At 60.9% G+C, this 54,295-nt stretch carries 57 protein-coding genes and 1 pseudogene (1 of these 58 cut by a window edge); 36 read left to right on the plus strand and 22 right to left on the minus strand.

Annotated elements, in window-relative coordinates; genetic code table 11:
- Positions 1–182: pseudogene (locus AC07XZ_RS26100) on the plus strand (hypothetical protein); the annotation flags it as partial.
- 214 nt (positions 183–396) lie between these two features.
- Here the strand turns inward: AC07XZ_RS26100 and AC07XZ_RS26105 are convergent.
- On the minus strand, positions 397–1,617 hold the full coding sequence (locus AC07XZ_RS26105) for a CaiB/BaiF CoA transferase family protein (protein WP_102688256.1): 1,221 nt from the start codon (positions 1,615–1,617) through the stop codon (positions 397–399).
- Positions 1,618–1,630: 13 nt separating this feature from the next.
- On the minus strand, positions 1,631–2,812 hold the full coding sequence (locus AC07XZ_RS26110) for an acyl-CoA dehydrogenase (RefSeq protein ID WP_064379316.1): 1,182 nt from the start codon (positions 2,810–2,812) through the stop codon (positions 1,631–1,633).
- Positions 2,813–2,970: 158 nt separating this feature from the next.
- On the opposite strand from AC07XZ_RS26110, the gene AC07XZ_RS26115 reads away from it, so the two are divergent.
- From AC07XZ_RS26115 to AC07XZ_RS26160, 10 genes are all read left to right on the plus strand, one after another.
- Positions 2,971–3,870, plus strand: coding sequence for a LysR family transcriptional regulator (locus AC07XZ_RS26115; RefSeq protein ID WP_102688255.1), 900 nt, complete (start codon positions 2,971–2,973; stop codon positions 3,868–3,870).
- Between the two features lie 434 nt (positions 3,871–4,304).
- The gene (locus AC07XZ_RS26120; protein WP_011331831.1) at positions 4,305–5,426 is read left to right on the plus strand and encodes a Re/Si-specific NAD(P)(+) transhydrogenase subunit alpha; all 1,122 of its coding nucleotides are present in this window, start codon (positions 4,305–4,307) and stop codon (positions 5,424–5,426) included.
- A gap of 15 nt (positions 5,427–5,441) precedes the next feature.
- Positions 5,442–5,762, plus strand: a complete 321-nt coding sequence (locus tag AC07XZ_RS26125) for an NAD(P) transhydrogenase subunit alpha part 2 (protein WP_003220416.1) — start codon at positions 5,442–5,444, stop codon at positions 5,760–5,762.
- Positions 5,762–7,195 carry an NAD(P)(+) transhydrogenase (Re/Si-specific) subunit beta gene (locus AC07XZ_RS26130; RefSeq protein WP_085613551.1) on the plus strand — a complete coding sequence of 478 codons (1,434 nt, stop codon included), beginning with the start codon at positions 5,762–5,764 and terminating at the stop codon, positions 7,193–7,195. The genes AC07XZ_RS26125 and AC07XZ_RS26130 overlap by 1 nt, the downstream gene beginning before the upstream one ends.
- A 214-nt stretch (positions 7,196–7,409) precedes the next feature.
- Entirely contained in the window at positions 7,410–8,903 is a 1,494-nt protein-coding gene (gene scpC / locus AC07XZ_RS26135; RefSeq protein WP_064592552.1) for a succinyl-CoA:acetate CoA-transferase ScpC, read from the plus strand.
- A 321-nt stretch (positions 8,904–9,224) separates the two neighbouring features.
- A complete protein-coding gene (locus tag AC07XZ_RS26140) occupies positions 9,225–9,440 on the plus strand; it encodes a DUF1127 domain-containing protein (protein WP_007911656.1) in 216 nt (71 codons plus the stop codon).
- 331 nt (positions 9,441–9,771) lie between these two features.
- Positions 9,772–10,089, plus strand: coding sequence for a DUF2388 domain-containing protein (locus tag AC07XZ_RS26145; RefSeq protein ID WP_007953908.1), 318 nt, complete (start codon positions 9,772–9,774; stop codon positions 10,087–10,089).
- Between the two features lie 107 nt (positions 10,090–10,196).
- Positions 10,197–10,505 carry a DUF2388 domain-containing protein gene (locus AC07XZ_RS26150; protein ID WP_085748070.1) on the plus strand — a complete coding sequence of 103 codons (309 nt, stop codon included), beginning with the start codon at positions 10,197–10,199 and terminating at the stop codon, positions 10,503–10,505.
- Positions 10,506–10,532: 27 nt separating this feature from the next.
- A complete protein-coding gene (locus AC07XZ_RS26155) occupies positions 10,533–10,853 on the plus strand; it encodes a DUF2388 domain-containing protein (RefSeq protein WP_039764795.1) in 321 nt (106 codons plus the stop codon).
- The gene (locus tag AC07XZ_RS26160) at positions 10,850–12,811 is read left to right on the plus strand and encodes a DUF7844 domain-containing protein (protein WP_102688254.1); all 1,962 of its coding nucleotides are present in this window, start codon (positions 10,850–10,852) and stop codon (positions 12,809–12,811) included. Before AC07XZ_RS26155 ends, AC07XZ_RS26160 begins: the two co-directional genes overlap by 4 nt.
- Before the next feature lie 69 nt (positions 12,812–12,880).
- On the opposite strand, the gene AC07XZ_RS26165 is transcribed toward AC07XZ_RS26160, so the two are convergent.
- The 3 genes from AC07XZ_RS26165 to trpB form a co-directional block, all read right to left on the minus strand.
- On the minus strand, positions 12,881–13,324 hold the full coding sequence (locus AC07XZ_RS26165; RefSeq protein ID WP_007953914.1) for an anti-virulence regulator CigR family protein: 444 nt from the start codon (positions 13,322–13,324) through the stop codon (positions 12,881–12,883).
- 122 nt (positions 13,325–13,446) lie between these two features.
- Complete coding sequence (gene trpA, locus AC07XZ_RS26170) at positions 13,447–14,259, minus strand: tryptophan synthase subunit alpha (RefSeq protein ID WP_007953915.1); 813 nt, start codon at positions 14,257–14,259, stop codon at positions 13,447–13,449.
- Positions 14,259–15,506 carry a tryptophan synthase subunit beta gene (gene trpB, locus AC07XZ_RS26175; RefSeq protein WP_102688253.1) on the minus strand — a complete coding sequence of 416 codons (1,248 nt, stop codon included), beginning with the start codon at positions 15,504–15,506 and terminating at the stop codon, positions 14,259–14,261. The genes trpA and trpB overlap by 1 nt, the downstream gene beginning before the upstream one ends.
- Positions 15,507–15,618: 112 nt before the next feature.
- On the opposite strand from trpB, the gene AC07XZ_RS26180 reads away from it, so the two are divergent.
- The gene (locus AC07XZ_RS26180; RefSeq protein WP_102688252.1) at positions 15,619–16,536 is read left to right on the plus strand and encodes a LysR family transcriptional regulator; all 918 of its coding nucleotides are present in this window, start codon (positions 15,619–15,621) and stop codon (positions 16,534–16,536) included.
- Here the strand turns inward: AC07XZ_RS26180 and AC07XZ_RS26185 are convergent.
- Entirely contained in the window at positions 16,509–16,835 is a 327-nt protein-coding gene (locus AC07XZ_RS26185; RefSeq protein ID WP_011331820.1) for an ElaB/YgaM/YqjD family protein, read from the minus strand. The genes AC07XZ_RS26180 and AC07XZ_RS26185 overlap by 28 nt on opposite strands.
- Positions 16,836–16,991: 156 nt before the next feature.
- Here AC07XZ_RS26185 and AC07XZ_RS26190 point away from each other — a divergent pair, with 156 nt between their 5' ends.
- Entirely contained in the window at positions 16,992–17,207 is a 216-nt protein-coding gene (locus AC07XZ_RS26190) for a dodecin (protein WP_075947107.1), read from the plus strand.
- Positions 17,208–17,335: 128 nt separating this feature from the next.
- Positions 17,336–17,560 (plus strand): DUF1161 domain-containing protein, encoded by a 225-nt coding sequence (locus tag AC07XZ_RS26195; RefSeq protein WP_085748065.1) that lies wholly within the window; start codon positions 17,336–17,338, stop codon positions 17,558–17,560.
- Positions 17,561–17,727: 167 nt separating this feature from the next.
- On the opposite strand, the gene AC07XZ_RS26200 is transcribed toward AC07XZ_RS26195, so the two are convergent.
- Entirely contained in the window at positions 17,728–18,729 is a 1,002-nt protein-coding gene (locus tag AC07XZ_RS26200) for an LLM class flavin-dependent oxidoreductase (RefSeq protein WP_039764807.1), read from the minus strand.
- 243 nt (positions 18,730–18,972) lie between these two features.
- Between AC07XZ_RS26200 and AC07XZ_RS26205 the strand changes: the two genes are divergently transcribed.
- Positions 18,973–19,404 carry an OsmC family protein gene (locus AC07XZ_RS26205; RefSeq protein ID WP_011331817.1) on the plus strand — a complete coding sequence of 144 codons (432 nt, stop codon included), beginning with the start codon at positions 18,973–18,975 and terminating at the stop codon, positions 19,402–19,404.
- Between the two features lie 103 nt (positions 19,405–19,507).
- Positions 19,508–19,747 carry a DUF1161 domain-containing protein gene (locus AC07XZ_RS26210; protein WP_007953935.1) on the plus strand — a complete coding sequence of 80 codons (240 nt, stop codon included), beginning with the start codon at positions 19,508–19,510 and terminating at the stop codon, positions 19,745–19,747.
- A 6-nt stretch (positions 19,748–19,753) separates the two neighbouring features.
- On the opposite strand, the gene AC07XZ_RS26215 is transcribed toward AC07XZ_RS26210, so the two are convergent.
- Both AC07XZ_RS26215 and AC07XZ_RS26220 read right to left on the minus strand, forming a co-directional pair.
- Positions 19,754–20,173: a PA0061/PA0062 family lipoprotein gene (locus AC07XZ_RS26215; RefSeq protein ID WP_102688251.1), complete on the minus strand. Its 420-nt coding sequence runs from the start codon at positions 20,171–20,173 to the stop codon at positions 19,754–19,756.
- A 40-nt stretch (positions 20,174–20,213) separates the two neighbouring features.
- Positions 20,214–20,636 carry a PA0061/PA0062 family lipoprotein gene (locus tag AC07XZ_RS26220; RefSeq protein ID WP_085748062.1) on the minus strand — a complete coding sequence of 141 codons (423 nt, stop codon included), beginning with the start codon at positions 20,634–20,636 and terminating at the stop codon, positions 20,214–20,216.
- A gap of 58 nt (positions 20,637–20,694) precedes the next feature.
- On the opposite strand from AC07XZ_RS26220, the gene AC07XZ_RS26225 reads away from it, so the two are divergent.
- Complete coding sequence (locus AC07XZ_RS26225; RefSeq protein WP_102688250.1) at positions 20,695–21,771, plus strand: aminopeptidase; 1,077 nt, start codon at positions 20,695–20,697, stop codon at positions 21,769–21,771.
- Between the two features lie 113 nt (positions 21,772–21,884).
- On the opposite strand, the gene AC07XZ_RS26230 is transcribed toward AC07XZ_RS26225, so the two are convergent.
- Positions 21,885–22,535 carry an HAD family hydrolase gene (locus tag AC07XZ_RS26230; protein ID WP_102688249.1) on the minus strand — a complete coding sequence of 217 codons (651 nt, stop codon included), beginning with the start codon at positions 22,533–22,535 and terminating at the stop codon, positions 21,885–21,887.
- Positions 22,536–22,563: 28 nt separating this feature from the next.
- Positions 22,564–23,109 (minus strand): gamma carbonic anhydrase family protein, encoded by a 546-nt coding sequence (locus AC07XZ_RS26235; protein WP_074689744.1) that lies wholly within the window; start codon positions 23,107–23,109, stop codon positions 22,564–22,566.
- Between the two features lie 62 nt (positions 23,110–23,171).
- Here AC07XZ_RS26235 and prlC point away from each other — a divergent pair, with 62 nt between their 5' ends.
- The 3 genes from prlC (at position 23,172) to AC07XZ_RS26250 (ending at position 27,692) form a co-directional block, all read left to right on the plus strand.
- A complete protein-coding gene (gene prlC, locus AC07XZ_RS26240) occupies positions 23,172–25,250 on the plus strand; it encodes an oligopeptidase A (protein ID WP_173896975.1) in 2,079 nt (692 codons plus the stop codon).
- Positions 25,247–25,537: a YheV family putative zinc ribbon protein gene (locus AC07XZ_RS26245; RefSeq protein ID WP_007953955.1), complete on the plus strand. Its 291-nt coding sequence runs from the start codon at positions 25,247–25,249 to the stop codon at positions 25,535–25,537. Before prlC ends, AC07XZ_RS26245 begins: the two co-directional genes overlap by 4 nt.
- A gap of 112 nt (positions 25,538–25,649) precedes the next feature.
- Positions 25,650–27,692: a M3 family metallopeptidase gene (locus AC07XZ_RS26250; RefSeq protein ID WP_102688248.1), complete on the plus strand. Its 2,043-nt coding sequence runs from the start codon at positions 25,650–25,652 to the stop codon at positions 27,690–27,692.
- On the opposite strand, the gene AC07XZ_RS26255 is transcribed toward AC07XZ_RS26250, so the two are convergent.
- Positions 27,679–28,323: a phosphatase domain-containing protein gene (locus AC07XZ_RS26255; RefSeq protein ID WP_102688247.1), complete on the minus strand. Its 645-nt coding sequence runs from the start codon at positions 28,321–28,323 to the stop codon at positions 27,679–27,681. The two genes, AC07XZ_RS26250 and AC07XZ_RS26255, sit on opposite strands and share 14 nt — an antisense overlap.
- A 296-nt stretch (positions 28,324–28,619) precedes the next feature.
- Here AC07XZ_RS26255 and AC07XZ_RS26260 point away from each other — a divergent pair, with 296 nt between their 5' ends.
- From AC07XZ_RS26260 to AC07XZ_RS26270, 3 genes are read left to right on the plus strand one after another with little or no spacing between them, the layout of a single operon-like run.
- Positions 28,620–29,366 (plus strand): gluconate 2-dehydrogenase subunit 3 family protein, encoded by a 747-nt coding sequence (locus AC07XZ_RS26260; RefSeq protein WP_102688246.1) that lies wholly within the window; start codon positions 28,620–28,622, stop codon positions 29,364–29,366.
- Between the two features lie 2 nt (positions 29,367–29,368).
- Positions 29,369–31,153 (plus strand): GMC family oxidoreductase, encoded by a 1,785-nt coding sequence (locus AC07XZ_RS26265; protein ID WP_102688245.1) that lies wholly within the window; start codon positions 29,369–29,371, stop codon positions 31,151–31,153.
- Between the two features lie 12 nt (positions 31,154–31,165).
- Positions 31,166–32,467, plus strand: coding sequence for a c-type cytochrome (locus AC07XZ_RS26270; RefSeq protein ID WP_102688244.1), 1,302 nt, complete (start codon positions 31,166–31,168; stop codon positions 32,465–32,467).
- 53 nt (positions 32,468–32,520) lie between these two features.
- Here the strand turns inward: AC07XZ_RS26270 and AC07XZ_RS26275 are convergent, their stop codons facing one another.
- On the minus strand, positions 32,521–32,823 hold the full coding sequence (locus tag AC07XZ_RS26275) for a hypothetical protein (protein ID WP_007953977.1): 303 nt from the start codon (positions 32,821–32,823) through the stop codon (positions 32,521–32,523).
- Positions 32,824–33,056: 233 nt separating this feature from the next.
- Here AC07XZ_RS26275 and AC07XZ_RS26280 point away from each other — a divergent pair, with 233 nt between their 5' ends.
- From AC07XZ_RS26280 to AC07XZ_RS26290, 3 genes are all read left to right on the plus strand, one after another.
- On the plus strand, positions 33,057–34,115 hold the full coding sequence (locus AC07XZ_RS26280) for a PA0069 family radical SAM protein (protein ID WP_007953978.1): 1,059 nt from the start codon (positions 33,057–33,059) through the stop codon (positions 34,113–34,115).
- A gap of 238 nt (positions 34,116–34,353) precedes the next feature.
- Positions 34,354–35,085: a carbonic anhydrase gene (locus AC07XZ_RS26285; RefSeq protein ID WP_039764830.1), complete on the plus strand. Its 732-nt coding sequence runs from the start codon at positions 34,354–34,356 to the stop codon at positions 35,083–35,085.
- Positions 35,086–35,175: 90 nt separating this feature from the next.
- Positions 35,176–36,702 (plus strand): SulP family inorganic anion transporter, encoded by a 1,527-nt coding sequence (locus AC07XZ_RS26290; protein ID WP_102688243.1) that lies wholly within the window; start codon positions 35,176–35,178, stop codon positions 36,700–36,702.
- A gap of 51 nt (positions 36,703–36,753) precedes the next feature.
- Here the strand turns inward: AC07XZ_RS26290 and AC07XZ_RS26295 are convergent, their stop codons facing one another.
- Positions 36,754–37,386 (minus strand): hypothetical protein, encoded by a 633-nt coding sequence (locus AC07XZ_RS26295; RefSeq protein ID WP_064379553.1) that lies wholly within the window; start codon positions 37,384–37,386, stop codon positions 36,754–36,756.
- Between the two features lie 369 nt (positions 37,387–37,755).
- Here AC07XZ_RS26295 and coxB point away from each other — a divergent pair, with 369 nt between their 5' ends.
- The 4 genes from coxB (at position 37,756) to AC07XZ_RS26315 (ending at position 42,050) form a co-directional block, all read left to right on the plus strand.
- Positions 37,756–38,883 (plus strand): cytochrome c oxidase subunit II, encoded by a 1,128-nt coding sequence (gene coxB / locus AC07XZ_RS26300; protein WP_085606416.1) that lies wholly within the window; start codon positions 37,756–37,758, stop codon positions 38,881–38,883.
- 82 nt (positions 38,884–38,965) lie between these two features.
- Positions 38,966–40,558: a cytochrome c oxidase subunit I gene (ctaD, locus tag AC07XZ_RS26305; protein ID WP_007953983.1), complete on the plus strand. Its 1,593-nt coding sequence runs from the start codon at positions 38,966–38,968 to the stop codon at positions 40,556–40,558.
- A gap of 27 nt (positions 40,559–40,585) precedes the next feature.
- Positions 40,586–41,137 (plus strand): cytochrome c oxidase assembly protein, encoded by a 552-nt coding sequence (locus AC07XZ_RS26310; protein ID WP_085606414.1) that lies wholly within the window; start codon positions 40,586–40,588, stop codon positions 41,135–41,137.
- A gap of 25 nt (positions 41,138–41,162) precedes the next feature.
- A complete protein-coding gene (locus AC07XZ_RS26315; protein WP_102688242.1) occupies positions 41,163–42,050 on the plus strand; it encodes a cytochrome c oxidase subunit 3 in 888 nt (295 codons plus the stop codon).
- 90 nt (positions 42,051–42,140) lie between these two features.
- Here AC07XZ_RS26315 and AC07XZ_RS26320 read toward each other — a convergent pair whose 3' ends face one another.
- Positions 42,141–42,344, minus strand: coding sequence for a twin transmembrane helix small protein (locus AC07XZ_RS26320; RefSeq protein WP_085748051.1), 204 nt, complete (start codon positions 42,342–42,344; stop codon positions 42,141–42,143).
- A 72-nt stretch (positions 42,345–42,416) separates the two neighbouring features.
- Here AC07XZ_RS26320 and AC07XZ_RS26325 point away from each other — a divergent pair, with 72 nt between their 5' ends.
- From AC07XZ_RS26325 to AC07XZ_RS26345, 5 genes are read left to right on the plus strand one after another with little or no spacing between them, the layout of a single operon-like run.
- Entirely contained in the window at positions 42,417–43,157 is a 741-nt protein-coding gene (locus tag AC07XZ_RS26325) for an SURF1 family protein (protein WP_102688241.1), read from the plus strand.
- Entirely contained in the window at positions 43,123–43,716 is a 594-nt protein-coding gene (locus AC07XZ_RS26330; protein WP_007953988.1) for a PA_0111/PP_0108 family redox-active disulfide protein, read from the plus strand. The genes AC07XZ_RS26325 and AC07XZ_RS26330 overlap by 35 nt, the downstream gene beginning before the upstream one ends.
- A 10-nt stretch (positions 43,717–43,726) precedes the next feature.
- Positions 43,727–44,806 carry a COX15/CtaA family protein gene (locus tag AC07XZ_RS26335; protein WP_085748048.1) on the plus strand — a complete coding sequence of 360 codons (1,080 nt, stop codon included), beginning with the start codon at positions 43,727–43,729 and terminating at the stop codon, positions 44,804–44,806.
- Positions 44,794–45,693, plus strand: a complete 900-nt coding sequence (gene cyoE, locus AC07XZ_RS26340) for a heme o synthase (RefSeq protein WP_007953992.1) — start codon at positions 44,794–44,796, stop codon at positions 45,691–45,693. Before AC07XZ_RS26335 ends, cyoE begins: the two co-directional genes overlap by 13 nt.
- Complete coding sequence (locus AC07XZ_RS26345; protein WP_085733848.1) at positions 45,690–46,325, plus strand: SCO family protein; 636 nt, start codon at positions 45,690–45,692, stop codon at positions 46,323–46,325. The genes cyoE and AC07XZ_RS26345 overlap by 4 nt, the downstream gene beginning before the upstream one ends.
- Before the next feature lie 309 nt (positions 46,326–46,634).
- Here AC07XZ_RS26345 and AC07XZ_RS26350 read toward each other — a convergent pair whose 3' ends face one another.
- From AC07XZ_RS26350 to AC07XZ_RS26360, 3 genes are all read right to left on the minus strand, one after another.
- Entirely contained in the window at positions 46,635–47,408 is a 774-nt protein-coding gene (locus tag AC07XZ_RS26350; protein ID WP_102688240.1) for a MetQ/NlpA family ABC transporter substrate-binding protein, read from the minus strand.
- Positions 47,409–47,482: 74 nt separating this feature from the next.
- On the minus strand, positions 47,483–48,157 hold the full coding sequence (locus AC07XZ_RS26355; RefSeq protein ID WP_011331789.1) for a methionine ABC transporter permease: 675 nt from the start codon (positions 48,155–48,157) through the stop codon (positions 47,483–47,485).
- The gene (locus AC07XZ_RS26360; RefSeq protein WP_007953999.1) at positions 48,157–49,164 is read right to left on the minus strand and encodes a methionine ABC transporter ATP-binding protein; all 1,008 of its coding nucleotides are present in this window, start codon (positions 49,162–49,164) and stop codon (positions 48,157–48,159) included. Before AC07XZ_RS26360 ends, AC07XZ_RS26355 begins: the two co-directional genes overlap by 1 nt.
- A gap of 260 nt (positions 49,165–49,424) precedes the next feature.
- Here AC07XZ_RS26360 and katE point away from each other — a divergent pair, with 260 nt between their 5' ends.
- Positions 49,425–51,566, plus strand: coding sequence for a catalase HPII (gene katE / locus AC07XZ_RS26365; RefSeq protein WP_102688239.1), 2,142 nt, complete (start codon positions 49,425–49,427; stop codon positions 51,564–51,566).
- Positions 51,567–51,604: 38 nt separating this feature from the next.
- On the opposite strand, the gene AC07XZ_RS26370 is transcribed toward katE, so the two are convergent.
- The 4 genes in view from AC07XZ_RS26370 to zur are tightly spaced (at most 37 nt apart) and all read right to left on the minus strand, a layout consistent with a single transcriptional unit that may run on beyond the window.
- Entirely contained in the window at positions 51,605–52,318 is a 714-nt protein-coding gene (locus AC07XZ_RS26370; protein WP_011331786.1) for a PA5502 family lipoprotein, read from the minus strand.
- 37 nt (positions 52,319–52,355) lie between these two features.
- A complete protein-coding gene (gene znuB, locus AC07XZ_RS26375) occupies positions 52,356–53,144 on the minus strand; it encodes a zinc ABC transporter permease subunit ZnuB (RefSeq protein ID WP_007954005.1) in 789 nt (262 codons plus the stop codon).
- Entirely contained in the window at positions 53,137–53,922 is a 786-nt protein-coding gene (gene znuC / locus AC07XZ_RS26380; protein WP_039764852.1) for a zinc ABC transporter ATP-binding protein ZnuC, read from the minus strand. The genes znuB and znuC overlap by 8 nt, the downstream gene beginning before the upstream one ends.
- A protein-coding gene (gene zur / locus AC07XZ_RS26385; RefSeq protein ID WP_011331783.1) for a zinc uptake transcriptional repressor Zur crosses the window boundary here: on the minus strand, positions 53,922–54,295 show its 3' portion. It continues 109 nt past the right edge of the window; 374 of the gene's 483 nt are visible here — the last part of the coding sequence; its start codon lies beyond the right edge, outside the window — the gene reads right to left on this strand; its stop codon occupies positions 53,922–53,924. Before zur ends, znuC begins: the two co-directional genes overlap by 1 nt.

The raw sequence follows: 54,295 nt of genomic DNA on the forward strand, positions 1-54,295 counted from the left end.
AGATTTCTTCAACAACTTCAACCACTTGCGCTTCCGATCTCTCGTTAGCGGGAGGCGAATTTTACAGCGTTACACGCTGCTGTCAACACCTCTTTTTCTCCGCTTTCGACCGAGAAGATCGAACCGTTGAAAGCGCCGAACAAGTCGACATTTCCAACTGCTTCCAGGCTTCGATGAACTGAAGCGACCCGCCTTCGAAAACTACTTAACTCATTGAATCTCAAGGAGTTTTCCGTTTCGTCTGCGCCGGAAGTGGGGCGAATTATAGAGACTCAGGATCTGCCGTCAACCCTTAATTTCGCTTTTCTTTCAATAACTTGCGGATAGGCCAAAAAACATCCAATTCCCTCTATATAGAAAAGGATTCAGCACCCCTTCTATATAGAGAGAGAACCATCAGAGCACTCCATCCTCTTTCATCGCAGCCACTGCTCCAGCCCCAAGACCCAGCACCCGCTGCAAAACGTCCAAGGTGTGTTCGCCCAACAAAGGAGGCGCAAGGCGATACTCGACAGGCGTCCGCGACAACCGGATCGGGCTGGCCACCTGCGGCACCATCCCCGCCAGCGCGTGAGGCAGCTCAATCGCCAACCCGCGAGACTTCACCTGCGGATCCTCGAATACCTGTGACAGATCATTGATCGGCCCACACGGCACACCTGCCTGCTCCAACTGAGCCACCCACTCTGCAGTTGTCTTGAATACAGTAGCCTGACGAATCAGCGGAATCAGCACCGCACGGTTCGCCACCCGCAGCTTATTAGTCGCGAAACGCGGATCGTCCGCCCACTGGGGCTGCCCCGCCACTTCGGCAAATTTGCGGAACTGCCCGTCATTGCCCACGGTAAGAATGAAGTCGCCATCGGCCGTAGGAAAATCCTGGTACGGCACGATATTCGGGTGCGCATTCCCTAGCCGCTTTGGCGCATTGCCCGTCGTCAGGTAATTCATCGCCTGGTTAGCCAGACAAGCCACCTGCACATCCAGCAACGCCATATCGATATGCTGCCCGCCGCCATCGTGATCACGGTGAGCCAATGCCGCCAGAATCGCCACGGTCGAATACAACCCCGTCAGGATATCCGTAAGCGCCACACCCACCTTCACCGGCCCGGCACCTTCATCACCCTCAGGTCGCCCGGTCAGACTCATCAGCCCGCCAAGCCCCTGGATCATGAAGTCATAACCCGCACGCTTGGCATACGGTCCGGTCTGACCAAAACCGGTGATCGAGCAATAGATCAGATCCGGATTGATCGCCTTCAGCGACTCGTAATCCAAGCCATACGCCGCCAGACCACCCACCTTGAAGTTTTCGATCAGGATGTCGGACTTGGCTGCCAGCTCCCGAACGAGCTTCTGGCCCTCGGGACGCGTAAAGTCGATCGTCACCGATTGCTTGTTGCGATTGGCCGACAGGTAATAAGCCGCCTCGCTAGTGTTCTCGCCATAAGCGTCCTTCAGGAAGGGCGGCCCCCAGGCGCGAGTGTCGTCACCATTGCCCGGGCGCTCGACCTTGATCACTTCCGCCCCAAGGTCAGCAAGAATTTGCCCGGCCCATGGGCCGGCCAGCACTCGCGATAAATCCAGTACCCGCAGATGCGACAGCGCGCCCATGGTCGCTCTCCTATTAATAGAACGCCTGCAGGCCGGTCTGCGCACGACCGAGGATCAGCGCGTGAACGTCGTGAGTGCCTTCATAGGTATTCACCACTTCCAGGTTGACCAGGTGACGGGCCACGCCGAATTCATCGGATATCCCGTTGCCGCCCAACATGTCACGCGCCATGCGGGCGATCTCGAGAGACTTGCCGCAAGAGTTGCGCTTCATGATCGAAGTGATTTCAACCGCAGCAGTGCCTTCGTCCTTCATGCGGCCCAGACGCAGACAGCCTTGCAGTGCCAAAGTGATCTCGGTCTGCATGTCAGCCAGCTTCTTCTGGATCAACTGAGTGGCGGCCAGCGGACGACCGAACTGTTGACGATCCAAGGTGTACTGGCGAGCGGTGTGCCAGCAGAACTCGGCAGCACCCAACGCGCCCCAAGAGATGCCATAACGTGCGGAGTTGAGGCAGGTGAACGGACCTTTCAGACCGCGCACGTCTGGGAATATGTTCTCTTCCGGCACGAACACGTTGTCCATGACGATTTCGCCGGTGATCGAAGCGCGCAGACCGACCTTGCCATGAATCGCCGGAGCGCTCAGACCTTTCCAGCCCTTCTCCAGAACGAAACCACGGATGTCGCCCGCATCGTCCTTGGCCCAGACCACGAACACATCGGCGATCGGGCTGTTGGTGATCCACATCTTGGCGCCGGTCAGGCTGTAGCCGCCTTCCACTTTGCGTGCACGCGTAATCATCGCGCCCGGGTCGGAACCGTGGTTCGGCTCGGTCAGACCGAAGCAGCCAATCCACTCGCCGGAAGCCAGCTTCGGCAGGTACTTCTGTTTCTGTGCTTCGGTACCGAATTCGTTGATCGGCACCATCACCAGCGAAGACTGCACGCTCATCATCGAACGGTAGCCAGAATCGACACGCTCGACTTCACGAGCGATCAGGCCATAGCTGACGTAGTTGAGGCCGCTGCCACCGTACTGCTCGGGGATGGTCGCGCCCAACAGGCCGACCTCACCCATTTCACGGAAGATCGCCGGGTCAGTCTTTTCATGGCGGAAGGCTTCGAGCACGCGCGGCGCGAGGCTCTGCTGGGCGAATTGCTCGGCAGTGTCGCGGATCATGCGTTCTTCTTCAGTCAGCTGTTGATCCAGCAGCAGTGGATCGATCCAGTTGAAGCTAGCTTTACCGCCCATGAGTGAGTCCTCGCAAATCGGGTGAATTAACGTGGCATTGATCCTAGGCGCGCTTCCCCATCCCGGCAAACGAGGATTTCGCATCCTGTTGTGCTAATTTCTCACTCCGAAACGTCGCGAGATGCCGATTAAGCGATGTATTAGTGAGGTTGACGTACATGCGCCGCAAGATACCCAGCACCACCGCCCTGATCAGCTTCGAGGCTGCTGCCCGTCACGAGAGCTTTACCAAGGCCGCTGAAGAACTTTCCCTCACCCAGGGCGCCATTTGCCGACAGATCGCCAGCCTGGAGGACTTCCTCAGCGTCGAACTCTTCCGACGCTCGCGTCGCGGGGTGAAGCTGACAGAAGCGGGCCTTTCCTACAGTCGTCGGGTCGCCACCCAACTCGACGCCGTTGAGCGCGACACCCTGTCGGTGATGGGTCAGCAAGGCACCAATGTGATTGAGCTCGCCGTGGTGCCCACCTTCGGCACGCAATGGCTGTTGCCAAGACTGAAGGACTTCCAGCTCAAACATCCGGAAGTGACGGTCAACCTGACCAACCGCACCCGCCCGTTCCTATTTGCCGATACCGACTTCGATGCCGCCATTTACTTTGGCGATGCCGACTGGTCCGGTACCGAATCCCACAGGCTGATGGGCGAGAATCCGATGCCTGTATGCAGTCCCGTCCTGCTCGGCAACAAGACGCATCTGACACCTGAAGAAATCGCCGATCTGCCGCTGCTCCAGCAAACCACCCGCCCCTACGCCTGGCGACAGTGGTTCAACTCGCAGCACCTGAACATCCCCCGCGACATGACAGGTCCGCGCTACGAGCTATTCTCCATGCTGGCCCAGGCGGCCATGCATGACATGGGTATCGCGCTGATCCCACCATTCCTCATTCAGCGCGAACTGGCCGAGAAACGCTTGGTGATTGCCAACCCGAACGCGCTCTCCAGCATCAAGGCGTATTACCTGATGATTCCGGAGCGAAAGGTCGAATCCGCGTCACTCAAGGCTTTTCGCGACTGGCTGGTGAACCAAGCACACAGCTACAACCTAGAAGGCTAAAGGGTTTCAGCGATTGCTAACCCCGTAGTCAGGAAAATTAAAGCCCTACAGATATAACTATTTGTCGCAAATCGACAGACTGTATCCGAAAGTCGTACAGACGTCCCACAAGCGCCTGACGACGTGGCTTTGAGCCCCCATTCACGACTCATTGCGGCCTATTCACGTCACCGATGAGAAAAATCTTCAAATTCATCCAGAATCCTTGAAAGGCACGGCCTGCAAGGGATTCAACTGGCCATCTGCGACATTCGGTCACGGGATGACTTGTAGTTAATTTTCCGTCACCCGTCATAACCCCTTGAAGGGCATAAACTTCGCCTGCAAAATGCCGCGCCCCGCCCTGATTTGGCGGGATCGTGCTGATCGGCCGCCCCAGTCGCACCATCCGTAGTGCATGGGTTTACTCAATAAGATCACGCAGGAGATTTGACGTGCACATTGGTGTTCCTCTCGAAACCCAGACCGGTGAAACACGGGTTGCTGCAACCCCGGAAACCATTAAAAAGCTGATCAGCCAAGGTCATAAGGTCACTGTGCAAACCGGCGCCGGCGTTAAAGCCAGCGTTGTCGACAGTGCCTATGAAGCGGCAGGCGCAACCATTGGCAGTGCCAATGACGCGTTTGGCGCCGAGCTGATTCTCAAAGTGGTCGCGCCAAGCGATGCCGAACTGACGCTGATCAAGCGCGGAACGGTGCTGGTGGGCATGCTCAACCCGTTCAACAACGACACCATCGCGAAGATGGCCGAGTGCGGGATTACCGCGTTCGCCCTGGAAGCGGCACCACGTACCTCCCGGGCCCAGAGTCTCGACGTGCTGTCGTCCCAGGCGAATATTGCCGGCTATAAGGCCGTGCTGCTGGCCGCTCACTACTATCCGCGCTTCATGCCGATGCTGATGACCGCTGCGGGCACCGTGAAAGCGGCGCGCGTGCTGATTCTGGGGGCCGGTGTGGCCGGGTTGCAGGCGATTGCCACGGCGAAACGTCTGGGTGCCGTCATCGAAGCGTCCGACGTACGTCCGGCCGTGAAGGAACAGATCGAGTCCCTCGGCGCCAAGTTCGTCGACGTGCCTTACGAGACCGATGAAGAACGCGAATGCGCGGTCGGCGTCGGCGGTTACGCACGCCCGATGCCGGCGAGCTGGATGCAGCGTCAGGCCCAGGCCGTGCACGAGCGCGCCAAGCAGGCTGACATCGTCATCACCACCGCACTGATTCCGGGCCGCAAGGCACCGACGCTGCTGAGCGCAGACACCGTGGCGCAGATGAAACCCGGCTCGGTGGTCATCGACCTCGCGGCCGCTCAGGGTGGCAACTGCCCGCTGACCGTGGCCGATCAGGTCGTGATCGAGAACGGCGTGACCATCGTCGGCCCGACCAACCTTGCCGGTGAAGTCGCCGCAGATGCCTCGGCGCTGTACGCACGCAACCTGCTGGACTTCCTGAAGCTGGTCTTCACCAAAGAAGGCCAGTTCGAAGTGAACCTCGAAGACGACATCGTCGCCGCGTGCCTGATGTGCCGCGACGGCCAAGTCATCCGCAAAAACGCCTAAGCAGGGATTCAGACGATGGAAGAGCTTATCTCCCCCGGTATCTACAACCTGATCATCTTCGTGCTGGCGATTTATGTCGGTTACCACGTGGTCTGGAACGTTACACCCGCGCTGCACACGCCTTTGATGGCAGTGACCAACGCCATTTCGGCGATCGTGATCGTCGGCGCCATGCTCGCGGCCGCACTGACCGTCACCCCGCTGGGCAAGACCATGGGCACCCTCGCCGTGGCACTGGCCGCGGTCAACGTCTTCGGTGGCTTCCTGGTCACCCGCCGCATGCTTGAGATGTTCAAGAAGAAAGCCCCGAAAGCAAAAGAAGAGGCGCCTAAGTAATGAGCATGAACCTCGTCACGACGCTCTACCTGATCGCGTCGATCTGCTTCATCCAGGCCCTCAAGGGCCTGTCGCACCCGACCACGTCGCGCCGCGGCAACCTGTTCGGCATGCTCGGCATGGCGCTGGCAATCATCACCACTGTCGGCCTCATCTATAAGCTGGGCGCTGAGCTGGCCACCGCCGGTATTGGCTATGTGATCGTCGGCCTGCTGATCGGCGGCACCGCCGGTTCGATCATGGCCAAGCGCGTTGAAATGACCAAGATGCCGGAACTGGTTGCGTTCATGCACAGCATGATCGGTCTGGCAGCGGTATTCATCGCCATTGCTGCGGTGGTCGAGCCGCAGTCGCTGGGCATCGTCAAGCAACTGGGCGACTCGATCCCGGCGGGTAACCGTCTGGAGCTGTTCCTCGGCGCAGCCATCGGTGCAATCACCTTCTCCGGTTCGGTGATCGCCTTCGGCAAGCTGTCGGGCAAGTACAAGTTCCGTCTGTTCCAGGGTGCACCGGTACAGTTCAGCGGTCAGCACAAGCTGAACGCGGTACTGGGTCTGGCAACGCTGATCCTCGGCGTCACCTTCATGCTGACCGGCAACCTCGCCGCGTTCGCACTGATGCTGGCCCTGGCGTTCGTCATGGGCGTGCTGATCATCATCCCGATCGGCGGCGCCGACATGCCGGTGGTGGTGTCGATGCTCAACAGCTATTCCGGCTGGGCGGCGGCAGGTATCGGCTTCTCGCTGAACAACTCGATGCTGATCATTGCCGGCTCGCTGGTGGGTTCGAGCGGTGCGATCCTCTCGTACATCATGTGCAAGGCGATGAACCGTTCCTTCTTTAATGTACTGCTCGGCGGTTTCGGCAATACAGCAGACGCCGGTCCTGCCGGTGAGAAGGAAGCCCGCCCGGTGAAATCCGGTTCGGCTGACGACGCGACCTTCCTGCTGACCAACGCTGACACCGTGATCATTGTTCCGGGTTACGGCCTTGCGGTGGCCCGTGCACAGCACGCCCTGAAAGAGCTGACCGAGAAGCTGACCCACCACGGCGTGACCGTGAAGTACGCGATCCACCCGGTGGCCGGTCGGATGCCTGGGCACATGAACGTACTGCTGGCCGAGGCCGAAGTGCCGTACGACCAGGTGTTCGAGATGGAAGACATCAACTCCGAGTTCGGCCAGGCCGACGTGGTGCTGGTGCTCGGCGCCAACGACGTGGTCAACCCGGCCGCCAAGAACGATCCGAAATCGCCGATTGCCGGCATGCCGATCCTCGAAGCGTTCAAGGCCAAGACCATCATCGTCAACAAGCGCTCGATGGCCAGCGGCTATGCCGGTCTGGACAACGAACTGTTCTACCTGGACAAGACCATGATGGTCTTCGGCGACGCGAAGAAAGTCATCGAAGACATGGTCAAAGCGGTCGAGTAACCCTCGCCGGCAACACCAAACGCCCCGACTTGTCGGGGCGTTTTTGTTTGCGCAAAACGTCGGACAATTTGCCGCGTTGTTGCAGATCCAGTAACGGTGTTTTACTTGAAACCCGCTAAATAGACGCCTCGTTTGCGACCTTGGTAGCGGGACAGGCGCTCGCGAAATTCACTAGACTGCGCATCCTGCTACTCGCTGCCCGAGAAAATAATCCATGTACCGTGACCGTATTCGCCTGCCTTCGTTGTTGGATAAAGTGATGAGCGCCGCCGACGCCGCTGCGCTGATTGAGGACGGCATGACCGTCGGCATGAGCGGCTTCACCCGCGCCGGCGAAGCCAAGGCCGTGCCCCATGCGCTGGCCGAGCGAGCCAAGGTCACGCCGCTGAAGATCAGCCTGATGACCGGTGCCAGCCTGGGCAACGACCTCGACAAGCAACTGACCGAAGCCGGCGTCCTTTCCCGGCGCATGCCGTTCCAGGTCGACAGCACCCTGCGCAAGGCGATCAACGCCGGCGAAGTGATGTTCATCGACCAGCACCTGTCGGAAACCGTCGAGCAACTGCGCAACCAGCAGCTGAAGCTGCCGGACATCGCCGTGATCGAAGCCGTGGCCATCACCGAACAGGGCCACATCGTGCCGACCACTTCGGTGGGTAACTCGGCGAGCTTCGCGATCTTCGCCAAACACGTGATCGTCGAGATCAATCTGGCACACAACGCCAACCTCGAAGGTCTGCACGACATCTATATCCCGACCTATCGCCCGACCCGCACGCCGATTCCGCTGGTAAAGGTCGACGACCGCATCGGCAGCACCGCGATCCCGATCCCGCCGGAGAAAATCGTCGCCATCGTCATTACCCAGCAGTCGGACTCGCCGTCCACCGTGTCGTCGCCGGATGTCGATACCAAGGCCATCGCCGATCACCTGATCACCTTCCTCAAGCAGGAAGTCGATGCCGGGCGCATGACCAACAAGCTCGGCCCGTTGCAGGCCGGGATCGGCAACATCGCCAACGCGGTGATGTGCGGGCTGATCGACTCGCCGTTCGAAGACCTGACCATGTACTCCGAAGTGCTGCAGGACTCGACCTTCGACCTGATCGACGCCGGCAAGCTGAGCTTCGCCTCCGGCAGCTCGATCACCCTTTCGGAGCGGCGCAACAGCGACGTGTTCGGCAACCTGGAGAAGTACAAGGACAAACTGGTACTGCGCCCGCAAGAGATCTCCAACCACCCGGAAGTGGTGCGGCGTCTGGGCATCATCGGCATCAACACGGCCCTTGAGTTCGACATCTATGGCAACGTCAACTCCACCCACGTCTGCGGCACGCGGATGATGAACGGCATCGGCGGCTCGGGCGACTTCGCGCGCAACGCACACCTGGCGGTGTTCGTGACCAAGTCGATCGCCAAGGGCGGCGCGATTTCCAGCGTGGTGCCAATGGTCAGCCACGTCGACCATACCGAGCATGACGTCGACATCCTGGTGACCGAGGTGGGCCTGGCAGACCTGCGCGGCCTGGCGCCACGGGAACGCGCCCGGGTCATCATCGATAACTGTGTGCACCCGGATTTCCGCCAGGCGCTGAACGACTACTTCGACAAAGCCTGCGCCATTGGCGGCCACACCCCGCATATCCTGCGTGACGCCCTGAGCTGGCACATCAATCTGGAAGAAACCGGACGCATGCTGGCGGTGTAATCCGCACAGATTTACCGCTGGCGCAAACACAGTTTCGCCAGCGGGATTCTGAAATCCACCGCAGCCGTCAAAAACTGTACTGCTGTACCGGTCTTTTCCTACGGCTTTTGCCTACTCGAATCATCGAATTGGGTAAAAATGCACCAAATAAGCGCAGACAGGTACAGTTTGCGCGATTTTTACCCATACACCCTCTATAAACAGTTAACTGGTCACTCACAATACAGGTGAACTGTATCTAGAGAGTCTGGCCAAACGAGAGGATCATGGGCACCAGTTAAACCACTACCTAATCCCGCCACAAGCGGAAGGATGTCAACCATGGAACGTACACTCAGTTCCGAACTGTTCTTCGAAGACAAAGCTGTAAACACCCAGGCTTCCCTGCCTCTGCGCGTTATCGCCAACCTGATGCTGTGGCAGCGCCGCATCTCCAGCCGCCATCAACTGGCTCGTCTGGATTCGCGTCTGCTGGCTGACGCCGGGATTAGCGAAGCACAACGCTACGAAGAGCTGAGCAAGCCGTTCTGGCGCTAAGCAGCGTCGCTGGCTCTGGTCGCTAGACCCACCGCCAGCAACCCGAATTGAACACACAAGACCCGTCGCGGGAAAACCCGGGGTCTTGTCGTTTCAGGGGAGAAAAACCTGAATATCCAACCCGAAACACCGCATAGGTACAGTTTTATAAAAATAGATTAATGACAAGTACAGTTAAGCAAAATGTGTTCAGGCCAGCATCCTGACCACTGTGCGGATTCTCCACGGAGGCCTAATATCCATGCAGAACGTGGCGAATGCTGTGCGACTGGCGTCTGACCTTCAGACACCGAGCCACCTCTCAATACGGTTTATCCACAGGAGTTCTCCCATGTCCCGTCTTCGTCTGCTCAGCGCCGCCGCACTGCTGGCCGTCGCTGCCAACGCCAGCGCCACCAGCTTCATCGTGACCACCGACGCCGTGGTTGGCGCACTCAAGTCCTCTTCCGATGCCACCTCCGACGTCACCTCGTCCTTCCGTGACGACAAGATCGTGCTCGCCGCCCGTGACGACGCTGCCAGCTTCGTGGCCAGCGAAGGCGAGATCCGTGGCGTGAAACTGGAGAGCGCACTCGATCACATCCGTCATCAGGCTCCGCAACTGAACGCGACCGACGCACAGTTGGCCCAAGCCATCCTGACGATCTAAGCGACAGAAACATCGCGGGGCACGCCGGTCGTGTCCCGATGTTTCGGCACTGGCTCTAGTCCGGGCATTGCGTTAGCCTTGGGACTCGCCAACAGCTGCCGAGTCCCATGCGTTTTCTTACAAATCTGCTTATCCCTTCTGTACTAATCACCGCCTGCTGGGTTCCTCTGGCAGACGCCTTCGATGTGTCCACACAGAACACCGTGGTCAGCGTCTGGGCCACCGGCATGGTGTCTTCCGCGCCATTCGACCGTAAACTGATCATCGCCGCGCACGACGATGCTGCAGCGTTCGTTGCCAGTGACGGCCAGATGCGCGGTGCACAGCTCGAATCCGCCCTGCATTACCTGCGCAAGAGCCGGCCAAAACTTCATGTCAGCGACCTTGAACTGGCACAGGCAATTCTCGTCCAATAGTCATCCCTGTCTTTTCGGAGTCGTTCCATGCGTAGCCCGCTGATTGCTGCCGCCCTTGGCCTGCTGTTGTTGGCCGATATGGCCCAGGCACACACCCTGGTAGCCACCAGTAACATCATCGTCCGCGCCTCCCAGCGCACCATCGATTTCACCTCCGACACCACTACGTCGATTCGCGATTCGAAAATCATCCGCGAAGCCCACGACGACGCCGCCAGTTTCGTGGCCAGCGACGGTGATATCCGTGGTGCAAACCTGGAAGCGGCCTTCAAGACCTTGCGCACCCGCGTGCCGGAAGCCCGCGATGCCAGCGATCAGGTACTCGCCGAAGCCATCCTCGCACTGTGAAGTCACTCGGCGCCTGGCTGCTGGCCGGGGCGTTGTTGCTGCTTGGCAACAGCGCCCACGCCGGCCTGCAATTGCGGCTCAAGACCGACGGCCTGAGCCCCGCCCAACAACAGTCCAGCCAGGCGCTGCTCGATGAAGCCATGCAAGCATTGCCACCGAGCTTCATCGAACGCCTGGACCGGCGCATCGATGTCGGCTGGACCGATGACATGCCCGGCAACGCCTACGGCCAGGCGACACTCGTCTCCGAGCTGGACCTGAACCGCAAACTGCTCGCCAGCCTCACCGACGGCAGCGCGGCCACGCAAAAAACCAATCGCCCCCACGGCACCGTTCGCCGGGAACTGCTGGCCACGGTGCTGCACGAAATCACCCACATTTACGATCGCGCGCGCTTGTGGCCGGCGGCCGAACGCACGCTGATCCAGCGCTGTACCCGACGCAACAACAGCGCCGGGCTGATCGGCATTCCCGATGAGTGCCGCGGCCAGAACGGTCGGCGCTTCACCCTCAGCGATGATCCACGCCTGCTCGACCTCGCCGGCTGGCAGCAATACGTCGGGCGACGGGGTGAGCGGGAACAGCACAACCGGCAGATCGCCCGCAGCCCCGACCTCTACGAAATCTCCAGCCCGAAAGAGTTTGTCGCGGTCAACATGGAGTATTTCCTCCTCGACCCGAGCTATGCCTGCCGCCGCCCGGCGCTGTATCGCTATTACCAGGAACACTTCGGCTGGGCACCGCCCGCGAAAGATGAGTGCGCCAAAACCTTCGCTTTCCTCAATGCCGGCAACGACTTTGCCAAACAGCCCCTGGGCCAGGTCGATCCGGAGCGGGTGTACGCGGTGGATTATTTGCTGGCCGAAGCCAACCAGAACTGGGTCAGCCGCTGGGGTCACAGCATGTTGCGTCTGGTGATCTGTGCACCGGGGCGGCCACGCGGGCCTGACTGCCGACTGGATCTGGACCAGCATCTGGTGCTCTCATACCGCGCCTTCGTCGGTGACGTACAGCTGTCGAGCTGGGACGGACTGGTCGGCAAATACCCGTCGCGCCTATTTGTGTTGCCGCTGGCGCAGGTGATCGACGAGTACACCAAGACCGAACTGCGCAGCCTGGCGTCGGTGCCGCTGAATCTCTCGCGCAGCGAAATCGAGGGCGTGGTCGAACACGCCGCCGAAATGCACTGGAGCTACGACGGCAATTACTTCTTCCTCTCCAACAACTGTGCGGTGGAAGGCCTGAAACTGTTGCGCAGCGGCAGCAACAACGCCCGGCTCACCGGCCTCGACAGCATCATGCCCAACGGCTTGCTGGAGGTGCTGAAGGGGCGAGGCCTGGCCGACACCAGCGTGCTCGATGATCCGAAAGAGGCGCTGCGCCTGGGTTATCGCTTCGACTCGTTCCGTGACCGTTATCAGGCGATGTTCGATGTCTTGAAAAAGCAATTGCCAATCAAGCAGGCAACCGTTGAAGAATGGCTTTCGCTGTCCGCCGAAGAACGTCGCCCATGGTTCGAACGGGCTGACCTGCGCACCAGCGCCGCGCTGTTGTTGCTGGAGCAAGCCAGTTTCCGCCGCCAATTGCTGTTGGCTCAGGATGAGGTCAAGCAACGCTACCTCGGCGCCCGTGAGCTGGAAAACGGTGGCATGGACAAGGCCAACGCGACGTTGCAGCAGATTCTCGCCAACAGCGGCTTTCTCAGCCGACCGGCAGAATTGCTCGACTCCCGAGGTTATGGCCTGCCGCAACCAAGCGAATTCAGCCGACTGGAAGCAGAAAGCAGCCAGCGCCAGAAACAATTGCTGGCCCTGACCGGCGATCTCGATAAGGAAGTACGCGCATTGCTCGAGCCCAAACGAGCAGCCGAAATTGCGGCCAGCGAGGCCAACGTGAAACAGATCGGCGAGCATCTGCGCAAACTGCACAAAGCCTCGGGCGGACTGGAACTGCCCTGAAAAAACACAGGCCCTGAAAACAAAAGACCGCAGCCGGTAAAGGCTGCGGTCTTTTTTATTGCCTGACGATCAGTACAGAACGCCATCCAGCACTTCGTAAACGACCCCGCTGCCCACCGCGATCAGCACGATGTCACCGCCAGCACGACGCCATTCATAACCCGGGTAATACGGCAGACGACTCAACGCCCGGTTATCCAGCCGCTCGCCGTAATAGCCATGGGGCAGCGGGCGGCCACGGACCAGATGAATGCCTGGAGGCGGCGGCGCACCGCGAACGAAATAGCCATGATTGTCACGGATCACCTGACGCACCGGGCCAAAATCCCGAGGCGGCGGGCCGCCGCGATGGTTGCTTTGCCAATCATGGTGATCGCCACCGCGATTGTCGTAGTGGCCCTGTTGCGGGCCGCCGTGGTCGTGATCGTCGCGCGGATCGGCGCTGGCCAGCAGCGGCGTCGCGCTGATCATCAGCACGCCCAGACTGGCAATCAGACGTTTCGGCATTTTCATCGGGTCTTTCCTCACTGCACTGACAGCAAAAAGGGATTCAGAACGTGGTTCTGAATCCCTCGGTCTTGCTCAATTAGTCTGTGCCGCGAGGCCCTAATTCCTCTGTATCAGGAACTTTACCTTCAGCTGACGCGAGCCTTACGCACGCCTTCGGACAGCGCCGAACACAGGCTCAGCACGCCGTCGATGGCCTGGTCCGGCGTGGTCGCGTTGGCGATGTGATCGATCAGCGCCGAGCCCACCACCACACCATCGGCCAGACGCGCGATGGACGCGGCCTGCTCCGGCGTGCGGATACCGAAACCGATGCTGATCGGCAGATCGGTATGACGACGCAGACGCGCCACCGCTTCCTCGACGTGTTCCAGAGTCGCCGCACCGGCACCGGTCACACCGGCAACCGACACGTAGTAAACGAAGCCGGAGCTGCCGTTCAACACTTTCGGCAGACGCGCATCATCGGTGGTCGGGGTGGTCAGGCGGATGAAGTCGATGCCCGCTGCCTGGGCCGGGTCGCACAGCTCCGAGTTGTGCTCCGGTGGCATGTCGACCACGATCAGGCCATCAACGCCGGCCTCTTTGGCTTCGGCGATGAAGCGCTCGACGCCGAACTTGTGGATCGGGTTGAAGTAACCCATCAGCACCAGCGGCGTGTCGCTGTTGTCCTTGCGGAACTCGCGAACCATTTGCAGGGTTTTGATCAGGTTCTGCTTGGCGCCCAAAGCACGGATGTTCGCCAGCTGAATCGCCGGGCCGTCGGCCATCGGGTCGGTGAACGGCATGCCCAGTTCGATCACGTCGGCACCGGCTTTCGGCAGGCCTTTGAGGATTGCCAGCGAGGTGTCGTAGTCCGGGTCGCCAGCAGTGACGAAGGTCACCAGGGCGGCGCGATTCTGTTCCTTGAGTTCGGCAAAACGGGTTTGCAGGCGGCTCATCAGTGTTTCTCCTGCTTCGATTGCTCTTGTTGAGAGTGTTCCATGTGGTGCATGACGGTCTGCATGTCTTTGTCGCCGCGGCCGGACAGGTTGACCACCATCAGGTGATCCTTCGGCAGTTTCGGTGCGCGTTTGAATACTTCGGCCAACGCATGAGCGCTTTCCAATGCAGGGATGATCCCCTCGAGGCGGCAGCATTTGTGGAACGCATCAAGGGCTTCGTCGTCGGTCACCGAGGTGTACTGGACGCGGCCGATGTCATGCAACCACGCGTGCTCAGGGCCGATGCCCGGATAGTCGAGGCCGGCGGAAATCGAGTGGGCGTCGATGATCTGGCCATCGTCGTCCTGCAGCAGGAAGGTACGGTTGCCGTGCAGCACACCCGGTACGCCGCCGTTGAGGCTGGCCGCGTGTTTGCCGGTCTCGATGCCGTAACCGGCGGCTTCGACGCCGATGATCTCGACGCTCTTGTCATCGAGGAACGGGTGGAACAGGCCCATGGCGTTGGAACCGCCACCGATGCACGCCACCAGGCTGTCCGGCAGACGACCTTCCTGAGCTTGCAACTGATCGCGGGTTTCCTTGCCGATCACCGCCTGGAAGTCGCGAACCATGGCTGGATAAGGGTGCGGGCCGGCCACGGTGCCGATCAGGTAAAAGGTGCTGTCGACGTTGGTCACCCAGTCACGCAGCGCTTCGTTCATCGCGTCTTTCAGGGTGCCGGTGCCGGCGACCACCGGGATCACCTCGGCGCCCAGCAGTTTCATGCGGAATACGTTCGCCTGCTGACGCTCGATGTCGGTGGTGCCCATGTAGATCACGCAGTCCAGACCGAAACGCGCAGCCACGGTGGCGGTAGCCACGCCGTGCATGCCGGCGCCGGTCTCGGCGATGATGCGTTTCTTGCCCATGCGCCGCGCCAGCAGGATCTGGCCGATGCAGTTGTTGATCTTGTGCGCGCCGGTGTGGTTCAGCTCTTCGCGCTTGAGGTAGATCTTGGCGCCACCGCAGAACTCGGTCAGGCGCTCGGCGAAATACAGCGGGCTCGGACGTCCGACGTAGTCGCGCTGGAAGTAGGCCAATTCTTCTTTGAACGCCGGATCTTCCTTGGCCGCTTCGTATTCACGAGCCAGGTCGAGGATCAACGGCATCAGGGTTTCGGCAACGTAACGGCCGCCGAACGAGCCAAACAGGCCGTTGGCGTCAGGGCCGTCACGCAGATCGGAGGTGTTCGAAGTCTGGGTCATGGTTCGCTCCAGCGGATTTCACGAGAAGACAATGGCGTTCACTCTACCCCTGACCTTCCAGACTGAAAACCGATAAGATCGCCACAACCTGTCAGGAAAACTCACAGATATCATGAGCCATGACCTCCCCCCGCTGAACGCCCTGCGCGCCTTCGAAGCCACCGCCCGCCTGAACAGCGTCAGCCAGGCTGCGGAGCAACTGCACGTCACCCACGGTGCGGTCAGCCGCCAGCTCAAGGTGCTGGAAGAGCATCTCGGCGTCAGTCTTTTCGTCAAGGACGGTCGAGGCCTGAAACTCACAGATTCCGGCATCCGCCTGCGCGATGCCAGCGGCGAGGCGTTCGACCGCTTGCGCAGCGTTTGCGCCGAACTGACCCAAAGCACCGCCGATGCGCCGTTCGTACTCGGTTGCTCCGGCAGCCTGCTGGCGCGCTGGTTCATTCCTCGGCTGGGACGCTTGAATGCGGATCTGCCGGACTTGCGTCTGCACCTGTCCGCCGGTGAAGGCGATCTCGACCCGCGTCGTCCGGGGCTGGATGCATTGCTGCTGTTCGCCGAACCGCCATGGCCGGCGGACATGCAGGTGTACGAGCTGGCCAGCGAGCGAATCGGCCCGGTCATGAGTCCGCTGTTCAGCGGCTACCAGCGCCTGCAATCGGCACCGCCCATTGCCCTGCTCGACGAACCCTTGCTGCACACGACTTCACGCCCGCAAGCCTGGCCGAGCTGGGCGCAGCAAAGCGGCCTCGACGCCAAGGCGTTGAAGCTGGGGCAGGGTTTCGAGCATTTGTATTACTTGCTGGAAGCGGCCGTCGCCGGGCTGGGCGTGGCGATCGCGCCGGAACCGCTGGTGACCGAAGACTTGAAGGCCGGTCGCCTGGTCGCGCCATGGGGCTTCAGTGAAACCCCGGCGCAACTGGCGTTGTGGCTACCCAAGCGCGCCGCAGACGGGCGCGCCCGGCAATTGGCGCAGTGGCTCAGGAACGAGCTGCGCCAGGCAGATCACTCGCCGCGCTTGAACAGCAAGTAAGCGGCCAGCAGACCCAGCGCACCGACCGCCACACCGGCGGTCGTCCACGGATGTTCCTGCGCGTAATCGCGGGTGGCGATCCCGGTCTCGCGGGTTTTGACTTTGACTTCTTCGTAGGCATCGCTGAGCAGGCTGCGCGAATGTTTCAGCGCACTTTCGGCATTGCTTTTCAGCGCCTTGAGGGTCTTGCGCGACTCGTCAGAAGCGTCGTCCTTCAGGCTTTCCAACGACTTGAGCAGACTCTCGATCTCCGCTTCCATGCTTTGCAACGAGGCTTTGCGTAACGAGGTGTTGGCCATGGTGGCTCTCCTGCATTGGTGATGAGTGGCGTGTGTTGTTTGGGACTTCACGGGTTCTGGAAAGTGCAGAAAATCTGAACTTCCCTTCGCCCAAGTCGCCGAAATCAACACGGCAAATCGCTGCTAGGCTCAATTGCACACTTCAAGGAGAACACCATGAGTGACCATCACACCTACAAGAAAGTCGAGCTGGTCGGCTCGTCCACCAGCAGCATCGAAGACGCTATCAACAACGCATTGGCGGAAGCCGCCAAGAGCATCAAGCATCTGGAATGGTTCGAAGTGACCGAAACCCGAGGCCACATCAAGGACGGCAAAGCGGCGCACTTTCAAGTGACCCTGAAAGTCGGGTTCCGGATTGCCAGCAGCTGAGTTTGGTCTACGCTTCTGAACTTGCGCGCTGGCCGAGTGCCATAGGAATGGCAATGCGCTACGAGGTGAGTGCATCGAGCGAACGGCTCGATGCCTGCCTTTTTTAATCCGACCAGGGAGTGCGACCGATGAAGAAGTTCATGTTGGCGGTAGGTTTGTTGAGCCTTGCGGGTGGTGCGTTTGCTGCCGGCAAGCCTTGTGAAGAACTGAAGGCCGAGATTGCAGCCAAGCTGGATGCCAAGGGCGTTTCCGGGTATTCGCTGGAGATTGTCGACAAGGGTGCGGCCAGTGGCGGCAAAGTCGTCGGCACCTGCGAAGGCGGCGCCAAAGAGATCGTCTACACCCGCGGCTGATCACGCCGGAAAAACAAAAGCCGACGCTATGCGTCGGCTTTTTTGTTGGTAATGATTTTTCATGTGGGAGCGAGCCTGCTCGCGATGATTGTGTCAGTCACTCAAGACGCTGGTTGACATGGCGCATTCGCGAGCAGGCTCGCTCCCACAGGAAATCAGAGTGAATTTCAGCCCTTCATCACCTGCGCCAGCAGCTCGTAGGAATGCAGGCGATCGGCGTGTTCGTACAGGTCGCACGTGAAGATCAGTTCGTCAGCCTGGGTCTGTTCGATCAGCACTTCGAGTTTCGCGCGGATTTTCTGCGGACTGCCGACCATCGCCAGACCGAGGAAATCCCCCACCGCCTCACGTTCATGGGGCAGCCACAGGCCATCCATGGTTTTCACCGGCGGACGCTGCACCAGACTTTGCCCACGCATCAGCGCGAGAATTCGCTGGTACACCGAGGTCGCCAGGTAATCAGCCTGTTCATCGGTATCGGCCGCCACCAGCGGCACGCCGAGCATCACGTACGGTTTGTCGAGTACCGCCGATGGCTTGAAGTGATTGCGGTAGACGCGAATCGCCTCATGCATGAAGCGCGGTGCGAAATGCGAGGCGAAGGCGTAGGGCAAACCGCGCTCGCCGGCCAGTTGCGCGCTGAACAGACTGGAACCGAGCAGCCAGATCGGCACGTTGGTGCCGGTGCCCGGCATCGCGATCACGCGCTGATCCGGGGTGCGCGGACCGAGGAAGCGCGCCAGCTCAGCCACGTCTTCCGGGAAATCATCGGCACTGCCGGAGCGCTCACGGCGCAAGGCGCGGGCGGTCATCTGGTCGGAACCCGGCGCACGGCCCAGGCCGAGGTCAATCCGCCCCGGATACAGGCTTTCAAGGGTGCCGAACTGCTCGGCAATCACCAGCGGCGCGTGGTTGGGCAGCATCACGCCACCGGAGCCGACCCGGATGGTCGACGTGCCGCCGGCCAGATAGCCCAGCAACACCGAGGTGGCAGAACTGGCGATGCCGTCCATGTTGTGGTGCTCGGCAACCCAGAACCGGGTATAGCCGAACTTCTCGACGTGCTGCGCCAGATCCAGCGAGTTGCGCAGCGACTGCGCCGGGCTGCCGTTCTCGCGCACCGGCACCAGATCAAGGGTGGAAAACTTTACGTCGGACAGTTGCTTCATAAACCTGCATCTCCGATTGAGGGCGCAGGTGTGTTCTTGGCGAACGCAAACCTGCCCAATTCATAAGCGTGTTCTGTGCAATGAGGGCATATACCCGAGTTTCAATAGCCAAACCGAAATTTCCTACTAAAAAAGTCAACGATTCACTTGGGCTGAACTTTGTTCCGGCGTCTATCCTCAGAAGCCTTGCAGGCAAAAACCACGACGGCGCGGCGTCTCGCGCCCGATTTGAAGGAGGCACACATGGCTATCGTGAAGAAGGCATCCGCGCATTGGGAAGGTGACCTGAAAACCGGCATCGGCTCGATTTCCACCGAAACCGGCGTCCTGCGCGAAGCACCCTACGGCTTCAAGGCCCGCTTCGAGGGCGGCAAGGGCACCAATCCGGAAGAACTGATCGGCGCCGCCCATGCGGGCTGTTTCTCCATGGCGTTTTCGATGATTCTCGGTGACGCCGGGCTCAAGGCCGACAGCATCGACACCCAGGCCGAGGTCACGCTGGATCAGGTGGATGGCGGCTTTGCGATCACCGCAGTGAAACTGATCCTCAAGGCAAAAATTCCGGGAGCGACCCAGGCGCAGTTCGAAGAGCTGAGCAACAAGGCCAAGGAAGGTTGCCCGGTGTCCAAGGTGCTGAATGCGAAGATCAGTCTCGACGCATCGCTGGTCAGCTGACTGCTTTGAGCCTAATCAGAACCCGCCAGGCAAAAATGTGGTCGAATAAATGACAGCAGCTTTCGCGCATCTTCGTGCGCGCTGCTTCGATGGAGCTTCAACCATGAAACGTTTTGCCTTGGCGGTTATCTGTGGCGTGCTGGCAACGTCGGCCTTCGCAGCGCCCAAAGACTGCGAAGAACTCAAGCAAGAGATCGAAATCAAGATTCAGGCGAACGCCGTGCCCTCCTACACCCTGGAGATAGTCTCCAAGGAAGAGGCTGAAAAACACGACATCGCCATGATCGTCGGCACCTGCGACAACGGCACCAAAGCCATCATCTATCAGAAGAACGACCGCTGATACGCCTCAGATGATGCAGTTGACTTCGCGGTCCTCGGCGACGATTTCCCGCTTGTCGTTGTACAGGCGGGCACTCGGGGTAAACGCCAGCGAACGGCCTTCGAGCAAGTAACGCTGGCCCGCCTCGAAATGATCGTAGCGGATGGTCAGGTAGCACAGACGCTCCACGGGGCCGGTCATCAGGCTGCCGCCTCCGCCGAACACTTCAAAGTCGAAGCGTACCCGTAGCTCGTGGCTGCCGGGCGTGACCTGGAAGAAGCGCCCGTCAGTCAGCCGCCTGTTGTCGAGACGCTCGGCCATCAGCAGTTTTCCGCCGGGGGTTGGCGTGGAGAATTCGACCCAGGCCATGTTCGGATCGACGGGGGGCAACGATGTCTGGCACCCGGCGAGTACGCCTGCGGCCAGCAACAGCATCAACGTGCGCATGATGGATGTCCGTGAGTTCGGACCTCCAGCATAACGCCGATCAGGTTCGCTGGCAGCCCGCTGGCGTGCCCTGGCCCACCACGTTGCGTTGTTGGTCATAGAGCTTGGCCCACGGACGGAAACCGATGCTACCCGCCTGCAACTGATAACGCTGGCCAGCGTTGAAATCCTTGAATTTCACGTTCAACTGACAATCGCGCCACAGCGGCTCGGCATCCGGGCCGATGTTGGTCGCCTCGACCGGGAATTGATAACGAACCGTCAGTTCATGGCTGCCGGGCTGCACTTCGAAGTAACGATGATCGACGGAAGCCTTGTTGTCGACTTCCAGCGCCTGCAACGCTGTGTCCTGTTGCCGGGCATCCAGATCGATCCAGGCTTGCGAGGGGTCAGGGGACGGCATTCCGAATCCGGCACAACCGGCCAGCGTCAGCACGCTTCCTGTCAGTATCAACATGCGCATAGCGGAGCTCCAATGGGCGGGATAGTCTTGGGCAGACTTTCCGGGGGGATTTCTTATTTTGATCAGGCCGCTTCCAAGCCATGGGTTACTTGATCGCGTTTTGCGGATTTTGTTTCCGGGTGTGATGATTTTGTTGCTCAGCGGTTGCTCAAGCCTGAGCTATTACAGCCAGCTGGCCAGCGGTCAGCTGCAGCTTTTGCGGGCGCGGGAGCCGGTGGCCAAGGTGATCGCCGACCCGACTCGCGATGCCAAACTGCGCACTCATCTGGCCCAGTCACAAAAAGCCCGGGCCTTCGCCAGTGAACACCTGCACCTGCCGGACAACCAAAGCTATCGCCTCTACGCCGACATCGGTCGGCCGTTTGTCGTGTGGAATGTGTTCGCCACCCCGGAGTTTTCCCTGAGCCCGCAGAACCATTGCTTCCCGATTGCCGGTTGCGTGGCCTATCGCGGCTATTACAGCCAGAGCGCGGCGCGGGGCGAAGCCGCGATTCAGCGCCTGCAAGGCATGGACGTGTCGATCGGCGGCGTCGAGGCCTACTCGACCCTCGGCTGGTTCAATGACCCGATCCTCAATTCGATGATGGGCTGGGGCGACGAGCGTCTGGCGACGCTGATCTTCCATGAACTGGCCCACCAACGTTTCTATGTGAAGGATGACACCGAGTTCAACGAGTCCTTCGCGACCTTCGTCGAGCAGGAAGGTACGCGGCAGTGGCGAGCGTTTCGGGGCTTGCCGCCGGAAAACGACTCGAAACTGAAGCAGCGGGATCAATTCATTCAGCTGATCCTCGACACCCGTTCACGCCTCGAAAAACTCTATTCACAACCATTGGCGACAGCGCAGATGCGCGAGCGCAAGGCGGCGGAGTTCGAACGGTTTCGACAGGATTACCGAGCGATGCGCGATGACCAGTGGGCCGGCGACAAACGCTATGACGCCTGGGTCAATGCGCCGTTGAACAACGCACGGCTATTGCCGTTCGGGCTGTATGACCAGTGGGTGCCGGCGTTTGCGGCGTTGTTCAGGCAGGTTGGTGGGGATTGGGTCAGGTTTTACGCAGAGGTCGAGAAGTTGGGTGGCTTGCCAGTCGTTGAGCGTAAGTCGGCTTTGAAAGTGCTGGCAGGCTCATAAACCTACAGCGGCTTTCAGGCCCATCGCGAGCAGGCTCGCTCCCACAGGAAACCGAGTTCCGGTGCTGAAACGCGGTCACTGTGGGAGCGAGCCTGCTCGCGATGGCTGATTCATCAGCGCCGCAAAAATGCCTGATGCAACTGATCCAAAGTCTCGAAGTGATAAGCCGGCGCCTCGGCATTCAACTCTTCAAAACTGCCAAACCCATAACCAACAGCCGCCGCATCCAGCCCGTTGCTGCGAGCACCGATCAGGTCGTGTTTGCGGTCACCGATCATCAACGTACTGGCCGGGTCCAGTCTTTCCTCGGCGATCAGGTGGGCAATCAGCTCGACCTTGTTGGTACGGGTGCCGTCCAGTTCGCTGCCGTAAATCACCTTGAAGTGTCTGGCGAAATCAAAGTGCCGGGCGATTTCCCGGGCGAACACCCACGGCTTCGACGTCGCGATATACAGCTGCCGACCCTGGCCGCTCAGGGTTTCCAGCAACGGCGTGACGCCCTCGAACACCCGATTCTCGTACAGGCCGGTGACCTTGAAGCGCTCGCGATAGAAATTCACCGCCTCCCAGGCTTTCGCTTCATCAAAACCATAAAACTGCATGAACGCCTGCAACAGCGGCGGGCCGATGAAGTGTTCCAGCTTGGTCAGGTCCGGCTCATCGATGCCGAGCTTGCTCAAGGCGAACTGAATGGAACGGGTGATGCCCTCACGCGGATCGGTAAGGGTGCCATCGAGGTCGAACAGTACGGTCTGGTAATGCATGAAAAATCCCGGGCAATAGAGAGAAAAATCAGAGCTGGTCGTAGCCTTCGGCCAGATGCAGGTCCTTGAGCTTCACGTAGTTCGCCGCGCTGTAGGTGAAAAAGGCGTTTTCCTTGTCGGTCAGCGGACGGACCTGTTTCACCGGACTGCCCACGTACAGGAAACCGCTTTCCAGGCGTTTGCCCGGTGGCACGAGACTGCCGGCGCCGATGATCACATCGTCCTCGACCACCGCGCCGTCCATGACGATGCTGCCCATGCCGATAAGTACGCGGCTGCCGACCGTACAGCCATGCAGCATGACCTTGTGGGCGATGGTCACGTCATCGCCAATCAGCAGCGGAAAACCGTCCGGGTTGAACGGGCCAGCGTGAGTGATGTGCAACACACAACCATCCTGCACGCTGGTGCGCGCGCCGATGCGGATGCGGTGCATGTCGCCGCGGATCACGGTCAGCGGCCACACGGAGCTGTCTTCGCCGATTTCGACGTCGCCGATCACCACCGCGGAGCCGTCGACAAAAGCGCCTGGGCTCAAGCGTGGGGTGTGATTCTGGTACTTGCGAAGGGACACGATTAGTTCTCTCTCTGTCGCCGATAGCTGCGGTGGGTGTCGATTGTAATTAAGATGGGCGCATGTTTCTTCCAGCCAAGGTGCCAACCGTGAGCGTGAACAACCCTCTTCTGCAGTCCTACGACCTGCCGCCGTTCTCCGCGATCCGTGCCGAACACGTGCAGCCGGCCATCGAAACCATTCTGGCCGACAACCGCGCCGCCATTGCCGAAATCCTCAAGACCCAAGGCCAGAACCCGACCTGGGCCGGGCTGGTGCTGGCGATGGACGAACTCAATGATCGCCTGGGCGCAGCCTGGAGTCCGGTCAGCCACCTCAATGCCGTGTGCAACAGCGCCGAACTGCGTGAAGCCTACGAGTCGTGCCTGCCGGCGTTGAGCGCCTATTCCACCGAAATGGGCCAGAACCGCGAACTGTTCCAGGCTTATGAAGCCCTGGCCAACAGCCCGGAAGCCGCCGGTTTCGACGTGGCCCAAAAAACCATTCTGGAACACGCCCTGCGCGATTTCCGTCTGTCGGGCATCGACCTGCCGGAAGCCGAACAGAAACGCTACGCCGAAGTGCAGAGCAAGCTGTCCGAGCTGGGCAGCCGCTTCTCCAACCAGTTGCTCGACGCCACTCAGGCCTGGACCAAGCACCTGACCGAAGAAGCCGCCCTCGCCGGCCTGACCGATTCGGCCAAGGCGCAAATGGCCGCTGCGGCACAGGCCAAAGGCCTCGACGGCTGGCTGATCACCCTGGAATTCCCGAGCTACTACGCGGTGATGACCTACGCCCAGGACCGTGCGCTGCGCGAAGAAGTCTACGCCGCCTACTGCACCCGTGCGTCGGATCAAGGCCCGAACGCCGGCCAGAACGACAACGGCCCGGTGATGGGCGAAATCCTCGACCTGCGTCAGGAACTGGCCAAACTGCTTGGTTTCTCCAGCTTCTCCGAGCTGAGCCTGGCCACCAAAATGGCCGAATCCAGCGATCAGGTGCTGAGCTTCCTGCGCGATCTGGCCAAGCGCAGCAAACCGTTTGCCGCCCAGGATCTGCAACAGCTTAAGGCTTACGCCGCCGAGCAGGGCTGCGCCGATCTGCAAAGCTGGGACAGCGGTTTCTACGGTGAAAAACTCCGTGAACAACGCTACAGCGTCGCCCAGGAAACCCTGCGCGCCTACTTCCCGATCGACAAAGTGCTCGGCGGCCTGTTCGCCATCGTTCAGCGCCTGTACGGCATCGAAATCGCCGAACTGAAAGGCTTCGACACCTGGCACCCGGACGTGCGCCTGTTCGAAATCAAAGAAAACGGCCAGCACGTCGGTCGCTTCTTCTTCGACCTCTACGCCCGCGCCAACAAGCGTGGCGGCGCGTGGATGGACGGCGCCCGCGACCGTCGCCGCACCCTCGACGGTGTACTGCAAAGCCCGGTGGCCAACCTGGTGTGCAACTTCACCCCGGCCGACAGCGGCAAGCCTGCGCTGCTGACCCACGATGAAGTGACCACCCTGTTCCACGAATTCGGCCACGGCCTGCATCACCTGCTGACCCGCGTCGAGCATGCCGGCGTTTCCGGCATCAACGGCGTGGCGTGGGACGCAGTCGAGCTGCCGAGCCAGTTCATGGAGAACTGGTGCTGGGAGCCGGAAGGCCTCGCGCTGATTTCCGGCCACTACGAAACCGGCGAGCCGCTGCCACAGGATCTGCTGGAAAAAATGCTCGCGGCGAAAAACTTCCAGTCCGGCCTGATGATGGTGCGCCAACTGGAATTCTCGCTGTTCGACTTCGAACTGCACGCCACTCACGGTGACGGCCGCAGCGTCGCGCAGGTTCTGGAAGGCGTGCGTGACGAGGTGTCGGTGATGCGTCCTCCGGCCTACAACCGCTTCCCGAACAGCTTCGCCCACATCTTCGCCGGCGGTTACGCGGCGGGTTACTACAGCTACAAGTGGGCGGAAGTGCTGTCGGCAGATGCCTTTTCGAAGTTCGAAGAAGACGGCGTGCTGAATGCCGACACCGGTCGCGCCTTCCGTGAAGCGATCCTGGCCCGCGGTGGCTCGCAGGAGCCGATGGTGCTGTTCGTCGACTTCCGTGGCCGTGAGCCGTCGATTGACGCACTCTTGCGCCACAGCGGCCTGAGTGAGGACGCGGCAGCATGAGTGAGGCACCCGTGAAGACCAAAAAACGCTTTATCGCCGGGGCGGTCTGCCCGGCGTGCAGCGAGCCGGACAAACTGATGATGTGGAGCGAGGACGATGTCCCGCACCGCGAATGTGTGGCGTGCGGCTACAGCGATACGCTCAATGCCCAAGGGCTGTCGGTGCCGAAAGAGCTGGGCACGCGGGTCAACACCAGCGCGCTCAAGCCTGCCCCGGACAAAACGGTTCAGGCGGTGCAGTTCTTCCCGAATCCGAAGTTGAAGAAAAAGCCCGACGAGCAGCACTGATCCTCAATCACCTTCCCCGATTCGTCGGTGGAAGGTGGTATTGGCTTAACACCTGTCCCCCGCACTTGCTTCGTAGGCTGGCCTTTTGCGCCACGCCTCGAAGGAAGCTGCCATGCCCGACACCAATCCCCTCCTGCAACACTGGACGCTGCCACCGTGGCCAGCGATTCGCGCCGAGCACCTGCTGCCGGCGGTCACCAGCATCATTGCGGACAACCAAAGAATCATCGCCCAGGTGATCGCCAGTCAGACCGAACATCCCGGCTGGGATGATCTGGTACTGAGCATCGACGAAGCCGACGCGCGCCTCGGTGAAGTTCGCTCGATTCTTGAAACGTTGTCGATGGTCAGATCCGACGATGCGGTCTGGCTCGTGGAAAGCGCCAAGGCGCATCTGGCGATCAATCAGTATCGCTCCGATAAAGCCCGCAATCGCCCTTTGTACGAGGCTTACCAGCGGTTGGCACAAAGCTCGATCGCCGGCAGTTTCGATGAGTCGCGCAACATCGCACTGTCGCGGATTCTGCGTCGTTTCAAGCAGTCGGGCATCGAGCTTCCTGCTGAACAGCAACAGGAACTGGCGCGGTTGAACCGCGAGATCGGCGGGTTGGAGTACGTGTTTCTGGACAACCTCGAGCGCTGGGCCGAGGCGTGGAGCAAACGTATTGACGATATTGCGCTGCTCGCAGGCTTGTCGCCGGCCATGAAAGATCGGCTGGCACTCGCCGCACGCCAGACCGGGCATGACGGCTGGTTGATCCGGCTGGACCAGAACACCTGCCAGCACATCCTCAAGTACGCCGAAAACCGCGCCCTGCGGGAGGAATGCTACGTTGCCTACATGACCCGTGCCTCCGATCGCGGGCCGCTGGCCGGTCGCTTCGATAACGGCCCGGTGCTGACCAGGCTGCTTGCCCTGCGCCAGCAAAAAGCCCGTTTGCTCGGCCATGAAAACGCCGCGCAACTGAGTCTGGCCAAAAACAGCACCCGGACGACGGAATGGGTCAGTGGTTTTCTCCAGCGTCAGGTGGCGCAGCTGGCACCTGCCCTCGCGCAGGATGCAAAACAACTGGCAGCCTTCGCGCAGCAACGCGGGATTGACCGGGTTCAGCCGTGGGATGAAGATTTCCTCGCCGAACAATGGCGCCAACAGCAGTTTCCCGTTGCGCTGGAAAACCTGCGTGATTACTTTCCGCTCGAGGGCACCCTGCGCAGGCTCTTTCTGTTCTGCGAACGAATGTTCGGGATACGCATCGTCGAGCGGTCCGGTGGCGGCCACTGGCATGACGATGTGCGCCTGCTGGAAATCAGCGAGCATGAACAGGTCATCGGCTACATCTACCTCGACCCGTTTCACCGCGACAACGCGGTGGACTTCCCCGGCACCTCCACGCTGCGCAATCGCCGGATCAACGCCGAAGGCCGCCCGGCGCTGCCGATTGCCCTGCTCTACAGCAATTTCACACCGGCCACCGATACCCATCCGTGCTGGCTCGAAATCGACGATCTGCGGGTGCTGTTTCATGAGTTTGGCCATTGCCTCCAACACGTGCTGACACGCTCGCCCCATCACAGCCTGTCCGGCATCCTGCAACTGGGCCATGAAGCGGCGGAGTTTTCCGGGCAGTTGTTCGAGCAGTGGTGTTTGTCGCGGGAGTTTGTGCTGTGGCTCGGCGCGCATTTTCAGACCGGCGAACGCTTGAGCGCCACACGGGTCGACGCGGCACTGTCAGCTGCTCAGGCCCACTCCAGCCGGCAGCAGGCCTTGTTGCTGATGGGGGCGATGATTGATTTCGAGCTGCACCTGACCCCCGGCGACGGGCGCTCGGTCGAGGAGGTCTGCACCGACGTGCAGCGCAGCCTGAGTCCTCTGCAACTGCCGGGCGATCACCGGTTTGCCAATGGATTCGATTACATGGTGACCCAGTACGACGCTTCGGTTTACGCCTACGTCTGGTCGGGCGCGCTGGCTCAGGAAGCGTTCAAGCGCTTCAACCGGGACTGGGTGTTCAACGCGCAAACCGGCCGAGAGTTCCGCGCCACGTTCTTTGCACCAGGTGCGGGGCGTCCGTTGCTGGACGCGGTAGAAGCGTTCATCGGCCGGCCGGTCGCCGGCCTCGTTGACGTGGAGGCCGGACGGGTCACTTCAGATTGACCGTCTGAAACCAGCTCTTCATCGAGCACGTGGCAAACGCGCTGGTGCTGCAATCGCCATTGGCCAGCGCGGTGCGCAATTTATCGACATCGGCCTGCATCACGTAGCGCACGCTGTCCCGGAAGTGCCCACTCTCCCCAAACCCGCCCTGGGTCATTTCGTTCAGGGCGTCTTCCTTGCTCCAGCCCTGCACGACGATCCGGTACATCGCCGCCATCAGGCCGGTGCGATCGGAGCCGTGCTTGCAGTGCATCAACACCGGGCCATCGGCTTCGGCGGACTGGATGGCACGCAGGGTCTTGAGCACGTCACTGTCGTCCACGTGATTGGTGCGATAGGGCAATTGCACCTGATGGATACCGGGGGCTTTCAACCATTTGGAATCCGCTTCCGGCAGGAAGTTGATGACCGTGGCCACCTTCAGGTTGTTCAGCAACGGTACCGCACCGTCGTCGGGGAGCGCGCTGCGATACAGCGTGGGCGACATCTGGAACAGGTTGTATTGCACCTCTACCGGTTGCGCCCACTCGACGGGACGGGAAGCCGGAGTGTCCGCGGCCTGAGCGGGAATCCAGCTGAACAGCGCAAACAGCGACAAACAGAATGCGGAGGAAAAACGCGTCAGGAACATGCTTTACGGCGACCGTGTGGGTTTCGTCAGTGAAGGCCACAGCTTGCGAGCCTCGCAGTCAAATCCCTGTGAGGCGCTTGTAAAAGAATCGTGAAGACACCGGTTCCCTTGGTCGAAAAGTGGTCTTTTTTTGCTGAATCGGTTCATCCGGTTGCTTAGCCTGCTACCATTTGTCACATCATGTTGCAGACGCGTCCCCTTTCTCCCGGTCATTCCGGCCACGTCGCAGCCAGAAAATTCTTGAGCCGTTCGCAGAAACGGCTGACAACCATCAATGCCTGATGAGGTGCATACCCATGTCTGATGAAGATCGAGACAACCCGCGGCGTGAGTTTTTGCGCAAATCCCTGACCCTGATTCCGGTCGTGACTCTGGCCGGCAGCGGTCTCGGCAGCACGGTGCTGCAAGCAGCGCCTGAAAGCGCGCCTGCCATAGCTCCGGCGAAAACGGCCGCCTTTGAGGCCAGCACTTATCAGCCGAGCTACTTCACCGCCGAAGAGTGGGCGTTCATCAATGCCGCCGTCGCGCAGTTGATCCCCAACGATGCGCAAGGCCCAGGTGCACTCGAAGCTGGCGTGCCGGAATACATCGACCGTCAGATGAACACCCCGTACGCCGCCGGTGCTCTTTGGTACATGCAGGGCCCGTTCAATGCCGACGCCGCGCCGGAGATGGGCTGGCAGAGCAAACTGGTGCCGAAAGAGATCTATCGCCTCGGCATCGCCGCCACGGATCAGTGGGCAAAATCCATCAACGGTAAAACATTTGCCGAGCAAGACAGCGCTACCCGAGACGATCTGCTCAAGCAGCTTGAAGCCGGAAAACCGCAATTCGACACGGTTCCGGCGAAGATTTTCTTCAGTCTGCTGCTGCAAAACACCAAGGAAGGGTTCTTCTGCGACCCGATCCACGGCGGCAATAAAGGCATGGTCGGCTGGACCATGATCGGCTTCCCCGGCGCCCGCGCCGATTTCATGGATTGGGTGGAACGCAACGAGCAGTACCCCTTCCCGGCAGTTTCGATTCGCGGCGAGAGGGCGTGAGCATGGCAACGGTAATGAAGAAGGTCGACGCAGTGATCGTCGGTTTCGGCTGGACAGGCGCGATCATGGCCAAGGAGCTGACCGAAGCCGGACTCAACGTGCTGGCGCTGGAACGCGGACCGATGCAGGACACCTACCCGGACGGCAACTATCCCCAGGTGATCGACGAACTCACCTACAGCGTGCGGAAAAAACTCTTCCAGGACGTTTCCAAGGAAACCGTCACCATCCGTCACAGCGTCAACGACATCGCCCTGCCGAACCGCCAACTGGGCGCGTTCCTGCCGGGCAATGGCGTGGGCGGCGCCGGTTTGCACTGGTCGGGCGTGCACTTTCGGGTCGACCCGATCGAGTTGCGCATGCGCAGCCACTACGAAGAGCGCTACGGCAAAAGCTTCATCCCCAAGGACATGACCATCCAGGACTTCGGCGTCAGCTATGAAGAGCTGGAACCGTTCTTCGATTTCGCCGAAAAAGTCTTCGGCACCTCCGGCCAGGCCTGGACCGTGAATGGCCAACTGGTCGGTCAGGGCAAGGGCGGCAACCCGTACGCACCGGATCGCTCGAACCCGTTCCCGCTGGAAGCGCAGAAAAACACGGTTTCCGCACAGCTGTTCGGCAAAGCGGCTACCGAAGTCGGTTACAAACCCTACAACCTGCCTTCCGCAAATACGTCGGGGCCGTACACCAATCCCTACGGCGCGCAGATGGGCCCGTGCAACTTCTGCGGTTTCTGCAGCGGTTACGTTTGCTACATGTATTCCAAGGCGTCGCCGAACGTGAACATTCTGCCAGCGCTGAAGCCGCTGCCGAATTTCGAACTGCGGCCGAACGCTCATGTGCTGCGGGTCAACCTCGACAGCACGAAAACCAAGGCCACCGGCGTCACCTACATCGACGGTCAGGGTCGCGAGATCGAGCAACCGGCGGATGTGGTGATCCTCGGCGCGTTCCAGTTGCACAACGTACGGCTGATGCTGCTCTCCGGCATCGGCAAACCGTACGACCCGGTCAGTGGCGAAGGCGTGGTCGGGCGCAACTTCGCCTACCAGAACATGGCCACCATCAAGGCGTTCTTCGACAAGGACACCCACACCAACAACTTCATCGGCGCCGGCGGCAACGGTGTGGCGGTGGATGACTTCAACGCCGACAACTTCGATCACGGACCGCATGGCTTCGTCGGCGGCTCGCCGATGTGGGTCAACCAGGCCGGCAGCCGACCGATCGCCGGCACCTCCAACCCGCCGGGTACTCCGGCCTGGGGCAGTGCGTGGAAACGCGCCACCGCCGATTACTACACCCACCAAGTGTCGATGGACGCCCACGGCGCGCATCAGTCCTACCGTGGCAACTACCTCGATCTGGACCCGGTGTACCGCGATGCCTACGGCATGCCGCTGCTGCGGATGACGTTCGACTGGCAGGAAAACGACATCAAGATGAACCGCTTCATGGTCGAGAAAATGGGCAAGATCGCCGAGGCCATGGGCCCGAAAGCCATCGCAGTGATCGGCAAGAAAGTCGGCGACCACTTCAACACCGCGTCGTACCAGACCACCCACCTCAACGGTGGCGCGATCATGGGCACCGATCCGAAGACCAGCGCGCTGAACCGCTACCTGCAGAGCTGGGACGTGCACAACGTATTCGTCCCGGGCGCCTCGGCATTCCCGCAAGGCCTGGGCTACAACCCGACCGGCCTGGTTGCCGCGCTGACCTACTGGTCGGCGAAAGCGATCCGCGAGCAATACCTGAAAAACCCCGGCCCGCTGGTTCAGGCTTAAGGAGCGATGACCATGAAGACTCTCGTTATCGCGACCCTCGCGCTGCTCGGCAGCACGGCCGTTCATGGCGCCGAAGTTGATCAATCCTTGATCAAGCAAGGCGAATACCTCGCCCGTGCCGGCGACTGCGTGGCCTGCCACACGGCCAAGGATGGCAAGCCGTTCGCCGGTGGCCTGCCGATGGAAACCCCGATCGGCACGATCTACTCGACCAACATCACCCCGGATAAAACCGGCGTCGGTGACTACAGCTTCGAGGATTTCGACCAGGCCGTGCGCCATGGCGTGGCCAAAAACGGCAGTACCTTGTACCCGGCGATGCCGTACCCGTCCTACGCCCGTGTCAGCGAAACCGACATGCAGGCGCTTTACGCCTACTTCATGCACGGCGTGGAACCGGTGGCGCAAGAGAACAAGGCCAGCGACATCCCGTGGCCACTGAGCATGCGCTGGCCGCTGATGGGCTGGCGCTGGCTGTTCGCACCGAAGGTCGAGGATTACAAAGCCGCGTCGGACGATGCCGTCGTCAGCCGTGGGGCGTATCTGGTGGAAGGCCTCGGACATTGCGGCGCCTGCCATACGCCACGGGCCCTGACCATGCAGGAAAAATCCCTGAGCGCGGCCGAAGGCAGCAGTTTTCTGTCAGGCAGTGCGCCGCTGGAAGGCTGGATCGCCAAGAGCCTGCGCGGCGACCACAAGGACGGTCTCGGCAGCTGGAGCGAAGAACAACTGGTGCAGTTCCTCAAAACCGGTCGCAGCGACCGCAGCGCGGTGTTCGGTGGCATGAGCGACGTGGTCACCCACAGCATGCAGTACATGACCGACGCCGACCTGACCGCGATTGCCCGCTACCTGAAATCGCTGCCGGCCAATGATCCTGCCGACCAGCCGCACCAGTACGACGAGAAAGCTGCCAAGGCCTTGTGGAACGGTGATGACAGTCAGCGTGGCGCGTCTGTGTACATCGACAACTGCGCGGCGTGCCACCGCACGGACGGCCACGGCTACACCCGGGTGTTCCCGGCGCTGGCAGGCAATCCGGTGCTGCAATCGGACGACCCGACCTCGCTTATCCACATTGTGCTCAAGGGCGGCACCTTGCCTGCGACGCACGCAGCGCCATCGACCTTCACCATGCCGGGTTTCGCCTGGCGTCTGTCGGATCAGGAAGTGGCGGATGTCGTGAGCTTTATTCGTGGAAGTTGGGGTAACAAGGGCTCCACCGTCACCGCAAAAGATGTTGCCAAGTTACGTACCGACGATATGACTACAACATCAGCCGGTGATCTTGGACAAGTAACAAACCACAACTAAACGCAATAAACCCTGCATGATCAGTCATGCAGGGGTTATTTATTTAATGGCTGTTACGGATTGGTAATACTGGCATAGGCTTTGGCCAGAGCAACCAGTTTGGCTCGATCCTGCTCACCGATTTCACCGTCACGATCCACATCGTGCTCCAGACGGCCGATGCTGAAGGTATGGCCGCCATCCCGGGAGGTCGCGGTGACAAAAATCGGATCAACCAGCATTTCGGTCTGCACGCCAGCCTCGGCATCCCAGCCCAGTTCCTTACGCGCCAGTTGCATGGAAACCAGTGTATTGGGTTCCGATGGACCGGGCTGCATCAGTTGCAGAAAAATACCGCGCGAATTAAAAAACGACATCATCAAATCCTTTTGTCTTTTATATAGTCAAGTGGTGTGAAGCGAAGTGGATACTACGAACTTGAACAGTAAACGAACAGCCAACTTATGTTTCTTCAATTTGCACAACTGCAACTTTAGCTCTAGACAAACTTGCAACTAACCGCTCGATTTATTGATCGACGGCTGAACGGTAGTGGATCATCCGCCACCTTGCGGATACTGTATGCATGTACAGATAAAGGAAATCCGTGATGACCAGCCCATTGCCTCCGCGCGGTCGCGGCACCGCGACCAACCCGCACAACCGCTTCGCGCCGAGTCGTTCGGTGGCCGAGGATGACGGCTGGTTTCAGGAAGTGCCTTTGACCCAGGGCACCGAAGTCAGCTTCGAAACCGCGAAGACCATCATCACCCGCAACACCTCGCCGGACCTGCCCTTCGACCGCTCGATCAATCCCTATCGCGGCTGCGAGCACGGCTGCATTTATTGCTATGCACGACCCAGCCACGCCTATTGGGACATGTCGCCGGGGCTGGATTTCGAAACCAAACTGATCGCCAAAACCAACGCCGCCCAGGTGCTGGAAGAACAGCTGGGGAAAAAAGGCTATCAATGCGCGCCGATCAACCTCGGCTCCAATACCGATCCCTATCAGCCGATCGAACGCGAACACCGGATCACCCGCCAGACCCTCGAAGTGCTGCTGCGCTACCGGCATCCGGTGACCATCGTCACCAAGGGCTCGCTGATCCTGCGCGACCTCGACCTGCTCACCGAACTGGCGCAACAACGGCTGGTGGCGGTGATGATCAGCCTGACCACCCTGGACGACGAACTTAAACGCATTCTCGAGCCCCGCGCCGCCGCGCCCAAGGCCCGGTTGCGGGCAATCCGGGTCATGCGCGAGGCGGGGATTCCGGTCGGTGTGCTGTGTTCGCCGATGATTCCGATGATCAACGACAGCGAAATCGAAAGCCTGCTGACCGAAGCCCACGCCGCCGGTGCCCAGAGCGCGGCCTACATGATGCTGCGCCTGCCGCTGGAGGTGGCGCCGCTGTTCGAGGAATGGCTTGAGGCGCACTACCCGCAACGTGCGGCGCATGTGTTGAGCCTGATCCGCCAGAGCCGTGGCGGTGAGCTTTACGACAGCCGTTTCGGCGCCCGGATGCGCGGCGAGGGGCCGTTCGCCGACCTGCTCGCCCAGCGCTTCGCCAAAGCGCTGAAACGCCTGGGCCTCAATCACCGCGAAGGCTTCAACCTCGATTGCACGGCCTTCTGTCCACCGGGTCGCCAGATGGCGCTGATTTAGGGTCAATTGGCCTGTGGTTGAGAGGAAGGGATGCTGGGCCCGGTTTACGCCGGTCACGTTTTTTGTGACCTGGAACACACGTTCTAGAGCGCTTGATTCAGTTTGAGTTAAGTTTCGGCGGTTACCTTGTTCATCGAGTGACTGACGGGTCGGGATGACCCGGATGTTCTAAACAGCCACTGGCTTCACACCGGAATACACGGGAACGACTCCCCGAATCCGCCAATGAGGATGAATCATGAGTGACAAGGATAAACAGCCGTTGGCTGCGTCGGCGCAAGCCGCCCCTGTGGCGGAATCCGCCGATGCAGCGTTGAATCGTATCGTTGACGGCTTTTTGCATTTTCATCATGAGGTCTTTCCGCAGCAGGAAGAACTCTTCAAGAAACTCGCCACGGCCCAGTCGCCACGGGCCATGTTCATCACCTGCGCCGATTCGCGCATCGTGCCCGAACTGATCACCCAGAGTTCGCCCGGCGATCTGTTCGTGACCCGGAACGTCGGCAACGTGGTGCCACCCTACGGCCAGATGAACGGCGGCGTTTCCACCGCCATCGAATACGCGGTTCTGGCACTTGGCGTGCAGCACATCATCATCTGCGGCCACTCCGACTGCGGCGCCATGCGCGCGGTGCTCAACCCGGACAGCCTGGAAAAGATGCCGACGGTCAAAGCCTGGCTGCGCCACGCCGAAGTCGCGAAAACCATGGTGCATGACAACTGCAACTGCGCCGACGAAAAAGAAAGCATGCCGATCCTCACCGAGGAAAACGTCATCGCCCAACTGCAGCACTTGCGTACCCATCCTTCGGTAGCCTCGCGCATGGCGAACGGTCATCTGTTCATCCATGGCTGGGTCTACAACATCGAAACCAGCGAAATCAAAGCTTACGACGCGGATCAGGGATGCTTCCTGCCGCTCGACGGCAGCCATCCGATTCCGGTGGCGACGCCCAAAGCGCGCTTCTAAATCCTCCTAAAAATCTGTGTGGTTTGACGCCGGCCGCTGTTTCAGCGGCCAGGCCTTGCCACGCCTGAAGAAAACTTCGGGAGTATCGCCATGCGTGCGGCTCAATTGAAAGCTGTGTTGCCACGGGAGCTGCTCGCTTCAGTGGTTGTGTTTCTGGTCGCGTTGCCGCTGTGCATGGGCATTGCCATTGCGTCAGGGCTGCCGCCGGCCAAAGGCCTGATCACCGGGATCATCGGCGGTCTGGTGGTGGGCTGGCTGGCGGGGTCGCCGTTGCAGGTCAGCGGGCCGGCGGCGGGTCTGGCGGTGCTGGTGTTCGAGCTGGTGCGCCAGCACGGCATCGAAATGCTCGGGCCGATCCTGCTGCTCGCCGGTTTTCTGCAACTGGTGGCCGGACGGCTGAAGCTCGGTTGCTGGTTTCGGGTCACGGCGCCAGCGGTGGTGTACGGCATGCTCGCGGGGATTGGCGTGCTGATTGTGCTGTCGCAAGTGCATGTGATGCTCGATGCGTCACCGAAACCCTCCGGCCTCGACAACCTCACGGCATTCCCCGGCGCAGTGGCGCAGGCCTTGCCGTCCTTAGGCTGGCAGGCCGGGTTGCTCGGGCTGTCGACCATAGCCGTGATGTGGTTGTGGGAGAAATTCCGCCCGCATTCGCTGCGCTTTATTCCGGGCGCGCTGCTCGGGGTCGGGCTGGCGACAGGCGCCAGCCTGCTGTTGGCGTTGCAAGTGAAACGGGTTGAAGTGCCAGAGAACCTGGCCGAAGCCATCGACTGGCTGAAACCGGCGGATCTGCTCAGTCTCGCCGATCCAACGCTGCTGATCGCCGCATTCGCCGTGGCCTTCATCGCCAGCGCCGAAACCCTGCTGTCCGCCGCTGCGGTGGATCGCATGCACAGCGGCCCGCGTTCGGATTTCGACCGTGAGCTGTCGGCGCAAGGTGTCGGCAACATGCTCTGCGGTCTGGTCGGCGCGCTGCCGATGACCGGGGTGATCGTGCGCAGTTCGGCCAACGTCCAGGCCGGCGCCACCACACGCTACTCGACGATTTTCCATGGCCTGTGGCTGCTGGCGTTCGTGCTGTTGCTGTCGAGCGTGTTGCAGAGCATTCCGGTGGCGAGTCTGGCGGGCGTTCTGGTCTACACCGGCTTCAAACTGGTGGACCTCAAGGCATTCCGTGGTCTGGCCCGATATGGCCGGATGCCGATGTTCACCTACGCCGCCACAGCACTGGCGATCATCTTCACCGACCTGTTGACCGGCGTGCTGATCGGTTTCGGTCTGACCCTGGTGAAACTGGCGTTCAAGGCCTCACGCCTGAAAATCAGCCTGATCGATCTGCCGCAGGACGGGGAAATGGAGTTGCGCCTGGTGGGCGCCGCGACGTTCCTCAAAGTGCCGGCACTGACTCAGGTACTGGGCAGCATTCCGCCGGGCACCACGGTGCATGTGCCGCTCAATAACCTGAGCTACATCGACCATTCGTGTCTGGAACTGCTCGAAGAGTGGGGCCGGGCGAATGCGGCCAAGGGGGCGAAGCTGTTGATCGAGTCGCGCGGGTTGAAACGACGGCTCGAGGGGCGGATCCGCACCACCACCGGGATCGGAGCGGCGGGCTGAAAACATTTGGGGGAACAGAGCAATCTGTTCCCCCAATCGTTTGCGCCGGGATCAAGCCGCAGGCTGATCCAGCTCCAGGCCCACGCCCAGACGGCGGCTCATGCACGGCCAGCGTTTCCACGCCGCACCGGTGTCCGGGCTGCTGAGTTTCTCGCGGTAGGCTTCCACCGACTCCAGCGCAAAGCTGTCGTCGTCGAGCATGCTGTCCACTGCGTGATGCACCACTTCGTCGAGTTGATTGGCAAATTCCTCACCAAGCAACTGGTGAGCTATCAGATTGGCGACCGTCATGTCCAAGGGGATCAGTGGCTGGCCGAGATGCTTGATGTAAAGGTCGTTGACCTCTTCGACAAAACGATGCGCCAGATAGGCTTCGTCCAGCAGACTGTCCAGGCCCACGGGCGGCTGGAGGAAGTACTGCTCGGCGATTTTCAGCACCGGTTTGATCTGCGATTCGATTCCCGCTTCCCTGGCGACTTCATTGGCTGCATCCAGCAGATCTGGCACTTCGTCGATGTAGGCGGCGACAAAACGCGTCAGCACGCCGTTGGCGTCGGTTTCCGGCAACTGGATGGCCGGGTGCAGGTGTTGCAGTTGGGCTTCCAGCTGACGGGTCAGCTTTCCGGTTTCAATCTCGTGTTGTCGGGCTATGTGGATCTGCTCGCGCAATGCGGCGGTGTTCATGAAAACTCCAGGAAACAAGGCAATGAAATAGGGAAGACATAACTTAGCTGGCTTACGAAAAATGCTAAGACGCATTTGTCATAATTATTTCATCCTTGATGCACCGGCGTTATATCGGTTTGCCAACACTCGTCTGCATCCTTCTCCATTCGTGCCCTGGAACGCAAGTGCCAGCTGTTTCATACGATTTACGTCCGCACATTGCATTTCTCGGTGGCTGTCTATACTCGCCATTGAATGGAGTTAGCTGATGACGCCCGACTGCCCACGCAGCAAGGCCCGGCGATTCAAGTTCGTAGTCTGATGCAGCCGCTCCCTTGCCTCTGGTGAAAGCCGGCGGGATAACAAGAACGATAAGGGGAACCCGCAATGATGCGACATCCACACGTCTGGATGGGCCTCCTGTTGTGGTCGATTTTCAGCCCGGCGCACGCTGCCTGGACTGTGAATATGGCGCCTGGAGCGACTGAAATCAGTCACGCAGTATTCGACCTGCACATGACCATTTTCTGGATCTGTGTGGTGATCGGGATCATCGTCTTCGGCGCCATGTTCTGGTCGATGATGGTGCACCGCCGTTCAACCGGGCAGGTCGCCGCAAAATTCCACGAAAGCACCACCGTCGAAATTCTCTGGACCGTCGTCCCGCTGCTGATCCTGGTGGCGATGGCCGTTCCGGCGACCGCGACCCTGATCAAGATGTACGACACCAGTGAGCCGGATATCGATATCCAGATCACCGGTTATCAGTGGAAGTGGCACTACAAATACCTGGGCCAGGACGTCGAGTTCTTCAGCAACCTGGCCACGCCCGCCGAACAGATTCACAACAAGGAAGCCAAGGGCGAGCATTACCTGCTCGAGGTCGACAAGCCACTGGTGCTGCCGACCGGCGCCAAGGTGCGCTTCCTCGTGACCTCCGCCGACGTGATCCACTCCTGGTGGGTGCCGGCCTTCGCGGTCAAGCGCGATGCGATTCCCGGGTTCGTCAACGAAGCCTGGACCCGCATCGACAAGCCCGGCCTCTACCGTGGCCAGTGCGCCGAGCTGTGCGGCAAGGACCACGGCTTCATGCCGATCGTGGTCGACGTCAAGGAGAAGGCCGACTACGAAAAATGGCTCGCCGAGCGCAAGGCCGAAGCGTTGCAGCTCAAGGAGCTGACCAGCAAGGAATGGACTCTCGACGAGCTCAAGGAGCGCGGCGACAAGATCTACCACACCACCTGCGTCGCCTGTCACCAGGCCGAAGGCCAGGGCCTGCCGCCGATGTTCCCGGCCCTCAAGGGCTCGAAAATCGCCACCGGCCCGAAAGACGCGCACCTGAGCATTGTCTTCCACGGCAAGCCCGGCACCGCCATGGCGGCGTTCGGCAAGCAGTTGTCGGAAGTCGATATCGCAGCGGTCGTGACCTACGAACGTAACGCCTGGGGCAACAACAAGGGCGACATGGTCACGCCAAAAGAAGTGCTGGAGCTGAAACAGGCGGAAAGCAAATGAGCCGGTCTATTGCGTACTTCGTGAACCGGTCGGGGCCCTGCGCCCCGGCCTGCCCAGTCCACTCACTTGAAGGAGACCGGCCATGAGCGCTGTCATCGATGACCACGGTCATGCCGACCACGACCACGCCCACGGCCCCGCCAAAGGCCTGATGCGCTGGGTACTGACCACCAACCACAAGGACATCGGCACGCTGTACCTGTGGTTTGCGTTCTGCATGTTCCTGCTCGGCGGCTCGTTCGCCATGGTGATCCGCGCCGAGCTGTTCCAGCCCGGACTGCAGATCGTGGAACCTGCGTTCTTCAACCAGATGACCACCATGCACGGCCTGGTGATGGTGTTCGGTGCGGTGATGCCGGCGTTCGTCGGCCTCGCCAACTGGATGATCCCGTTGATGGTCGGTGCGCCGGACATGGCCCTGCCGCGGATGAACAACTTCAGCTTCTGGCTGCTGCCGGCGGCGTTCCTGCTGCTGGTCTCGACCCTGTTCACCCCCGGTGGCGGGCCGAACTTCGGCTGGACGTTCTACGCGCCGCTGTCCACCACCTATGCCCCGGAAAGCGTGACGTTCTTCATCTTCGCCATCCACCTGATGGGGATCAGTTCGATCATGGGCGCGATCAACGTGATCGCCACCATCCTCAACCTGCGCGCCCCCGGCATGACCCTGATGAAAATGCCGCTGTTCGTCTGGACCTGGCTGATCACCGCGTTCCTGCTGATCGCGGTGATGCCGGTGCTGGCCGGGTGCGTGACGATGATGCTGATGGACATCCACTTCGGCACCAGCTTCTTCAGTGCCGCCGGTGGCGGTGACCCGGTGCTGTTCCAGCATGTGTTCTGGTTCTTCGGCCACCCCGAGGTGTACATCATGATCCTGCCGGCCTTCGGCGCCGTCAGCCAGATCATCCCGACCTTCTCGCGCAAGCCGCTGTTCGGCTACACCTCGATGGTCTACGCCACGGCGAGCATCGCGTTCCTGTCGTTCATCGTCTGGGCGCACCACATGTTCGTGGTGGGCATCCCGCTGGTGGGCGAGTTGTTCTTCATGTACGCGACGATGCTGATCGCGGTGCCGACCGGAGTGAAGGTGTTCAACTGGGCCAGCACCATGTGGCAAGGCTCGATGACCTTCGAGACGCCGATGCTGTTTGCCGTGGCGTTCGTGATTCTGTTCTCGATCGGCGGTTTCTCCGGGCTGATGCTGGCCATCGCCCCGGCGGACTTCCAGTACCAGGACACCTACTTCGTGGTCGCGCACTTCCACTACGTGCTGGTGCCGGGGGCGATCTTCGGGATCTTCGCGTCGGCCTATTACTGGCTGCCGAAATGGACCGGCCACATGTACGACGAAACCCTGGGCAAGCTGCACTTCTGGCTGTCCTTCGTCGGCATGAACCTGACGTTCTTCCCGATGCACTTCGTGGGCCTGGCGGGCATGCCCCGACGGATTCCGGACTACAACCTGCAGTTCGCCGACTTCAACATGGTCTCGTCGATCGGCGCGTTCATGTTCGGTGCCACGCAGATCTTCTTCCTGTTCATCGTGATCAAGACCATCCGTGGCGGCGAGCCGGCACCGGCCAAACCGTGGGATGGCGCCGAAGGTCTGGAATGGAGCGTGCCGTCACCGGCGCCGTATCACACCTTCACCACGCCGCCGGAAGTGAAATGAACCCTGTAGCCGTTGAGGGCCGCCACCATGGCTGACTCGATTTCGATGAAGAAGCTGGTCACCCGACTGCTCGGCGTGGTGGTGGCGATGTTCGTCTTCGGCTTTGCTCTGGTGCCGATCTACGACGTGATGTGCAAGGCGTTCGGTATCAACGGCAAGACCGCCGGGCAGTACGAGGGCGAGCAGACCGTCGATGCTACGCGGCAGGTGCGGGTGCAATTTCTGTCGACCAACACCGCCGACATGCCATGGGATTTCTATCCCAAGCATGACGAGCTGACGGCCAACCCCGGCGCGGTGAACGAGATGATCTTCATCGCCCGCAACCCCACCGACAAACCGATGAGCGCTCAAGCCGTACCGAGCATCGCGCCGAGCAATGCGGCGGCGTATTTCCACAAGACCGAATGCTTTTGTTTTACCCAGCAGGTGCTGCAGCCCGGTCAGCAGATCGAGATGCCGGTGCGTTTCATCGTTGACCGCGACATGCCCAAGGACGTGAAGCACCTGACGCTGTCCTACACGCTGTTCGATATCACCGCCCGACATCCTCCGGTGGCTGCAAACACTGGCGGTTAAGCGTGCCCGATAAGGAGAACAATAAATGGCAACTCATGAGCACTATTACGTCCCGGCCCAGAGCAAGTGGCCGATCGTCGCCACGGTGGGGATGTTCGTCACCGTGTACGGTTTGGCGACCTGGTTCAACGATCTGAAGGCAGCGCGTCCGGAATCCCACGGCCCGCTGATCTTTTTCGTCGGCGGCCTGTTGCTGGCGTACATGCTGTTCGGCTGGTTCGGCACGGTGATCAAGGAGAGCCGCGCGGGGTTGTACAGCCCGCAACTGGACCGCTCGTTCCGCTGGGGCATGAGCTGGTTCATCTTCTCCGAGGTGATGTTCTTCATCGCCTTCTTCGGCGCGCTGTTCTACGTGCGACACATCTCCGGCCCGGCGCTGGGCGGCGAAGGCACCAAAGGCATCGCCCACATGCTCTGGCCGAATTTCCAGTTCACCTGGCCGCTGTTGCACACGCCGGATCCGAAACTGTTCCCGCCGCCCAAGGAAGTCATCAGCCCCTGGGGCCTGCCGCTGATCAACACCATCCTGCTGGTGAGTTCCAGCGTGACCATCACCATCGCCCACCACGCGCTGAAGAAAGGTCATCGCGGCGCGCTGAAACTGTGGCTGGCGATCACCGTGCTGCTGGGTTGCGCGTTCCTCGGCTTCCAGGCCGAAGAATACATCCACGCCTACCACGAACTGGGGCTGACCCTCGGCTCGGGCATCTACGGCGCGACGTTCTTCATGCTCACCGGTTTCCACGGCGCCCACGTGACCATCGGCACGATCATTCTGTTCGTGATGCTGCTGCGCATCATGAAGGGCCACTTCGACAACGAACATCAGTTCGGTTTTGAAGCGGCGAGCTGGTATTGGCACTTCGTCGATGTGGTGTGGATCGGCTTGTTCATCTTCGTTTATGTGCTTTAACAGCAGCTGCGAGCCGCGAGCTGCGAGCTTCAAGTCAAAACGGTAAGGCTTGTAGCTTGTAGCTTGTAGCTTGGCGCTTGGCGCTTGCAGCTACCACGGCACGTGGGACACCAGTTGGCCGCTGTAGAAACCCCAGGCAATCAAGCCGACGGTGCAAGCGGCCAACGCCACCCGAACACTCAAGGCGATCACCAGCCGATTCGAGCTGCTGTCGTCCTTGACCAGGAAAAACAGGCCGCTGAAAAGGCTGACCACCGTGGCAATCAGCATCAGGACGATGGCTGCTTTGAGCATGGGAAGAACTCCGGGGGAACAAGCGATGCAGTTGAGTATAGCGATCGCGTTCACTGATTTTCTGGCGCGACCATGAAGCGCTTCCGGCCGGGTGTGGTGCCGACACTGGTGGTCGGCCTGCTGCTGCCGTTGCTGATTTCGCTGGGCTTCTGGCAACTGGGCCGGGGCGCGGAGAAAACCGCCCTGCTCGCCAGCTACGCCGAACGCCGCACCGCCGAACCGATGGCCAGCACCGAGTTGCTGCACAGCGCCGATCCGGCCTTTCGCCGGGTGCATCTGCACGGCCAGTTCGACGCCGCCCACAGCCTGTTGCTGGACAACCGTCAGCGCAACGGCAAAGTCGGCGTCGAATTGCTGCAACCGTTTCAGGATCAACGCAGCGGCCAGTGGCTGCTGGTCAATCGCGGCTGGCTGCCGTGGCCGGATCGGCGCACGGCCCCGCAATTCAACACACCGACCGACGCCGTGAATGTCGATGCCTGGGTGTACGTCGCCCCCGGCGCCACCTTCCAGCTGCATGCCGATCCGGTCAGCAGCCGCTGGCCGCAAACCGTCACCGCCGTCGAACCCGCGAAATTGTGGAAAACCCTCGAACGCGACGGCTTCGCCTACGAATTACGCGCCGAACCCGGCCCCGCCAGCTATCAGGCCGACTGGCCGGTGGTCGCGATGGGCCCGGAAAAACACCTCGGTTACGCCGTGCAGTGGTTCGCCATGGCCACCGCCCTGTTCGGTCTCTACCTCTATCTCGGCTGGCACAACGCAAAGGAGAAACACCATGGGAGCGGCCATGAATCCACCCAGCATGTCTGAAGCAAAAGCCCCGGCCAGTCGCCGTCGCGGACGTATCCAGCTGCTGCTGATCGTGCTCGGCGTGGTCGGGCCGATGATCCTCGCCACCGGCATGTACAAGTTGCAGTTCTGGGTGCCGGAAGGTCGCAGCTACCACGGCGAACTGATCGGCAACGGCCAGACCCGCGCCGACCTCGGCATCCAGGCTGACGAAACGCGCTGGCAGATGCTGGTCACCGCACCGAAGGACTGCGCGGTGGACTGCCAGCAGCTGGTGTACCTGGCGCGGCAGATCCAGATCGGCCTGGGCCGCGAAGCCGGGCGCGCCAGCCACGCCCTGGCCGCCGCGCAACCACTGGGCGCCGACTACGAAGCCAAGCTGACCCGCGAATACCCGCAGCTGCAACGCTACCCGCTGGACGCAGCCACCTTCAGCAAGGCCACGGGCGACAAGGCCACACCGCAGCTGTGGATCATCGATCCCCACGGCAACCTCGTGCTGCGCTACGACCCGAGCGTCAAGGGCAAGGATCTGCTCAACGACCTGCGCCACCTGCTGAAACTGTCGAACATCGGATAAGGGCATCGTCATGGCCAAACCTGGATTTCGCCTCGCGCTGTTTGCCACCCTGCTGGCACTGATCGTCGTGCTGCTCGGCGCCTACACCCGCCTGACCCACGCCGGCCTCGGCTGCCCGGACTGGCCGGGCTGCTACGGGTTCATCAGCGTGCCGAAAAGCGAAGCCCAACTGGCCCATGCCGAACTGCATTACCCCGACTCGCCGGTGGAGGCGCACAAAGGCTGGAACGAGATGATCCACCGCTACTTCGCCGGCACCCTCGGCATGCTGATCTCGGTACTGGCCGGGCGCGCGTGGGTCAATCGTCGTCATCCCGGGCAACCGCTGAAACTGCCGCTGTTTCTGCTGGCGGTGGTGTTCGCCCAGGCGGCGTTCGGCATGTGGACGGTGACACTCAAGCTCTGGCCGCAAGTGGTGACCGGGCATTTGCTCGGTGGCTTCGCGACCTTGAGCCTGCTGTTTCTGCTGACCTTGCGACTGTCCGGCGTGCTGCCGGCGCTGACCGTGCCCAAGCGCCTGCAATATTGGGCCACTGCTGGATTGCTGCTGGTGATCGGCCAGATCGCACTGGGTGGCTGGGTCAGTTCCAACTACGCGGCGGTGGCCTGCATCGACTTCCCGACCTGCCACGGCCAATGGCTGCCGCCGGCGGATTTCGCCAACGGTTTTCACCTGACTCAACACATCGGCCCCAATTACCTCGGCGGGCAACTCGACAGCGATGCTCGCACGGCGATTCACCTGACCCACCGCATCGGCGCGTTGCTGGTGACGCTCGTCCTGCTCGGTCTGGCCTGGCAACTGAAAGTGGTGGGCATGACCCGACTGGCCGGACTGGTGCTGATCGCCCTCGCGGCGCAGATCACCCTTGGCATCAGCAACGTGCTGTTCCATCTGCCGCTGCCGGTGGCCGTGGCGCATAACGCCGGCGGTGCGGCGCTGCTGCTGACGATGGTGCTGGTCAACTACCACGCGCGGACCAGTCTGGTTCGGGTCAAGCAGCCGATGATCGCGCGCTGGCGCCTGAGCCCGCGCAAACACTCGGCGGCGCCCATCACTATTAAAGGAGAGACGCCATGGCGATTCTGATCGGCGAACGTCCGGCGCAGGCGCTGTGGCGTGATTATCTGGAGCTGACCAAACCGAAAGTCGTGGTGCTGATGCTGATCACCTCGCTGGTCGGCATGTTCCTCGCAACCCGCGCCGGGGTGCCGTGGACGGTGCTGGTGTTCGGCAACCTCGGGATCGCGCTGTGTGCCGGTGGCGCGGCGGCGGTCAATCATGTGGTGGACCGACGCATCGATGCGGTCATGGCCCGCACCCATAAAAGGCCGCTGGCCGAGGGCCGGGTTTCGCCCACAGGTGCACTGACCTTTGCGCTGGTGCTGGCGCTGCTCGGCCAGGCCTTGCTGCTGACTTTCACCAATCCGCTGACCGCCTGGCTGACCCTGGCCTCGCTGCTCGGCTACGCGGTGATCTACACCGGTTTTCTCAAACGCGCGACGCCACAGAACATCGTCATCGGCGGTCTTGCCGGCGCCGCGCCGCCACTGCTCGGCTGGACCGCGGCCACCGGCCACGTCAGTGCCGAACCGCTGCTGCTGGTGCTGATCATCTTCGCCTGGACCCCGCCGCACTTCTGGGCGCTGGCCATCCATCGCAAAGAGGAATACGCCAAGGCCGACATTCCGATGCTGCCGGTCACCCATGGCGAGCACTACACCAAGGTGCACATTCTGCTGTACACCTTCGCCCTGCTGGCGGTCAGCCTGTTGCCGTACGTGATCCACATGAGCGGCCTGCTGTACCTGATCTGCGCGCTCGGTCTGGGCGCCAGGTTTCTGCAATGGGCCGTGGTGCTGTACCGTGGCACTCGACCGCACGCGGCGATCAACACCTTCAAGTACTCTATCTGGTACTTGTTTCTGCTGTTCATTGCCCTGCTCGTAGACCACTACTTACTGTTGAACCTATGACTCGAACCCAGAAAACCGTCTTCATCCTCGTCGCCGTGATCGCGCTGATCCTCGGCCTGACCGTCAACAAAGTGCTGAGCGGCAAGGGCCAGGGCGACCCGACCGCACTGATCGACGCCGGCATCATCCTGCTGCCGCAGAGCCGTAACCTGCCGGACGTGACGATGACCAATCAGGACGGCCAACCGGTCACGGTCAACGAGCTCAAGGGCAAGTGGAGCCTGCTGTTCTTCGGCTACACCTTCTGCCCGGACATCTGCCCGACCACCCTCGCCCAGTTGCGCCAGATCAAGAGCGAACTGCCGAAGGACGCTGTGGATAAATTGCAGATCGTGCTGGTCAGCGTCGACCCGAACCGCGACAACCCCGCGCAGTTGAAGCAGTACCTGGGTTACTTCGATCCACAGTTCATCGGCCTCACGCCGAAGTCGATCGAAGAACTGCAGAAGGTGGCGAACGCGGTGAGCATTCCGTTCATTCCGGCGGATACCAGCAAGCCGAACTACACGGTGGATCACAGTGGGAACCTGGCGGTGATCGGGCCGGACGGGACACAGCGCGGGTTTATTCGGGCGCCGTTAAATAATGCCAAGCTGGTGGCGCAGTTGCCGGTGATGTTGAACCGCAAGTAAGAAGATCAAAAGCTAGCCCTCACCCTAACCCTCCCGAAACGTCGGACCGCCCGGAGGGAGAGGGGACTGAATGGGGAATATTGGCGAGCTACACCGAATTGAACGTACTGCTTCGAATCCCTAATCGCCAAGATCTTTCAGGTCGATGCAGGACGCAGGACACCTCGGTCGGCCCCCTCTCCCTACGGGCGGTCCGACGTTTCGGGAGGGCTGGGGTGAGGGACGAATACACAGTGGGTCCAAAGCTGAACACCCGGCCACAAAAAAGGGGACGCCACTGGCGTCCCCTTTTTCGTTGCGGCGTCCGAATCAGAACGCCGGCAACACCGCGCCTTTGTACTTCTCGGTAATGAATTTCTTCACTTCCGGGCTGTGCAGGGCGGCGGCCAGTTTCTTCATGGCGTCGCTGTCCTTGTTGTCCGCGCGGGACACCAGGATGTTCACGTAAGGCGAGTCGCTGCCTTCGATGACCAGCGCATCCTTGGACGGATCGAGCTTGGCTTCCAGCGCGTAGTTGGTGTTGATCAGCGCCAGGTCGACCTGGGTCAGCACGCGCGGGATGGTCGCGGCTTCCAGTTCACGGATCTTCAGGTCTTTCGGGTTCTGGGCAATGTCCTTGACGGTCGACAGGATGTTGCTCGGATCCTTCAGGGTGATCACGCCGGCCTTGGCCAGCAGCAACAGCGCACGGCCGCCGTTGGTAGCGTCGTTCGGGATCACCACGTTGGCGCCGCTTGGCAGCTCTTCGATTTTCTTGAATTTGCTGGAGTAGGCGCCCAGCGGTTCCAGGTGCACGCCGGTCACGGACACCAGGCTGGTGCCCTTGGCCTTGTTGAACTCATCGAGGTACGGCTGGTGCTGGAAGAAGTTGGCGTCCAGACGCTTCTCGGCCACCTGCACGTTCGGCTGAACGTAGTCGGTGAAGACCTTGACCTTCAGATCCACGCCTTCTTTGGCCAGCACCGGCTTCACGAACTCGAGGATTTCCGCGTGCGGCAACGGAGTGGCAGCAACGGTCAGGGTTTCGTCGGCGTGGGCCGAGAACGCTGCAACGGCAGCCAGGGCAACGATCAGTTTTTTCATTCAGCTAACTCCTTTTTACGGCGCCCGTCTGGCGCCTGCCAGCGAATGGCCGGCTCATGTCATTACAAAACCGGTTATTTGCGCGAGAAGTGCACGACCAGTCGGTCGCCTACCATTTGCAGCACTTGCACCAGGATCAGCAGCAACACCACGGTGACGATCATCACGTCGGTCTGGAACCGCTGATAGCCGAAACGGATCGCCAGGTCACCCAGGCCACCGGCGCCGACCACACCGGCCATCGCCGTGTAGGAAACCAGTGTAATCGCCGTCACCGTAATCGCTGCGAAGATGCCCGGACGGGCCTCCGGCAGCAAGGCGTTCATGATGATCTGGCGAGTGGTCGCGCCCATCGACTGGGTCGCTTCGATGATGCCGCGATCGACTTCACGCAGGGCGGTTTCCACCAGCCGCGCGAAGAACGGCGTCGCGCCCACTACCAGCGGCGGAATCGCACCGGCCACGCCGAGCGAGGTGCCGGTGATCAGCACGGTGAACGGGATCATCACGATCAACAGAATGATGAACGGCAGCGAACGCAGGATGTTCACCACCAGCGACAGCAATGCGTACACGCCTTTGGCTTCGAGCAACTGACGCGGGCTGCACAGGAACAGCAACACGCCCAGCGGCAGGCCGAGCAGCACGGTGAACAGCAGCGAACCGCCGAGCATCATCAGGGTGTCGCCGGTGGCGAGCCAGATTTCGTACCAGTCGATATTGGTGAAGAAACTCATCAGGTCTTCCATTAGCGCAACACCTCCATGTGAACGTCAGCGGCGGTGAAGCGCGCGAAGGCTGCTTCCATGTCGCCACCGGTGACGGCGAGGGTCAATTGCCCGTAAGGAATGTCTTTGATGCGGTCGATACGACCGGCCAGGATGCTGTAGTCCACACCGGTTTCCCGGGCGACGGTTCCGAGCAACGGCGCGTAGGTCGCTTCGCCCTGGAAGGTCAGACGCACGATGCGGCCCGGCACGTGAGCGAAGTCATCGCGCTGCTCGCTTTCGTCGATTTGCTCGCTTTCCTGAACAAAGCGCTTGGTGGTCGGGTGCTTCGGATGCAGGAACACATCGGCCACCGAACCTTGCTCGACGATCACACCGGCGTCCATCACGCCGACCTGATCGCACACGCGGCGGATCACATCCATCTCGTGGGTGATCAGGACGATGGTCAGCTTCAGCTCGCGGTTGATCTCGGCCAGCAGCTGCAGGACCGACGCCGTGGTCTGCGGGTCGAGGGCGCTGGTGGCTTCGTCGCACAGCAGGATCTTCGGCTTGGTCGCCAGGGCGCGGGCGATGCCGACGCGCTGCTTCTGACCGCCGGACAACTGCGCCGGGTACTTTTTGGCGTGATCGGACAGACCGACCCGCGCCAGCAACTCGGCCACACGCTGGTCGATCTCGGCGCGGGACAGTTCACCCGCCAGGGTCAGCGGCAGCGCGACGTTGTCGGCCACGGTCTTGGATGCCAGCAGGTTGAAGTGCTGGAAGATCATCCCGACCTGCTGACGAAAACGGCGCAGGCCGTTGGCGTCCAGCGCGGTGACTTCTTCACCGTCGACGATGATCTTGCCGCCACTGGATTGCTCCAGGCGATTGATCAGACGCAGCAGGGTACTTTTTCCCGCGCCGGAATGGCCAATCAGGCCGAACACCTGACCGTTCTCGATGGAGAAGCTGGTCGGGTGCAGCGCGGTGATGTCCTTACCGGCGACGCGGTAAGTCTTATGGACGTTTTGAAACTCGATCACGTAGCGAACCTTGTGGGGCGCGTTGGAAAAGGATCAGCGGTTAGCCGGGCGCGCATTTTAGCCTGTCCGTATAGAGGTTCTTAGCATTTATTTCGCGAATAACCTTCGATTTGGCAATAACAGGATCAAAGGTCATAAAAAAGGAACGCCCGAAACCCTCGTCAGTCACTACTTAAGCGACTTGAAAACCCTGGGTGCCGTGCCTGGGAAACACTCAAGCGTTCCGGAGCAATCCCGGGACAAACAGGAGTTCATGACTGATGAGTACCAAGAAACCTGCCAATGACAAAAGCCAACTGGCCGGCACCGATACCCCGGATCGCGCCAACACCAATGCCAAACTCGACAGCCTGGAGAAGTTTCGCTCCGACGCTACCGGTCAGGCCCTGCGCACCAACCAGGGCGTGAAAATTGCTGATAATCAGAACACCCTCAAGGCCGGAGCTCGCGGGCCGTCGCTTTTGGAAGACTTCATCATGCGTGAAAAGATCACGCACTTTGACCATGAACGGATTCCCGAGCGCATCGTCCACGCCCGCGGCACCGGCGCCCATGGTTTCTTTCAGAGCTACGAGAACCATTCGACGCTGACCAAGGCTGGCTTCCTGCAGGATCCGGGGAAGAAAACCCCAGTGTTCGTGCGTTTTTCCACGGTGCAGGGGCCGCGTGGTTCCGGCGACACCGTGCGTGACGTGCGTGGTTTTGCCGTGAAATTCTTCACCGACGAAGGCAACTTCGATCTGGTCGGTAACAACATGCCGGTGTTCTTCATTCAGGACGCGATCAAGTTTCCCGACTTCGTCCACGCGGTGAAACCCGAACCGCATAACGAGATCCCTACCGGCGGCTCGGCTCACGACACGTTCTGGGATTTTGTGTCGCTGGTACCGGAATCGGCGCACATGGTGATCTGGGCCATGTCCGACCGGGCCATCCCGAAAAGCCTGCGCAGCATGCAGGGCTTCGGCGTGCACACCTTCCGGCTGATCAATGCCGAGGGCAAATCGCGCTTCGTCAAATTCCACTGGCGCCCTACTGCCGGCACTTGTTCGCTGGTATGGGACGAGGCGCAAAAACTCGCGGGTAAAGACACCGACTACCATCGGCGCGATCTGTGGGAAGCCATCGAGATGGGCGATTACCCGGAGTGGGAACTCGGTGTACAGATCATCGAGGAGGAAAACGAGCACGACTTCGACTTCGACATCCTCGACCCGACCAAACTGATTCCCGAGGAAATCGTTCCGATTACGCCGCTGGGCAAGATGACCCTCAATCGCAACCCGGACAACTTCTTCGCCGAGACCGAGCAGGTCGCGTTCTGCCCCGGCCATATCGTGCCGGGGATCGACTTCTCCAATGACCCGCTGCTGCAAGGTCGGCTGTTTTCCTACACCGACACGCAGATCAGCCGACTCGGTGGGCCGAACTTTCATGAGCTGCCGATCAATCGCCCGGTCGCACCGTTCCACAACGGCCAGCGCGATGCCCAGCACCGCACGGTGATCGACAAGGGCCGCGCGTCTTACGAACCGAACTCCATCGATGGCGGCTGGCCGAAAGAAACCCCGCCGGCCGCGCAGGACGGCGGTTTCGAGAGTTATCCGGAGCGTATCGACGCCAACAAGATCCGCCAGCGCAGCGAGTCGTTCAGCGACCACTTTTCCCAGGCGCGGCTGTTCTTCAACAGCATGAGCCCGCACGAGAAAGAGCACATCATCGCCGCCTACAGTTTCGAACTCGGCAAGGTTGAGCGTGAGTTCATCCGGGCGCGGCAAGTGAACGAGATTCTCGCCAACATCGATCTGGAGCTGGCCAAACGCGTGGCGGCCAACCTGGGTCTGCCAGCGCCAGGCAAAGGCACCGTCGACGTACCGAAAACATCACTGGATCACTCGCCATCGCTGAGTCAGGCCAACTTGTTGCCGGAAAACATCAAGACGCGGAAAGTCGCGATCCTTGCGGCCAACGGCGTCGATGGCGCAGCGATTGATGCGATGAAGAAGGCGCTGGCGGCAGAAGGTGCGCACGCCAAACTGCTCGGCCCGACCTCGGCGCCGGTGAAAACCGCCGATGGCAAAAGCCTGGCGGTGGATGCGTCGATGGAAGGTTTGCCTTCGGTGGCGTTCGATGCGGTGTTTGTGCCGGGTGGCGCGGCGTCGGTCAAGGCGTTGAGCGGTGACGGCGTGGCGTTGCATTACCTGCTGGAGGCGTACAAACACCTGAAGGCGATTGCGCTGCATGGCGAGGCCAAGCAGTTGCTGGACGTGCTGAAGCTGGAGGCGGATGCGGGGTTGCTAGAAGGCAAGGATGTTGGCGCGCTGACCAAGCCATTCTTTGCTGCGATCGGGCAGCACCGGGTTTGGGATAGGGAAGCCAAGGCCAAGGCGATTCCGGCCTGAAAAAAACCGCAGCCTGCGAAAAGCAGGCTGCGGTTAATTCAAGGTTTGCGCGGGCTCAGAACCATCTGCGCCGGCACCGTGCGCAGGATCTGTTTTTCGATCTTCAGATCGAAATCCGGATCAAGCTTCTTCACGCGCTTGGTGATCAGCGTTGCCAGCCAAGGGTAATCATTGGTGCGCGGGGCCTGAATGCTCACCGCACAGTCGTAATTCACCACATCGGCGGCGATCGCATCCAGTTGGCGGCGAAGTTTGCGGCTATCGGTGATATTCAGCGCAACCGTGGTGCTCTCGGCGGTGGGATCGATCACCTTGGCTTTCGGCTTGGCTTCGGCGGCTTGCAGCGCTGCTTCGGCTTTCTCCAGCTCGGCCTTGCGCGCTTCGGTGATGGCACCGTTGACGCCACCGGTCAGTGCCGGGGCCTTGGGCATCAGCACGCGGGCACGGGCCAGCGCGGTCGCGGCCGCATTCACATCGCCCTTCTGCAGGACGATCTGGCTGCGACGCAGATAGGCTTCGGCCAACTGGCGCTGGTATTGCTCAAGGGATTGATCGTTGGGTGTTTCGGCTTGCAAGGCTGCCAGTTGGTCTTCGGCAGTGGCCAGTTCGCTGCTGGCCAGGCTTTGCTCCAGCTGTGCGATGGCCGTGGCCCGCGCATCGGGGACTTCGGCCACCGGCGGCGTGCTTTGGCAGGCGCCCAGCAGCACTGAAAAGGCCACAAGGAGCAGATAACGGGAGGCGAACGGCTTCATTCCTGCGACTCTCTATTTGCGCAAAAAACGAGCAAGTCTACACCCCTCGACGGGGCAGAACAAAACTCAGCAGAAACAGTGCGGCCGCCGTCACAACGATTGACGGGCCAGCCGGGGTGTCCTTGAACCAGGACAGCGCCAGCCCGCCACACACGGCGAGCATGCCCAGCACGCTCGCGCCCAGTGCCATCTGCTCCGGCGAACGGGCGTGACGTTGTGCCGCAGCCGCCGGGATGATCAACAGCGAAGTAATCAGCAATACACCGACTATTTTCATCGCTACGGCGATCACCACTGCGATCAGCAGCATCAGCGCCATGCGCAAACCGGCCACCGGCAGGCCTTCGACTTTGGCCAGCTCTTCGTGCACGGTGATCGCCAGCAGCGGCCGCCACAGCGTCACCAGCAACACCAGCACCGCCGCGCTGCCGCCGAGGATCCACGCCAGATCGGTCGGGCTGATCGCCAGCAGGTCGCCGAACAGATAGGCCATCAGGTCGATCCGCACTTCATGCATGAAGCTTAGTACCACCAGCCCGAGGGAGAGCGTGCTCGGTGCGAGAATTCCCAAAAGCGTGTCGGACGCCAGCGGCTGGCGCTGTTGCAAGGTCACCAGCAGCACTGCCAGCAGCAGACAGCCCACAGTCACCGCGACGGTCGGGCTGACATCCAGCAGAAAGCCCAGCGCCACGCCGAGCAGCGCGGCGTGGGACAGCGTGTCGCCAAAATAGGCCATGCGCCGCCAGACCACGAACGAGCCCAGCGGCCCCGCGACCACCGCCAGCGCCAGGCCTGCAAGCAGGGCGTAGAACAGAAAATCAGCCATGCTTGCAGCTATCTCCGTGAACGTGAGGTTGGCCCGTCAAAGGCCCTTTGACCACCGAACCGTGCAGGTCGTGGGCGTGGTCATGATGGTGGTGATAGATCGCCAGGCTCGGCGCGTTGTTGCCGAACAGCTCGACGAAGGCCGGGTCGCCACTGACCTGCTCGGGATGACCGGAGCAGCAGACGTGACGGTTGAGGCACACCACCTGATCGGTGGTGCTCATCACCAGATGCAGATCGTGGGACACCATCAGCACGCCGCAGCCGTGACGGTCGCGCAGGCGGGTGATCAAACTGTACAGCTCGGCCTGCCCGGCGACATCGACGCCTTGCACCGGCTCGTCGAGCACCAGCAGTTCCGGCTCGCGAAGCAGAGCCCGAGCCAACAGAACGCGCTGCATTTCACCGCCGGACACGCTTTGCACCGGGCTGTCGATGACGTGCTCGGCACCGACTTCTTTGAGTGCCGCCAGCGCACGCGGGCGATCGACGCCCGGCACCAGCCGCAGGAAGCGCAGCACTGACAGCGGCAGGGTCGGATCGACGTGAAGTTTTTGCGGCATGTAACCCACGCGCAGTTTCGGCTTGCGCCAGACGCTGCCGCTGTCGGGCTTCAACAGCCCGAGCACGGCGCGCACCAGCGTGGTCTTGCCGGCGCCGTTGGGGCCGATCAGGGTGACGATCTGCCCCGGCTCGACGCTCAGGTGAATGTTGTCCAGCACGTTCTGCCCGGCAAACCGGACCGCCACCTGCTCCAGACGGATCAGCGCATCGCTCATCAAGCCCCCCGGCAACCGGAGCAGAGGCCGACCACTTCGACGGTCTGGGCCTCGACGATGAAGCCGACGTCCTTGGCGCTGTGGACGATGGCGTCGCTGATGGTTTTTTGCTCAAGTTCGATGGCGGCGTGGCATTCACGGCAGATCAGGAACTGGCCCTGGTGCGAATGTTTCGGGTGAACGCAGCCGACGAAGGCGTTGAGCGAGGAGATGCGGTGCACCAGGCCGTTTTCCAGCAGGAAATCCAGCGCCCGGTACACGGTCGGCGGCGCAGCGCGGCGGCCGTCCTGCTCGCTGAGCACCGCCAGAATGTCGTAGGCACCCAGCGGCTTGTGGCTCTGCCAGACCAGTTCCAGCACCCGCCGGCGCAGCG

The sequence above is a fragment of the Pseudomonas sp. GW458-11-26-14-LB4 genome (genome assembly GCF_059423925.1).

Excerpts from the sequence above, each read along its gene's own strand:
- AC07XZ_RS26105 (WP_102688256.1), bottom strand. The coding sequence starts at position 1,617 with ATGGGCGCGCTGTCGCATCTGCGGGTACTGGATTTATCGCGAGTGCTG.
- AC07XZ_RS26110 (WP_064379316.1), bottom strand. The coding sequence starts at position 2,812 with ATGGGCGGTAAAGCTAGCTTCAACTGGATCGATCCACTGCTGCTGGAT.
- AC07XZ_RS26115 (WP_102688255.1), top strand. The coding sequence starts at position 2,971 with ATGCGCCGCAAGATACCCAGCACCACCGCCCTGATCAGCTTCGAGGCT.
- AC07XZ_RS26125 (WP_003220416.1), top strand. The coding sequence starts at position 5,442 with ATGGAAGAGCTTATCTCCCCCGGTATCTACAACCTGATCATCTTCGTG.
- AC07XZ_RS26130 (WP_085613551.1), top strand. The coding sequence starts at position 5,762 with ATGAGCATGAACCTCGTCACGACGCTCTACCTGATCGCGTCGATCTGC.
- scpC (WP_064592552.1), top strand. The coding sequence starts at position 7,410 with ATGTACCGTGACCGTATTCGCCTGCCTTCGTTGTTGGATAAAGTGATG.
- AC07XZ_RS26140 (WP_007911656.1), top strand. The coding sequence starts at position 9,225 with ATGGAACGTACACTCAGTTCCGAACTGTTCTTCGAAGACAAAGCTGTA.
- AC07XZ_RS26145 (WP_007953908.1), top strand. The coding sequence starts at position 9,772 with ATGTCCCGTCTTCGTCTGCTCAGCGCCGCCGCACTGCTGGCCGTCGCT.
- AC07XZ_RS26150 (WP_085748070.1), top strand. The coding sequence starts at position 10,197 with ATGCGTTTTCTTACAAATCTGCTTATCCCTTCTGTACTAATCACCGCC.
- AC07XZ_RS26155 (WP_039764795.1), top strand. The coding sequence starts at position 10,533 with ATGCGTAGCCCGCTGATTGCTGCCGCCCTTGGCCTGCTGTTGTTGGCC.
- AC07XZ_RS26165 (WP_007953914.1), bottom strand. The coding sequence starts at position 13,324 with ATGAAAATGCCGAAACGTCTGATTGCCAGTCTGGGCGTGCTGATGATC.
- trpA (WP_007953915.1), bottom strand. The coding sequence starts at position 14,259 with ATGAGCCGCCTGCAAACCCGTTTTGCCGAACTCAAGGAACAGAATCGC.
- trpB (WP_102688253.1), bottom strand. The coding sequence starts at position 15,506 with ATGACCCAGACTTCGAACACCTCCGATCTGCGTGACGGCCCTGACGCC.
- AC07XZ_RS26180 (WP_102688252.1), top strand. The coding sequence starts at position 15,619 with ATGAGCCATGACCTCCCCCCGCTGAACGCCCTGCGCGCCTTCGAAGCC.
- AC07XZ_RS26185 (WP_011331820.1), bottom strand. The coding sequence starts at position 16,835 with ATGGCCAACACCTCGTTACGCAAAGCCTCGTTGCAAAGCATGGAAGCG.
- AC07XZ_RS26190 (WP_075947107.1), top strand. The coding sequence starts at position 16,992 with ATGAGTGACCATCACACCTACAAGAAAGTCGAGCTGGTCGGCTCGTCC.
- AC07XZ_RS26195 (WP_085748065.1), top strand. The coding sequence starts at position 17,336 with ATGAAGAAGTTCATGTTGGCGGTAGGTTTGTTGAGCCTTGCGGGTGGT.
- AC07XZ_RS26200 (WP_039764807.1), bottom strand. The coding sequence starts at position 18,729 with ATGAAGCAACTGTCCGACGTAAAGTTTTCCACCCTTGATCTGGTGCCG.
- AC07XZ_RS26205 (WP_011331817.1), top strand. The coding sequence starts at position 18,973 with ATGGCTATCGTGAAGAAGGCATCCGCGCATTGGGAAGGTGACCTGAAA.
- AC07XZ_RS26210 (WP_007953935.1), top strand. The coding sequence starts at position 19,508 with ATGAAACGTTTTGCCTTGGCGGTTATCTGTGGCGTGCTGGCAACGTCG.
- AC07XZ_RS26215 (WP_102688251.1), bottom strand. The coding sequence starts at position 20,173 with ATGCGCACGTTGATGCTGTTGCTGGCCGCAGGCGTACTCGCCGGGTGC.
- AC07XZ_RS26220 (WP_085748062.1), bottom strand. The coding sequence starts at position 20,636 with ATGCGCATGTTGATACTGACAGGAAGCGTGCTGACGCTGGCCGGTTGT.
- AC07XZ_RS26230 (WP_102688249.1), bottom strand. The coding sequence starts at position 22,535 with ATGCATTACCAGACCGTACTGTTCGACCTCGATGGCACCCTTACCGAT.
- prlC (WP_173896975.1), top strand. The coding sequence starts at position 23,172 with ATGTTTCTTCCAGCCAAGGTGCCAACCGTGAGCGTGAACAACCCTCTT.
- AC07XZ_RS26245 (WP_007953955.1), top strand. The coding sequence starts at position 25,247 with ATGAGTGAGGCACCCGTGAAGACCAAAAAACGCTTTATCGCCGGGGCG.
- AC07XZ_RS26250 (WP_102688248.1), top strand. The coding sequence starts at position 25,650 with ATGCCCGACACCAATCCCCTCCTGCAACACTGGACGCTGCCACCGTGG.
- AC07XZ_RS26255 (WP_102688247.1), bottom strand. The coding sequence starts at position 28,323 with ATGTTCCTGACGCGTTTTTCCTCCGCATTCTGTTTGTCGCTGTTTGCG.
- AC07XZ_RS26260 (WP_102688246.1), top strand. The coding sequence starts at position 28,620 with ATGTCTGATGAAGATCGAGACAACCCGCGGCGTGAGTTTTTGCGCAAA.
- AC07XZ_RS26265 (WP_102688245.1), top strand. The coding sequence starts at position 29,369 with ATGGCAACGGTAATGAAGAAGGTCGACGCAGTGATCGTCGGTTTCGGC.
- AC07XZ_RS26270 (WP_102688244.1), top strand. The coding sequence starts at position 31,166 with ATGAAGACTCTCGTTATCGCGACCCTCGCGCTGCTCGGCAGCACGGCC.
- AC07XZ_RS26275 (WP_007953977.1), bottom strand. The coding sequence starts at position 32,823 with ATGTCGTTTTTTAATTCGCGCGGTATTTTTCTGCAACTGATGCAGCCC.
- AC07XZ_RS26280 (WP_007953978.1), top strand. The coding sequence starts at position 33,057 with ATGACCAGCCCATTGCCTCCGCGCGGTCGCGGCACCGCGACCAACCCG.
- AC07XZ_RS26285 (WP_039764830.1), top strand. The coding sequence starts at position 34,354 with ATGAGTGACAAGGATAAACAGCCGTTGGCTGCGTCGGCGCAAGCCGCC.
- AC07XZ_RS26290 (WP_102688243.1), top strand. The coding sequence starts at position 35,176 with ATGCGTGCGGCTCAATTGAAAGCTGTGTTGCCACGGGAGCTGCTCGCT.
- AC07XZ_RS26295 (WP_064379553.1), bottom strand. The coding sequence starts at position 37,386 with ATGAACACCGCCGCATTGCGCGAGCAGATCCACATAGCCCGACAACAC.
- coxB (WP_085606416.1), top strand. The coding sequence starts at position 37,756 with ATGATGCGACATCCACACGTCTGGATGGGCCTCCTGTTGTGGTCGATT.
- ctaD (WP_007953983.1), top strand. The coding sequence starts at position 38,966 with ATGAGCGCTGTCATCGATGACCACGGTCATGCCGACCACGACCACGCC.
- AC07XZ_RS26310 (WP_085606414.1), top strand. The coding sequence starts at position 40,586 with ATGGCTGACTCGATTTCGATGAAGAAGCTGGTCACCCGACTGCTCGGC.
- AC07XZ_RS26315 (WP_102688242.1), top strand. The coding sequence starts at position 41,163 with ATGGCAACTCATGAGCACTATTACGTCCCGGCCCAGAGCAAGTGGCCG.
- AC07XZ_RS26320 (WP_085748051.1), bottom strand. The coding sequence starts at position 42,344 with ATGCTCAAAGCAGCCATCGTCCTGATGCTGATTGCCACGGTGGTCAGC.
- AC07XZ_RS26325 (WP_102688241.1), top strand. The coding sequence starts at position 42,417 with ATGAAGCGCTTCCGGCCGGGTGTGGTGCCGACACTGGTGGTCGGCCTG.
- AC07XZ_RS26330 (WP_007953988.1), top strand. The coding sequence starts at position 43,123 with ATGGGAGCGGCCATGAATCCACCCAGCATGTCTGAAGCAAAAGCCCCG.
- AC07XZ_RS26335 (WP_085748048.1), top strand. The coding sequence starts at position 43,727 with ATGGCCAAACCTGGATTTCGCCTCGCGCTGTTTGCCACCCTGCTGGCA.
- cyoE (WP_007953992.1), top strand. The coding sequence starts at position 44,794 with ATGGCGATTCTGATCGGCGAACGTCCGGCGCAGGCGCTGTGGCGTGAT.
- AC07XZ_RS26345 (WP_085733848.1), top strand. The coding sequence starts at position 45,690 with ATGACTCGAACCCAGAAAACCGTCTTCATCCTCGTCGCCGTGATCGCG.
- AC07XZ_RS26350 (WP_102688240.1), bottom strand. The coding sequence starts at position 47,408 with ATGAAAAAACTGATCGTTGCCCTGGCTGCCGTTGCAGCGTTCTCGGCC.
- AC07XZ_RS26355 (WP_011331789.1), bottom strand. The coding sequence starts at position 48,157 with ATGGAAGACCTGATGAGTTTCTTCACCAATATCGACTGGTACGAAATC.
- katE (WP_102688239.1), top strand. The coding sequence starts at position 49,425 with ATGAGTACCAAGAAACCTGCCAATGACAAAAGCCAACTGGCCGGCACC.
- AC07XZ_RS26370 (WP_011331786.1), bottom strand. The coding sequence starts at position 52,318 with ATGAAGCCGTTCGCCTCCCGTTATCTGCTCCTTGTGGCCTTTTCAGTG.
- znuB (WP_007954005.1), bottom strand. The coding sequence starts at position 53,144 with ATGGCTGATTTTCTGTTCTACGCCCTGCTTGCAGGCCTGGCGCTGGCG.
- znuC (WP_039764852.1), bottom strand. The coding sequence starts at position 53,922 with ATGAGCGATGCGCTGATCCGTCTGGAGCAGGTGGCGGTCCGGTTTGCC.